Annotated in this window: 48 protein-coding genes and 3 tRNA genes (1 of these 51 running past the window's edge); 25 read left to right on the forward strand and 26 right to left on the reverse strand. The window is 62.3% G+C overall.

The genetic code is table 11. From position 1 onward, the window contains the following. From CKW35_RS19870 to CKW35_RS19915, 9 genes are all read left to right on the forward strand, one after another. Positions 1 to 245, forward strand: a 245-nt coding sequence (locus CKW35_RS19870; protein ID WP_232248896.1) for a thiamine pyrophosphate-dependent enzyme, incomplete at its 5' end; no start/stop codon positions are given. Positions 246 to 899: 654 nt separating this feature from the next. Beyond that, entirely contained in the window at positions 900 to 1796 is an 897-nt protein-coding gene (locus CKW35_RS19880) for a nitrilase family protein (RefSeq protein WP_095116708.1), read from the forward strand. A 10-nt stretch (positions 1797 to 1806) separates the two neighbouring features. Continuing rightward, complete coding sequence (locus CKW35_RS19885) at positions 1807 to 2961, forward strand: hypothetical protein (RefSeq protein WP_016488701.1); 1155 nt, start codon at positions 1807 to 1809, stop codon at positions 2959 to 2961. Further along, entirely contained in the window at positions 2958 to 3947 is a 990-nt protein-coding gene (locus tag CKW35_RS19890; protein ID WP_095116710.1) for an asparaginase, read from the forward strand. Before CKW35_RS19885 ends, CKW35_RS19890 begins: the two co-directional genes overlap by 4 nt. A 91-nt stretch (positions 3948 to 4038) precedes the next feature. Further along, positions 4039 to 4590, forward strand: a complete 552-nt coding sequence (locus CKW35_RS19895; protein ID WP_016488699.1) for a UPF0149 family protein — start codon at positions 4039 to 4041, stop codon at positions 4588 to 4590. A gap of 166 nt (positions 4591 to 4756) precedes the next feature. Then, complete coding sequence (locus CKW35_RS19900; protein WP_095116712.1) at positions 4757 to 5386, forward strand: glutathione S-transferase family protein; 630 nt, start codon at positions 4757 to 4759, stop codon at positions 5384 to 5386. Between the two features lie 27 nt (positions 5387 to 5413). After that, positions 5414 to 7450, forward strand: coding sequence for a pyridoxamine 5'-phosphate oxidase family protein (locus tag CKW35_RS19905; protein WP_095116714.1), 2037 nt, complete (start codon positions 5414 to 5416; stop codon positions 7448 to 7450). An 88-nt stretch (positions 7451 to 7538) separates the two neighbouring features. Beyond that, positions 7539 to 8435, forward strand: a complete 897-nt coding sequence (locus tag CKW35_RS19910) for a LysR family transcriptional regulator (RefSeq protein WP_016488696.1) — start codon at positions 7539 to 7541, stop codon at positions 8433 to 8435. A gap of 157 nt (positions 8436 to 8592) precedes the next feature. Then, a complete protein-coding gene (locus tag CKW35_RS19915; protein ID WP_016488695.1) occupies positions 8593 to 9888 on the forward strand; it encodes an MFS transporter in 1296 nt (431 codons plus the stop codon). Between the two features lie 133 nt (positions 9889 to 10021). On the opposite strand, the gene CKW35_RS19920 is transcribed toward CKW35_RS19915, so the two are convergent. From CKW35_RS19920 to CKW35_RS19965, 10 genes are all read right to left on the reverse strand, one after another. Continuing rightward, entirely contained in the window at positions 10022 to 10891 is an 870-nt protein-coding gene (locus tag CKW35_RS19920) for an aldose 1-epimerase (RefSeq protein WP_016488694.1), read from the reverse strand. 24 nt (positions 10892 to 10915) lie between these two features. After that, positions 10916 to 11839 carry an EamA family transporter gene (locus CKW35_RS19925; protein WP_016488693.1) on the reverse strand — a complete coding sequence of 308 codons (924 nt, stop codon included), beginning with the start codon at positions 11837 to 11839 and terminating at the stop codon, positions 10916 to 10918. Positions 11840 to 11993: 154 nt separating this feature from the next. Next, a complete protein-coding gene (locus tag CKW35_RS19930) occupies positions 11994 to 13274 on the reverse strand; it encodes a TRAP transporter large permease (RefSeq protein ID WP_016488692.1) in 1281 nt (426 codons plus the stop codon). After that, positions 13275 to 13802, reverse strand: coding sequence for a TRAP transporter small permease (locus tag CKW35_RS19935; RefSeq protein WP_003254832.1), 528 nt, complete (start codon positions 13800 to 13802; stop codon positions 13275 to 13277). Positions 13803 to 13868: 66 nt separating this feature from the next. After that, positions 13869 to 14840, reverse strand: a complete 972-nt coding sequence (locus CKW35_RS19940) for a TRAP transporter substrate-binding protein (RefSeq protein WP_016488691.1) — start codon at positions 14838 to 14840, stop codon at positions 13869 to 13871. 64 nt (positions 14841 to 14904) lie between these two features. Then, positions 14905 to 15786 (reverse strand): SMP-30/gluconolactonase/LRE family protein, encoded by an 882-nt coding sequence (locus CKW35_RS19945; protein WP_016488690.1) that lies wholly within the window; start codon positions 15784 to 15786, stop codon positions 14905 to 14907. 25 nt (positions 15787 to 15811) lie between these two features. After that, positions 15812 to 16618 (reverse strand): NAD(P)-dependent oxidoreductase, encoded by an 807-nt coding sequence (locus CKW35_RS19950; RefSeq protein WP_016488689.1) that lies wholly within the window; start codon positions 16616 to 16618, stop codon positions 15812 to 15814. A gap of 238 nt (positions 16619 to 16856) precedes the next feature. Beyond that, complete coding sequence (locus CKW35_RS19955) at positions 16857 to 18095, reverse strand: OprD family porin (RefSeq protein ID WP_004577198.1); 1239 nt, start codon at positions 18093 to 18095, stop codon at positions 16857 to 16859. A 901-nt stretch (positions 18096 to 18996) separates the two neighbouring features. After that, entirely contained in the window at positions 18997 to 20247 is a 1251-nt protein-coding gene (locus tag CKW35_RS19960; RefSeq protein ID WP_016488688.1) for a ribonucleotide-diphosphate reductase subunit beta, read from the reverse strand. 780 nt (positions 20248 to 21027) lie between these two features. After that, the gene (locus CKW35_RS19965) at positions 21028 to 23907 is read right to left on the reverse strand and encodes a ribonucleoside-diphosphate reductase subunit alpha (RefSeq protein WP_016488686.1); all 2880 of its coding nucleotides are present in this window, start codon (positions 23905 to 23907) and stop codon (positions 21028 to 21030) included. A gap of 769 nt (positions 23908 to 24676) precedes the next feature. Between CKW35_RS19965 and CKW35_RS19970 the strand changes: the two genes are divergently transcribed. Continuing rightward, complete coding sequence (locus CKW35_RS19970) at positions 24677 to 25375, forward strand: response regulator transcription factor (RefSeq protein WP_016488685.1); 699 nt, start codon at positions 24677 to 24679, stop codon at positions 25373 to 25375. Next, entirely contained in the window at positions 25372 to 26979 is a 1608-nt protein-coding gene (locus CKW35_RS19975; RefSeq protein ID WP_016488684.1) for an ATP-binding protein, read from the forward strand. The genes CKW35_RS19970 and CKW35_RS19975 overlap by 4 nt, the downstream gene beginning before the upstream one ends. A gap of 3 nt (positions 26980 to 26982) precedes the next feature. Here the strand turns inward: CKW35_RS19975 and CKW35_RS19980 are convergent, their stop codons facing one another. Both CKW35_RS19980 and CKW35_RS19985 read right to left on the reverse strand, forming a co-directional pair. Then, complete coding sequence (locus CKW35_RS19980) at positions 26983 to 27684, reverse strand: 4'-phosphopantetheinyl transferase (protein WP_016488683.1); 702 nt, start codon at positions 27682 to 27684, stop codon at positions 26983 to 26985. A 124-nt stretch (positions 27685 to 27808) separates the two neighbouring features. Continuing rightward, entirely contained in the window at positions 27809 to 28603 is a 795-nt protein-coding gene (locus CKW35_RS19985; RefSeq protein ID WP_016488682.1) for a dienelactone hydrolase family protein, read from the reverse strand. A gap of 129 nt (positions 28604 to 28732) precedes the next feature. Here CKW35_RS19985 and CKW35_RS19990 point away from each other — a divergent pair, with 129 nt between their 5' ends. The 4 genes from CKW35_RS19990 to CKW35_RS20005 all read left to right on the forward strand — a co-directional run bounded on the left by CKW35_RS19990 (position 28733) and on the right by CKW35_RS20005 (position 33138). Then, a complete protein-coding gene (locus CKW35_RS19990; protein WP_016488681.1) occupies positions 28733 to 29338 on the forward strand; it encodes an outer membrane beta-barrel protein in 606 nt (201 codons plus the stop codon). Positions 29339 to 29487: 149 nt separating this feature from the next. Further along, positions 29488 to 30165: a response regulator gene (locus CKW35_RS19995; RefSeq protein WP_016488680.1), complete on the forward strand. Its 678-nt coding sequence runs from the start codon at positions 29488 to 29490 to the stop codon at positions 30163 to 30165. Next, positions 30162 to 31508 (forward strand): ATP-binding protein, encoded by a 1347-nt coding sequence (locus CKW35_RS20000; protein ID WP_016488679.1) that lies wholly within the window; start codon positions 30162 to 30164, stop codon positions 31506 to 31508. Before CKW35_RS19995 ends, CKW35_RS20000 begins: the two co-directional genes overlap by 4 nt. A 307-nt stretch (positions 31509 to 31815) precedes the next feature. Then, positions 31816 to 33138 carry a dicarboxylate/amino acid:cation symporter gene (locus CKW35_RS20005; protein WP_016488678.1) on the forward strand — a complete coding sequence of 441 codons (1323 nt, stop codon included), beginning with the start codon at positions 31816 to 31818 and terminating at the stop codon, positions 33136 to 33138. Between the two features lie 74 nt (positions 33139 to 33212). On the opposite strand, the gene tsaA is transcribed toward CKW35_RS20005, so the two are convergent. The 4 genes from tsaA to CKW35_RS20025 all read right to left on the reverse strand — a co-directional run bounded on the left by tsaA (position 33213) and on the right by CKW35_RS20025 (position 35661). Then, positions 33213 to 33905, reverse strand: a complete 693-nt coding sequence (tsaA, locus tag CKW35_RS20010) for a tRNA (N6-threonylcarbamoyladenosine(37)-N6)-methyltransferase TrmO (RefSeq protein ID WP_095116716.1) — start codon at positions 33903 to 33905, stop codon at positions 33213 to 33215. Positions 33906 to 33911: 6 nt separating this feature from the next. Continuing rightward, positions 33912 to 34373, reverse strand: a complete 462-nt coding sequence (locus CKW35_RS20015) for a DUF1456 family protein (RefSeq protein ID WP_016488676.1) — start codon at positions 34371 to 34373, stop codon at positions 33912 to 33914. A gap of 47 nt (positions 34374 to 34420) precedes the next feature. After that, positions 34421 to 35131 (reverse strand): rRNA pseudouridine synthase, encoded by a 711-nt coding sequence (locus CKW35_RS20020; protein ID WP_016488675.1) that lies wholly within the window; start codon positions 35129 to 35131, stop codon positions 34421 to 34423. Positions 35132 to 35208: 77 nt separating this feature from the next. Continuing rightward, the gene (locus CKW35_RS20025) at positions 35209 to 35661 is read right to left on the reverse strand and encodes a GNAT family N-acetyltransferase (RefSeq protein WP_095116718.1); all 453 of its coding nucleotides are present in this window, start codon (positions 35659 to 35661) and stop codon (positions 35209 to 35211) included. 286 nt (positions 35662 to 35947) lie between these two features. On the opposite strand from CKW35_RS20025, the gene CKW35_RS28275 reads away from it, so the two are divergent. Genes CKW35_RS28275 through CKW35_RS20045 form a run of 4 tightly spaced genes read left to right on the forward strand, consistent with a single transcriptional unit; the run spans position 35948 to position 39833 of the window. Next, positions 35948 to 36487: a hypothetical protein gene (locus tag CKW35_RS28275; RefSeq protein ID WP_159971689.1), complete on the forward strand. Its 540-nt coding sequence runs from the start codon at positions 35948 to 35950 to the stop codon at positions 36485 to 36487. 47 nt (positions 36488 to 36534) lie between these two features. After that, complete coding sequence (locus CKW35_RS20035) at positions 36535 to 37329, forward strand: DUF6502 family protein (RefSeq protein WP_232247768.1); 795 nt, start codon at positions 36535 to 36537, stop codon at positions 37327 to 37329. Then, the gene (locus CKW35_RS20040; protein WP_095116720.1) at positions 37326 to 39029 is read left to right on the forward strand and encodes a DUF5666 domain-containing protein; all 1704 of its coding nucleotides are present in this window, start codon (positions 37326 to 37328) and stop codon (positions 39027 to 39029) included. The genes CKW35_RS20035 and CKW35_RS20040 overlap by 4 nt, the downstream gene beginning before the upstream one ends. Positions 39030 to 39083: 54 nt before the next feature. Beyond that, positions 39084 to 39833, forward strand: coding sequence for a hypothetical protein (locus tag CKW35_RS20045; RefSeq protein WP_016488670.1), 750 nt, complete (start codon positions 39084 to 39086; stop codon positions 39831 to 39833). Positions 39834 to 39905: 72 nt separating this feature from the next. Here the strand turns inward: CKW35_RS20045 and rimO are convergent, their stop codons facing one another. Further along, positions 39906 to 41237: a 30S ribosomal protein S12 methylthiotransferase RimO gene (rimO, locus tag CKW35_RS20050; RefSeq protein ID WP_016488669.1), complete on the reverse strand. Its 1332-nt coding sequence runs from the start codon at positions 41235 to 41237 to the stop codon at positions 39906 to 39908. 236 nt (positions 41238 to 41473) lie between these two features. Between rimO and CKW35_RS20055 the strand changes: the two genes are divergently transcribed. Further along, positions 41474 to 43384, forward strand: a complete 1911-nt coding sequence (locus CKW35_RS20055) for a potassium transporter Kup (protein ID WP_023048903.1) — start codon at positions 41474 to 41476, stop codon at positions 43382 to 43384. Positions 43385 to 44303: 919 nt separating this feature from the next. On the opposite strand, the gene CKW35_RS20060 is transcribed toward CKW35_RS20055, so the two are convergent. From CKW35_RS20060 to CKW35_RS20080, 5 genes are all read right to left on the reverse strand, one after another. Next, a complete protein-coding gene (locus CKW35_RS20060) occupies positions 44304 to 45596 on the reverse strand; it encodes a virulence factor family protein (protein ID WP_070086528.1) in 1293 nt (430 codons plus the stop codon). Continuing rightward, entirely contained in the window at positions 45596 to 48238 is a 2643-nt protein-coding gene (gene mprF / locus CKW35_RS20065; RefSeq protein WP_016488666.1) for a bifunctional lysylphosphatidylglycerol flippase/synthetase MprF, read from the reverse strand. The genes CKW35_RS20060 and mprF overlap by 1 nt, the downstream gene beginning before the upstream one ends. 262 nt (positions 48239 to 48500) lie before the next feature. Next, positions 48501 to 48577 (reverse strand) — tRNA-Met (locus CKW35_RS20070). A gap of 135 nt (positions 48578 to 48712) precedes the next feature. Further along, positions 48713 to 48789 (reverse strand) — tRNA-Met (locus tag CKW35_RS20075). 134 nt (positions 48790 to 48923) lie between these two features. Then, positions 48924 to 49000, reverse strand: a tRNA-Met gene (locus CKW35_RS20080). Positions 49001 to 49219: 219 nt separating this feature from the next. Between CKW35_RS20080 and dinB the strand changes: the two genes are divergently transcribed. Continuing rightward, positions 49220 to 50278 (forward strand): DNA polymerase IV, encoded by a 1059-nt coding sequence (gene dinB / locus CKW35_RS20085; protein WP_161775550.1) that lies wholly within the window; start codon positions 49220 to 49222, stop codon positions 50276 to 50278. 27 nt (positions 50279 to 50305) lie between these two features. On the opposite strand, the gene CKW35_RS20090 is transcribed toward dinB, so the two are convergent. The 3 genes from CKW35_RS20090 to CKW35_RS20100 form a co-directional block, all read right to left on the reverse strand. Further along, a complete protein-coding gene (locus CKW35_RS20090; protein WP_060519884.1) occupies positions 50306 to 51259 on the reverse strand; it encodes a hypothetical protein in 954 nt (317 codons plus the stop codon). Positions 51260 to 51279: 20 nt separating this feature from the next. Beyond that, positions 51280 to 52995 (reverse strand): proline--tRNA ligase, encoded by a 1716-nt coding sequence (locus CKW35_RS20095; protein WP_016488663.1) that lies wholly within the window; start codon positions 52993 to 52995, stop codon positions 51280 to 51282. Between the two features lie 159 nt (positions 52996 to 53154). Next, positions 53155 to 54435, reverse strand: a complete 1281-nt coding sequence (locus tag CKW35_RS20100; protein WP_016488662.1) for an OprD family porin — start codon at positions 54433 to 54435, stop codon at positions 53155 to 53157. A gap of 684 nt (positions 54436 to 55119) precedes the next feature. Here CKW35_RS20100 and CKW35_RS20105 point away from each other — a divergent pair. Then, the gene (locus tag CKW35_RS20105) at positions 55120 to 55539 is read left to right on the forward strand and encodes an HIT domain-containing protein (RefSeq protein WP_095116722.1); all 420 of its coding nucleotides are present in this window, start codon (positions 55120 to 55122) and stop codon (positions 55537 to 55539) included. A gap of 1 nt (position 55540) precedes the next feature. Further along, positions 55541 to 55747 carry a SlyX family protein gene (locus tag CKW35_RS20110; protein ID WP_016488660.1) on the forward strand — a complete coding sequence of 69 codons (207 nt, stop codon included), beginning with the start codon at positions 55541 to 55543 and terminating at the stop codon, positions 55745 to 55747. 56 nt (positions 55748 to 55803) lie between these two features. Here CKW35_RS20110 and CKW35_RS28765 read toward each other — a convergent pair whose 3' ends face one another. Next, positions 55804 to 56397 carry a cold-shock protein gene (locus tag CKW35_RS28765; protein WP_016488659.1) on the reverse strand — a complete coding sequence of 198 codons (594 nt, stop codon included), beginning with the start codon at positions 56395 to 56397 and terminating at the stop codon, positions 55804 to 55806. Between the two features lie 280 nt (positions 56398 to 56677). On the opposite strand from CKW35_RS28765, the gene CKW35_RS20120 reads away from it, so the two are divergent. Further along, positions 56678 to 57151, forward strand: coding sequence for a Dps family protein (locus CKW35_RS20120; protein ID WP_003254783.1), 474 nt, complete (start codon positions 56678 to 56680; stop codon positions 57149 to 57151). A gap of 228 nt (positions 57152 to 57379) precedes the next feature. After that, positions 57380 to 57671, forward strand: the 5' portion of a protein-coding gene (locus CKW35_RS20125) for a ribbon-helix-helix domain-containing protein (protein ID WP_016488658.1). The gene runs 38 nt beyond the window's last position; 292 of the gene's 330 nt are visible here — the first part of the coding sequence; it begins with the start codon at positions 57380 to 57382; its stop codon lies off the right edge, out of view.

The raw sequence follows: 57671 nt of genomic DNA on the forward strand, positions 1-57671 counted from the left end.
GCTGGAAGCAGGCCAACATGGGCTTCACCGATTTTGGCCTGGACTACGGCAACCCGGACTTCGTCAAATACGCCGAAGCCTACGGTGCCAACGGTCACCGCGTGGAAAGTGCCGAAGGCCTGCTGCCACTGCTGGAACACTGCATCAAGACCCCGGGCGTGCACGTGATCGACTGCCCGGTCGATTACAGCGAGAACGACCGCATCCTCAACAGCGAGCTGCGTGAGCGTGCGCTGGCGGTGTAAGGCATAACGCCCGCATCGTAACTTCAAGCTGGCATCCACATGAGCCTTGCGGTTCTGTGGGTGTTGGCGGGTGGTGCATAACCACCCCTGAACTGATCTCGCAATTGGCCATTCTCAGGTTCTTCAACTCATGGAGAACACCAGAACATCACAGTTGGTTCTATAAGATTGCAGGGGATTGCCGTTTCAAGGACCTGCCTATCTGGGGCTTGCGGCCCTGGACGAAAGCTTCTTGTATCTGGACGTCGGCATGGGAGGGATCTCGCTTTATGACCACCTTCTGAAAAGAGCTGACGGGCTGCTGACAGATACGTCCGTGTGCGCGGTGCAGAGGCTGGAAAATGGCCGGGTCAGGGTCGGATATCGCCTTCTCAGTTGACGCCGGGTGGACCGAGCCGTGTTTGCGCACGGCAATTGATACGGTCATCAACCTCTGCACCAACACTTCAGCGCAATTCAATGGTGGCTTTACCCTTAAGCACTACCCACATTATCAGGTTGGGAAATAGCGGCGTACGGGGCATTTTGTAGGGGGAGTCCTACTGCGATCATGCGATTGCCCTACGGTCCCATAGGACCCTCCTGACTGTCCCTCCCAAGCCCAACATCGCTTTACTGGTGTCCTTCCAAAACAACCACAAAAAGGAAGCCGCCATGTCTGAGTCCTGTTCCCCCGTCAGCCCTGTACGTATCGCTGTCATCCAGTACCACCCCCAGGTCGGTCTTGAGCATTGTGAGCGCAACTTGGGTAATGGTCTGGCACTGGCCCGGCGCGCAGCACGCGAAGGCGCCAACCTGATAGTGCTGCCTGAGCTGGCCAATACCGGCTACACCTTCAACTCCCGCGCCGAAGCCTATGCCCATGCAGAGACGCTGCAGGACGGCCCCAGTCTGAAAGCCTGGGCAGACTTCGCCAGGGAATACCAGGTTTACCTGGCCGCAGGTTTTTCCGAGCGCGACGGGCTGAAGCTCTACGACAGCGCCGTACTGTTTGGCCCTGAAGGCCGGCTCGGGCACTACCGTAAGGCGCACCTCTGGAACCAGGAAAAACTTTGGTTCACCCCCGGCGATCTGGGGTTCCCGGTATTCGAGACGCCGATTGGCCGTATCGGCCTGCTGATATGCTGGGACATATGGTTCCCGGAAGTCCCGCGTCTGATGGCGGGGCAAGGCGCCGACATCATCTGCAGCCTCAACAACTGGGTATGGACCCCGCCACCCTTGTTCGATGAAGCAGGGCGCTGCATGGCCTCGTATCTGACCATGACCGCAGCGCATGTCAACAACGTTTATATCGCCGCCGCGAACCGCGTCGGGCGTGAGCGGGGCGGGCGCTTCCTGGGTTGCTCGCTGATCGCCGGTACCAATGGCTGGCCGATCGGCGAAGTGGGCAGTGCAGAGGCCGAAGAAATTCTCTATGCCGATGTAGATCTGAGCAGTGCACGCTCGGCGCCGATCTGGAACAACCTCAACGACCTGCCGCGGGACCGGCGTATCGACCTCTACGATGCCAATCTTGGTTACCGCTTGCACGCGCCAATGCCACGTTGAGGAGTCGCAAATGAACACGCTACTCTTCTCAGGACAGCAGCGTTGGCCTGTGTTGATTTTTGCCTGTCTGCTGCTGGCGCTCGTTGCGAGCCTTGCCCATGGGCAATGGCCGGATTATGCAGTAATGGTGGCGACGCTCGATCAGCCCCTGAGCCGCTTGCGCTGGATCGTCGGTGATATCAGTGAGGTGGCATTCTACAAGCATGAGCTGCCCGCACTGGGCCTGCTGCTGGGCGCTTGCCTGGCGCACTGGGCCCACGTGCGAGGGTACCGCTGGCAGGGCTTTGCGATTTGCTATGGCAGCGGGTTATGGCCATGGGTGTTCACCAGTTCGTTCCTGGGCTTGCTGCTCAGCCACGCGTTGTGGGGGTGGACCTTGGCCAGTGGCAACTGGCAACCCACCTTCGTCGCCTTCGTGTCATTGCCGGCGGCCATGGTGTTGCTGTTTGGTGCGGGCTGGCGGGTGACGATCACGGGGGCGGTACTGGGGGCTCTACTGGTCACACCGGCCAGCCTGCTGATAGTCAACTACCTGTGCTATCCCCTGCAATTGCCAGTGGTAGTTGGCAACGTGAGTGGCATGGCAGTGGCAAGTGTCGTGGCTTTCATCCTGTGCAAGCGCTTCCCTTCATGGGTACGCCAATGCCGTGAACCCACCCCAGTGGAACCGGTCGTCAACAAGCCAGACTACGGTGTGGTCTGGACGCTGCGGCGCGGGCTGGCCGATTTCAGCGAAGCGCCTTTTTTTGGCAATGAACTGGCCAGCCTCGGGCTGCTGCTGGGCGTGTTGCTGGCGTACCTGTTGGCCCCGGCTGCACCGTCATACGGTTCGATGCTGGTGATGCAGATAGTGGCTGGGCAGGCCCTGGCATCGCTGGTTGGGGTCGTAACCTGGCGAGGCCAGTGGCAAGCCCGCGGGTGGTACCCTACTTACATTCCGATCGTATCGGTCGTCCCGGCCGCATTGCTGACGCATGGCGGCGGCTGGCAAGTGGTGATGGCCAGCGCGGTGCTGGGTGCGCTGGTGGCTCCGCCGCTGGCGGTGGCGATCACGCAGCGCTTGCCTGCTTATGTGCATGGCTACATCGGAAACGTGGTATCGATGGCCCTCAGCACCTTGGGGATCGTACCTCTGGTTGGGTTACTTGTGGGGGGAGAAGCATGAGTGAACATTCGAGCCTGCCCAGGCTGTCGATCGCCAGCCTGGGGGGCACAGTCAGTATGCAGGCGGGGGCTGTTGGGTGTGGTGTAACGCCAAGCCTCGACTGCGAGCAGCAATTGCTTAAAGTCCCCCAGTTGCGCGAGATGGCGCAGTTGAACGTAGCTTCACTGTGCCTGGTCCCGAGTGCATCGCTGGCCTTCGCGACGTTGCTGCAAGTGCTGGCATGGGCCCGGTTCGAGGTGGAGCGCGGAGCCCAGGCTGTGGTAGTGAGTCAAGGGACCGACACCCTTGAGGAAACGGCCTATTTTCTGGATCTGCTCTGGCCGTTCGATGCGCCATTGGTGATGACCGGTGCCATGCGCTCGGCCAGCCAGCCGGGCAACGATGGCCCGGCCAACCTGTTGGCTGCGGCTCAGGTTGCATTGGCACCGGGCAGCTGCGGGCGAGGTGTGCTTGTGGTGATGAATGACCAGGTCCACTGCGCGGCAAGGGTTCGCAAGACCGCCAGCATGGCGATAGCGGCATTCGAATCGCCGAGGTGTGGCCCATTGGGCGAAGTGGTGGAGGGGGCTGTGCTGTATCACCATGCGCCAGGGCGCCGGGAAGTGCTGCCGTTACCGCATCGCACCGACCAGCGCGTTGCCCTGCTGGAAGCCTGCCTGGACGCAGACACGGCGCTGCTGCACGCGGTGGCCACATCGGGTTATGAAGGCTTGGTCATCGCCGGCTTCGGCGCTGGGCATGTCAGCGCGAGTTGGTCCGATGTGCTGGAACACGTGGCGCCCACCTTGCCGGTAGTGGTGGCCACACGCACAGGTAATGGGCCAACCGCCCGGGCAACCTATGGATTTGCCGGTGCAGAGATCGATCTGCAGAAAAAAGGCGTGCACATGGCCGGGCAACTCTGCCCGCGCAAGTGCCGCATCTTGCTGTGGCTGCTGATCGGCACCGACCGGCGACATGAGCTGCAGGACTGGTTGCACGCCTGACCGATCTGCCCGCGCCATGTATCACGCGGGCAGCCCTTGCGGCCTTGCTGTGCTAGGGTGCACACACTTTTGCTTCCCAGGATTCTGACCCATGCTCCCCGTACTCAGCGAAAAAGAACTCGACCGTCTCGAAGACCTGTTGATCACCTACGGCAACGACTATTCCGTGCTGAACCTGGCCGAGCTCAATGGCTTTTTCACAGCACTGGCCAGCTCGCCGGTGACCGTTTTCCCCGAGCAATGGCTGCCCGCAGTGGCCGGTGGCAAGGTACCGAAGTTCAAGAAGCCAGCGCACGAGGAAGCGTACACCGCGTTGATGTTGCGCTATGCCAATCAGGTGAATGAGGAACTGTCTGACAACGTCGACCATTTCGAGCCGCTGTTCGAGGAAACCGAGGGCGAGGCAGGCACGGTGATCGTTCTGGAGGAGTGGTGCTTCGGCTATATGCGCGGCACCCAGGTTGCCGGTTGGGGCGAGTTGCCGCCAGAGCAGGACCCATTGCTCAAGGCCATTTCCCTGCATGGGCTTGAAGATAACTTCGAGCTGCTAGATCAGATGAGCGAAGCCGATATCCAGGACTGTGTTCCGCAGGTGGTCGAGGCTGCACGTGGATTGTTCCGGCATTTCAAGAAGTTGCACTGACCTGATGTTTGTTTGCTAGCGCTGGCCTGCCCGTACTTGCGCAGAGGAAACCATTATTCCGCCCCGCGAAATTATGGTTTCCCTTGCGCGCTGATTCTGCTGCCAGCCGATCCAGTGCAGCATAGGCTCCACCAGCCCATCCCGGTGCTGACCAGGAGCAAAACCCATGTCGAACCCGATCAAGCTCTACAACTTCCCCAAGTCTGGCCATGCCCATCGCATCGAATTGATGCTCTCGCTGCTCAACCTGCCCACCGAGCTGGTGTTCGTCGACCTGGCCAAAGGCGCGCACAAGCAGCCGGATTTTCTGGCCCTCAACCCGTTCGGCCAAGTCCCGGTCATCGATGACAACGGCACGGTGATCGCCGATTCCAATGCCATCCTCGTCTACCTGGCCAAAAAGTACGACAACGGCACCTGGTTGCCCGAAGAACCCGCTGCCGCCGCCCGTGTGCAGCGCTGGTTGTCGGTGGCTGCCGGCCCGCTGGCCTTTGGCCCCGCTGCTGCGCGCCTGGTGACCGTGTTCGGCGCTGCGTTCAACACCGACGAAGTCATTGCCCGTGCCCATACCCTGCTCAAGGTGATCGACGCCGAGCTGGTCAAGGCGCCATTCCTGGCGGGCAGCACGCCCACCATCGCCGACATCGCCAACTACTCGTACATCGCCCACGCCCCCGAAGGCAACGTGTCGCTGGAGCCCTATGCCAACGTGCGCAGTTGGCTGGCACGGATCGAGTCGCTGCCGGGCTTCGTGCCCATGCCACGTACTGTGATCGGGCTGCAGACCAGCGCCTGATACCTCGCCTTCGAGAGGAACGCCACCATGCAACAGCCCCCGGACCATCGCCCCTCGCCCTGGCATGCGGGCGAGAAAACCCTGCAGGAAAAGGCCGGTGTAGCAGAGCGCATGGAGGCGTTCGGGCAAAAGGTCATTCGTGACTACATGCCCGACCAGCACCGTAGTTTCTATCACCAGTTGCCGTTCATGGTCGCCGCCAGTGTGGACGCCTTGGGTCGGCCTTGGGCCACCCTGCTGGAAGGGCCGGAAGGGTTCGTCAGTTCGCCCGACCCTCGCGTGCTGACGATCGACACCACGCTGCCAGCAGATGACCCCGCCACGCCGGGGCTGGTAGCCGGGCAGGCGGTCGGCCTGCTGGGTATCGAACTGCACACCCGTCGGCGCAATCGCATCAACGGGCAGATCCGCCAGGCTGCCGAAGGGCAACTGCAGGTGAGGGTGGAGCAGTCGTTCGGCAACTGCCCGCAGTACATCCAGTTGCGTGACTACACCCGTGTCGCCGAGCCCGCCCAGGCGCGTGTCGATGCGACAACGCTGGACGCCAAAAGCGTCAGCATGATCCAGGCCGCCGACACGTTCTTTGTCGCCAGCTACGTCGAGCAGGGTGACAGCCAGCGCTCTGTGGATGTCTCTCACCGTGGCGGCCGGCCAGGGTTCGTCAAGGTCGAGGGTAATCGGCTGATCATTCCCGACTACGCGGGCAACCTGCACTTCAACACCTTGGGCAACTTGTTGGTGAACCCGCGGGCCGGCTTGCTGTTCATCGACTTCAGCAACGGCAACGTGCTGCAGCTGTGCGGGCGTGCCGAGGTGCTGCTGGACAGCCCGGCCATCCAGGCCTTCGAAGGTGCCGAGCGGCTGTGGACGCTGGAAGTGGAGCAGGTAGTGTGGCGCCAGGCGGCGGTTTCCCTGCGTTGGGCGTTCAAGGAGTACGCACCGACCAGCCTGATGACGGGCACCTGGGCCGAGGCAGATGCACGCCTGCAGCAACGCCAGCGACAGCGTCAATGGCAGGCCTGGCGTGTGCTGCGGGTGGAGCAGGAGAGCCGCGATATCCGCTCGTTCTACCTTGAACCGCCGAGTGATGGCAGTGTGGCCTTTGCGCCGGGGCAACACATTCCGGTGCACGTGCAGATCGACGGTGAGGCCGCGATGATCCGGACCTACAGCTTGTCGAGCGCACCGTCCGATGGCTACCTGCGTATCAGCGTAAAAGCGCAGGGGCCCGCCTCTCGGCACCTGCATGAGCGCGTCAAGCCAGGTGATGTGCTGGATGTGCGCGCGCCTATGGGCAGTTTCACACTGGATGAGCAGAGTACGCGCCCGCTTGTGCTGATTGGCGCGGGTGTGGGGATCACGCCGTTGCTGGCCATGCTGCGTGAGCAATTGCGCAAAGGTCAGGCACGGCGAATTCATTTGTTCCATGGTGCTCGCAGCCTCGCCGACTTGCCATTCGGGCGGGAACTGGCGGGCCTGCGCCAACAGGCCGGGGGCTTGCTACACGTTCATCGCGCCCTGAGTCAGCCAGAAGACCATGCCGTGGTCGGGCAGGATTATGAGTTTGTCGGCCGGCTGGGTATCGAGCAGGTCAAGGCGACGCTGGCGCTGGACGACTACGATTTCTACCTATGCGGCCCGGGCAGTTTCACTCAGGACCTGTATGAAGGGCTGCGTTCGGTGCATGTGCCCGATGCGCGCATTCACGCTGAAGCCTTTGGGCCGTCGACGCTGCGGCGGCACACGGATGCAGGCCAACCTACCTTGCAACAGCCGCCCTCGGCAAGCGAGCCAGTACCGGTGTACTTCGCAGCGTCGGCCAAGGAAGCGCGATGGGTACCGGGCAGCGGCACCCTGCTGGAGCTGGCCGAGGCACGGGGGCTTGCGCCCGAGTTCAGTTGCCGGGGTGGGTCGTGCGGTACCTGCAAGACCAGGCTGGTAAGCGGCCAGGTGCATTATCCGAACCCGCCGGCAGAGCTGCCGGAGGCGGGATCGGTGCTGATCTGTTGTGCGGTGCCGGCGCAGGTGGAGGAGGGGGTACAGGCGCTGGTGCTGGATATCTGATATGCCTGTCCTGGCCTCATCGCCGGCAGGCAGCACAGAACAGCCGAATATCCGATAATCCTGGCACCCCAAATACTCAGGAGCCCGCATGGACCAGATCCACCTGATGAAGGTGTTCGTCGCGGTAGGTGAGCTGGAAAGCTTCGCCGCTGCTGCCCGGCGCCTGGACATTTCCCCGGCCGCCGTCACCCGCGCCGTCAGTGCCCTGGAAGACCAGCTTGGGGTCAAGTTGCTGCTGCGCACTACCCGTAGTGTGCGGTTGACCGAAGCTGGCGGCCGCTACCTGGAGGACACCCGGCATATTCTGGCCAGTATCCATGAGGCCAACGAAGCGGCCGCCGGCATTAACGCCACCCCCAAAGGCGACCTGGCAGTAACCGCCCCGATTCTGTTCGGCAAGAAGTTTGTCATGCCGTGTATCGTCCGCTACCTGCAGCAGTACCCGGACGTCGATGTTTCTGCCTACTTCCTCGACCGCGTGGTGAACATGGTCGAGGAGGGCATGGACGTGGCCGTGCGCATCGGCCCATTGCCCGACTCCGGGTTGAAGGCGTTGCGGGTCGGCAGGGTACGGCGCATGTTGTGTGCGTCCCCCGACTACCTGGCGCGCCATGGCGTGCCGAAGCATCCCTCCGACCTGGCCGGGCATGCAGTGATCGGCACCACCAACCTGTCGCCCCGTGCCGGCTGGCGCTTTGGCGTGACAGAAGAGCCAACCCTGGTGCGCATGAAGCCGCGCCTGACGGTGACCAGCAATGACGGGGCGATCGCTGCCGCCAGCGGCGGGCTGGGGATTGCCCGCCTGTTGTCGTACCAGGTGGCAGATGAGCTGGCCAGTGGGCAGTTGCAGGTGATCCTGGCGGAGTACGAGGAGGCGCCCTGGCCGATTCATGTGTTGCATCGCGAGAGCAAGTACGGCTCTGCCAAGGTAAGGGCCTTCATCGACCTGCTAGCGCAGGCGCTGCGGGCCCAACAGCTGGACTGAGATCGTACAACACGGGGCGAAACATTAAGAAATAATAAGTGTTGTACGACGACCTATGACGTGGCACTCTTTCGCCTGAAACAATTTGTCGCAAATACCGCTGCCGGTGTTCGCGCCAATCGCTCGCCAGTCTAAAAACAAGAAATTCAGGTGAACCATGAAGATGAAAGGCATCCGTTGGTGGATGGTCAGCCTTGTCACGGCTGGGCTCGTCGTCAACTACCTCGCCCGCAACACCCTCTCGGTGGCCGCCCCCACCTTGATGACCGACCTCTCCATCAGTACCGAACAATACGCCAAGATCGTCGCCAGTTGGCAGGTGTGCTACGCCCTCATGCAGCCGGTAGCCGGCTGGTTCATTGATTTCATTGGCACCAAGCTGGGCTTTGCCGTGTTCGCCATGGCCTGGTCGCTGGCCTGTGCTGGCGCGGCCCTGGCCACCGGCTGGCAGAGCATGGCCTTCATGCGCGGGCTGCTGGGCATGACCGAAGCCGCCGGCTTGCCGGCCGGGGTCAAGGCAACCACCGAGTGGTTCCCGGCCAAGGAGCGCTCGGTGGCGATCGGCTGGTTCAATATCGGCTCATCGCTGGGCGCCTTGCTGGCACCGCCGCTGGTGGTGTGGGCGATTCTGCACAGTGGCTGGCAGCTGGCATTCGTGATTGTTGGCGTCTCCGGCATCGTCTGGACCCTGCTGTGGATGCTGTTGTACAAGCACCCGCGCGACCAGAAACGCCTGAGTGATGAGGAGCGCGACTACATCCTGGCCGGGCAGGAAGCGCACTTCAAACAGGACAGCCGCGAGAAGGGCGCGTGGAAGCGCATCTTCAAGGCGCGCAACTTCTACGCCATCGCATCGGCGCGGATCCTCTCCGAGCCGGCCTGGCAAACCTTCAATGCCTGGATTCCACTGTACCTGATGACCGAGCGGCACATGAACATCAAGGAAGTGGCGATGTTCGCCTGGCTGCCGTTCCTGGCTGCCGATATCGGTTGTGTGCTGGGTGGGTATCTGAGCCCGCTGTTCCACCGCTACTTCAAGGTGTCGTTGTTCACCTCGCGCAAGATGGTCCTGGTGTTTGGGGCCAGTTGCATGATCGGCCCGGCCTGCATCGGCCTGGTGGAAAGCCCTTACACGGCGATCCTGTTGCTGTGCATTGGCGGGTTTGCCCACCAGACGCTGTCAGGGGCGCTGTACTCCATCACTTCCGACTCGTTCAGCAAGGACCAGGTGGCCACGGCGACCGGCATGGGCGGCATGTGCGGTTACCTGGGGGCAGCAGCGTTTACCCTGGTGTTCGGGGTGCTTGTCACGCAGATTGGCTACAGCCCGCTGTTCGTGGTGCTGGCGGCGTTCGATATTGTGGCGGCAGTGCTGGTGTGGAAGGTGGCGCGGGAGGTGCGGGGAGATGTATCCAGCAAGCCAATGGTGAGGGCTACCGAGGCATTGGCTTAAGGCGTGAGAATTTGGGGCCGCTTTGCGGCCCATCGCTGGCAAGCCAGGCTCCCACAGGTACTGCGCATCCGGTCGGGTGGGAGCTGGCTTGCCGGCGATGGGCTGCGCAGCAGCCCCCATCAAGGCAACACAATCAAAGGGGTCGATACTGCATCCTGAACCCCAGGCTCATTCCTTCCCCCCGCTGCAACAACCGCAACCCCGGCCGCCCTGGCAGGTGATGCGCATTGACCGGGTGGCTTACCGGTTCAAAGCAGAAAAAACCTTGCCCCTGCGGGCAAAACAGCAAGAATTGCTCAGCCCCGCTGGCACTGCACGCCAGTCGATAACCCGCGCTTGGCTGTTCGATCACACACTCTCCGGGCCAGCCACTGAAGGCATGATCGACCACCGTCTCGGGCAAACGGCCCAAGGCATTGAAGCACCACTGCTCGGGCACCTGGGCCTGGTACGACGGCAAACGCCCGGGCTCGGCCAGCCACACCTTGCGTGCCGTGGCATACAGCTGGGTATCGGGATACCGCGGAAAGTAAGGGTGCAACCCCAAGCCATACCAGGTTGCCGCCTCATCCAGATGGGTGACATGCAGGTCCAGGTTCAGGCACCCCTCGTGCAAGTGCACGTCCAGCGTGGCCAGGTAGGCAAACGGCACTTCACTGTGCAGCGTCAGGCGCGCGCGTCGCTCGCTGTGGTGCTCCACCTGCCAGGCCTGCTGCCAGGCACTGCCATGAATCGGATAAGGGTCATGCCCGGTATTCGGTGCCAGTGGCTGCCAACCCTCGGGCCGGGCAAAACCACCCTCCGCAATACGGTTGGACCAAGGCGCCAGCGGGTAGCAGGCGAGGCGTCGTGGCGTACCACTTTCCAATGCGGCCAGGTCGGAATGGCGCAGCAGCGCTTGCCCGCTCGCTTTCACTTCCCAGTTGACCAGGCTGGCGCCCAGCTCCGGAGCCAGGCTCAGGCGGGTCAGGCGGTCCTGCAGGTGCAGTTCGGTCACAGCCATTCAAGGCTCCTTTCAGATGAACAATCAACTGGCCCGACGGTAGGTGAGCAGCACGATGCCGCACACCACCACGGCGCCGCCGAGTAATTGCAGGGTGCCGAGCTGCTGGTCGAGCAAGGCCCAGCCCAGCAGCAGTGTGGCGATGGGCTCGACGTTCATCACCGGTGCGTTCTGCGCCATGTTCAGCTTTGGTACGCAGACGAACAGCAAGGTGAAGGCCAGGCCATACAGCACCACCAGGCAGGCCAGAGCCACCCAGCCACTGCTGCTGCCCGGCAGTGACAAGCCTGACGGCATCACGCCGCTTGCGCCTGCAACCAGCATGCTGGAGAACACGATCAGCAAGGTCAGCAGGCTGCGCACGGGGCCGCGCACGCTGGCCAGCTTGTGGTCGGTGATCCACAAGGCGCAGGCAAAGGCACAGGCGGCGCCAAAGGCCAGGCTGACCCCAGGCACCCAGTGCGGGTTGGCCACGCCGCTGTCGGCCAGGCGTGCCGGCACATCCAGCGCCAGCACCAGGCCGCACAGGATCAGGCCCATGAACAGCACGGTGCGGCCCGTGGGGCGAGCGCCGCCCAGCGCCCAGGTGAGCAGCGCCAGCAGCATCGGGAAGGTGTTGCCCACCAGCAGCGCCAGGGCTACCGGAATGCGCGCCACCGCCGAGTACAGGCACAGGCTTTGGGTGGCGATCAGCAGGCCGAGCAGCAGTTGCCAGTGCCGGGTGCCTGCGGGCAGGCCCAGCGCCTGGCGTTGCCACAACAGCAGGCAGGCCAGCACCAGCAAGGTGATGCCTGAGCGGCAGAGAATCGCCAGCAGCACGCCGGTGCCGTCATCGAAGGCAATGCGCGCGGCGATGTGGTTGCCGGCGAATGAACAGGCCAGCAGGGCGAGCAGGGCGATGGCCAGTTTGCGCGGGAATAGAGGTACAGCCGAGGAGGGAACAGCCATGTGCAGGATCCATTTGCAGAAAGAACCAGAGGGCTGCTTTGCAGCCCATCGCCGGCAAGCCAGCTCCCACAGGGGTTGCGCAGGGCTGGAAGGCTGCACAATCCTGTGGGAGCTGGCTTGCCGGCGATGGGGCGCAGAGCGGCCCCGATTGCAGTTACAGCACCACGCTAGGCAGCCACAGGGAGATGGCCGGTATGTAAGTCACCGCCATCAGCACCAGGAACAGCGCCAGGTAGAACGGCAGCAGCGCCTTCACCGTCGACTCGATGCTCACCTTGCCGATGGCCGAGCCCACGAACAGCACGGCGCCCACCGGTGGCGTTATCAGCCCGATCCCCAGGTTCACCAGCATGATCATGCCGAAGTGCACCGGGTCTACACCAATACCGGTAATCACCGGCAGCAGGATCGGCGTAAGGATCAGGATCAGCGGCGCCATGTCCATCACCGTGCCCAGCAGCAACAGCATGAAGTTGATGCACATCAGGATCACATAGCGGTTGTCCGACAGGGTCAGGAACGCCGTGGTGATCTTCGACGGGATCTGCATCAGGGTCATCACGTAGCCGAAGCTGGCGGCGAAGCCGATCAGGATCATCACGATGGAGATGGTCCGTACCGTGCGGTGCATCAGCTTGGGCAGGTCGCGCCACTTGTAGTCGCGGTAGATGAACATGGTCACGAAGAATGACCACACCACCGCCACGGCTGCCGATTCGGTCGCGGTGAACACGCCCGACAGGATGCCGCCGAGAATGATGACCATGGCCATCAGGCCCCACAGCGCCTCACCGGCAATCTTCAACGCCTGGCGCAGCGGGATCACTTCGCCCTTGGGGTAGTTGCGCTTCTTCGCGAAGATCAGGCACAGGCCCATCATCACCGCGCTCAGCAGCAAGCCGGGCATCACGCCCGCCATGAACAGCGAGGCAATGGATACCGTGCCGCCCGCCGCCAGCGAGTACAGCACTGAGTTGTGACTGGGCGGGGTCAGCAGCGCCTGCACCGAGCCACTGACGGTCACGGCGGTTGAGAATTCACGCGGGTAACCTTTGCGCTCCATCTCCGGGATAAGCACAGAGCCCACCGAGGCGGTGTCGGCCACCGACGAGCCGGAAATTGCGCCGAAGAAGGTCGAGGCCATGATGTTGACCAGCGACAGGCCGCCACGCACGAAGCCCACCAGCACCCCGGCAAAGGCCACCAGCCGTCGTGACATGCCGCCTTCGGCCATGATTGCGCCGGCCAGCACGAAGAACGGAATGGCCAGCAGCGAGAACTTGTTAACCCCACTGGCCACCTGGATCATCATCGCTTGCAGCGGGATGTCGATCCACCAGGCGCCGATCAGCGCCGACAGGCCCAGGGCGTAGGCCACCGGCATACCGATCAGAATCAGCACGATGAAACTGCCCAACAGAATGAACGCTTCCATTTATGCAGCTCCTTCGTTTTCTTCGACCAGGTCAAAGCGCACGACCTTGCGGTTGCTCTGATCGCCCAGCAGGAGTTTTTCCAGCACGAACACCAGCGTCAGCACGCCGCCGACCGGGATCGGCGCGTAGGTCATGCCCACCCGCACACCGGGCAGCGAGGCCAGCGACTGGTTCCAGGTGGTGATGCACAGCCGGGTGCCGTAATAGGTCATGAACACGCACACCACGATCATCAGCAGTTGTACCAGCAGGGCGACCAACTGGCGCTGCAGCGGCGGCAACCGGTCGGTGATCATCCCCACCGCCATGTGCGCCCCGGCGCGATAGCTGGCGGCGGCACCAACGAAGGTGAACACCACCATCAGCAGGATCGAGACTGGCTCTGGCCAGCTGGAGCCGGTGCCCAGCACGTAGCGGGCGAAGATGCCCCACGGGATGATCAGCGTCATGGCCAGGATCGACAGGCCCGCGATCCAGATGCAGCTGCGGTACAGCGTGTCGTTCACGCTCAGGAAAAGCGATTTCATAGGCATCACCAAAGCGGCAGGGCGGCGGGCGCCGCACTGCCGAGGTCGTCTTGGAAGGGGCTGGTATTACTGGACGGCGTCGATACGCTTCATCAGGTCGGCGTACGGCGCGCCGTACTTCTCGCGCACCGAAGCGGTGGCGTCATAGAACGGCTTTTTGTCCACGGTAATGAACTCGACACCTGCGGCCTTGAGCTTCTCTTCGCTGGCGGCGGACTTGGCATCCCACAGCGCGCGTTCTTCCATCTGCGCCTCACGTGCAACCTTTTTCACCAACGCCTGCTGCTCGGGGCTGAGCTTGTTCCAGGTGGTCTTGGACATCACCACGGGTTCCGGCAGGATCAGGTGGCCGGTCAGGGTGTAGTACTTGGCGCTCTGGAAGTGGTTGTGCTCAAGCAGGGTAGGCGGGTTGTTCTCGGCGCCATCGATCACGCCGGTTTGCAGGGCGCTGAAAATTTCCCCGGTGTCCATGGCGATGCCGTTGCCGCCCATGGCGTTCATCATGTCGATGAACAGCGGGTTGCCCTGTACGCGAATTTTCATGCCCTTGAGGTCTTCCAGGCTGCGTACCGGCTTCTTCGTATAGATGCTGCGCGAGCCGCCGTCCATCCAGGCCAGGGCTACCAGGTTGAAATCGGAGTTGGTGATCTTGTCGAGGATTTCCTGGCCGATCTCGCCGTCGATGATCTTGCGCATGTGATCATGGTCGCGGAACACGAACGGCATGTTGAACACGTTCACGTCCGGCACCACCGGGCCGACGATCCCCAGGCTGACGCGGGTCATCTGCACGGCACCGATCTGCGCCTGTTCGATCACTTCCTTTTCCGAACCCAGCACACCGCCGGCAAACATCTTGAAGGTGATGTCGCCATTACTGGCCTGCTCGAGCTTTTTGCCCATGTTCTGTTCGGCGACCACGGTCGGGTAGCCGGCCGGGTGAATTTCGGCGAACTTGATGTCCAGTGCCGAAGCAGGCATGGCCACGCTAAAGGCAAACGGGAGTACGGCAAGGAGTAGCTTGCGTTTGAACGTCATGATGAAACTCCGTGGTTTTTATTATCCGGTTTCGTGTGTGCAAGTGTTGGTGCGGCAAGGGGCGTCAGCCCCGGTAGGCAGGTTCCTCTAGGCCCTTGGTGCCAGGGTTGAGGGCAAATACCCCGCCAGCGAGGGGCTGGTCGCTGAGGTCTGTGCCTGCTGGGCGGATGGACGTGACGTACAGGGTGTCGAAGTTGGCGCCGCCAAAGGCGCACATTGCCGGCTTTTTCACCGGTACGCTCAGCGAGCGGTCGAGGCGCCCGTCTGGGGTGAAGCGGTGGATCTGCCCAGCATCGTTGCCGCAGATCCAGTAGCAGCCGTCCTGGTCGATGGCCGCGCCATCGGGGCGCCCTGGGTAGCCGCGCATGTCGACGAACAGCCGCTTGTTGTGCGGCGTGCCGCTGTCGATGTCGTAGTCGAAAGCCCAGACCTTCTGCACGTTGGGGTGCGAGTCGGACAGGTACATGCGCGTGCCGTCGGGGCTGAAAGCCAGGCCGTTGGGCACGATCATGCCGTCTTGCTGCAGGTGCAGCTGGCCTTCTCCATCATGGCGGTACAGCGCACCCACATGGGCACCTTGCTGCATGTCCAGCAGCATGGTGCCGGCCCAGAAGCGGCCTTGGCGGTCGCAGCGGCCATCGTTGAAGCGCATGCCGGCCTGGGCGTGCGGCACGCTGCTGAGCAGGCGGCTATCAAGGCTGCCGTCGGGCTTGGCCTGGAGCTGGAAGATGCCGCTTTCCATGCCGGCGACCCAACCCTGGCCGCTGCGGGCGATGCAGGCCAGCATCTCGTCACCCTGCCAGACCTGGTGTCTGCCATCGGCCGCTTGCCAGCAGTGCAGCTGGCGGGCGGGAATGTCGACCCAGTACAGGGCCTGCTCGCCTGGGTGCCACACGGGGCTTTCGCCTGTGCTGTTACGGGCGTCAACGATCAATTCACAGTTCATGGCCGTGCCTCCTGGCGTGCGTGGGTCAGTCGAACGGGCCGGCGACGGCGAAAGCGCCGCCCTGGTAGACCATGCTCGGGTCATCGGCGGCGGGCGCCGGCTGGGCTTCTACTGCGGCGCGGAAGGGCTCGGAGCTGTCCTTGGGCGCATAGCCAAGGTGCTCGGCATGGCGGTTGTCCCACCACACGGTGCGGTTGTCGGAAGCGCCGTAGACGATGGTGTGGCCAACGTTGGGGGTGAAAAGCCCGCGCTCGATCAGCTGCACCAGGTCGTCATAGCTCAGCCACGTGCAGAGCATGCGTGGGTTCTGGGGCTGCGGGAACGACGAGCCTATGCGAATGCTGACAGTCTCGATGCCGTAGCGGTCGAAGTAGAAACTGGCGACATCCTCGCCGTAGCACTTGGACAGCCCGTAGTAACTGTCGGGGCGACGCGGGGAGTGGGCGTCGATACGCTCATCCTGGCGGTAGAAGCCGATGGTGTGGTTGGAGCTGGCGAAGATGATGCGCTTCACCCCGTGCTTGCGCGCCGCCTCGTAGACGTGGAACACGCCGCAGATGTTGGGGCCGAGAATGTCTTCGAAGGAATGTTCGGTGGACACGCCGCCGAAGTGGATGATGGCATCCACGCCTTCGACCAAGGCATGTACCGCAGCCTTGTCGGCCAGGTCACAGGTGATGACTTCTTCATGCGGGCCCGCAGCGGGGGCCATGGCGCTGATGTCGGAAAGGCGCAGGACCTCGGCGTAGCCTTGCAGGCGTTCGCGAAGGACCTTGCCCAGGCCGCCTGCGGCTCCGGTGAGCAGCAGGCGATTGAGGGGGGTAGTGGTCATGGCCGGCTCTTGTTGTTAATTGTTGTAGGTTGTCGTATGACTTTTCTGATTATTGGCGGTGGGTTCGGGTGTTGTCAATGAGGCCTGCGTCTCTTTATGGCCTGTCAGGCCCCTATCGCCGGCAAGCCAGCTCCCACAGCTACTCCACTTGGCTGGAAATTACTGCGGCCTGGTGGGAGCTGGCTTGCCGGCGATGGGGCAAAGCGGCCCCAATTTCAATCAGTGCCGGTCTTCTCGGTTACAAGAGCGACAGCGGGTAGTTGAAGATCAGCCGGTTCTCATCGAACTCGTTATTGCTGTAATCCCGCCGAATCGACGAATTTCGCCATTTCACGCTCAAGTCCTTGAACGCTCCGCTCTGGATCACGTACGCCAGTTCGGTCTCACGCACCCACTCCTTGCCATCGGTCACGCCCCCGCTATGCACGTCGCGCCCGCTGATGTAGCGGTTCATCAGGGTCAACCCCGGTACCCCGACGGTCACAAAGTTGAAGTCATGACGCACCTGCCACGAGCGCTCGTTGGCATTGTCGAAGCTGGAGTTGTAACTGTCGTTGGCCAAGGTCCCACCGCTGGTGCCGTTTACCCGCATCCAGGTATCACCATCGACTTTCTGCAGCCCCACCCAGAACGTGCTGCCGCCGTACTTGGCCGAGAACATCCCCGAGTAGGTCTTGTTGTCCAGCTGCCCGGCGCGCTCGGAGCCGTCCTCGTCGCCATGGAAGTAACCCAGGTTCGCACCCAGGGTCCAGTCACCCACCGGCTGGCTGTGGCTCAGTTGCAGGTATTGCTGCTGGTACACGTCCTTGAGCACCGCATTCCACAGCCCCACCAGCGTGCGGTCCTGGTTGAACTTGTACTCGCCACCGACGAAGTTGAAACGGTCCGATACGCCGCCGCCGTAGCTCATGTCTTCCATGCTGGCGTCGTTGCGCGGGCTGTTGCCGCGGAACTGGCCGCCGTACAGGGTCAGCCCTGCGATTTCATTGGAGGTCACCTGCCCGCCACGGAAGGTCTGCGGCAACGAGCGACCGTCGTCCGAGCGTAGAATCGGCAGCACCGGCATCCACTCACCGATCTTCAGCTCGGTCTTGGAAATACGCGCCTTGCCCGCCACCGCCAGGCGCCCGTAGTCGTCTGCTGGCTTGCCATCGTCATGGCGCGGCAGCAACGCCGTGCCGTAGGTGCCGCCACCGCCATCGAGCTTGACCGACCACAGCCCCAGCACATCCACGCCAAACCCGATCGGGCCCTCGGTGAACCCCGAACGGGCATCGAGAATGAAGCTTTGCGTCCACTCCTCGGCCTTGCTCTGCGGGTTGCTGGGGTTGGTGAAGTTGCGGTTGATGTAGAAGTTGCGCAGCCCGAGGGTGGCCTTGCTGTCTTCGACAAAGCCCGCGGCCAGGCTGGTGCCCGGCAGGCCGGCGATGACCCCGGCGCCAAGCAGGGCGAAGGGCAGGGTGTGGCAGATTTTCATTATTGTTGTGCTCCCGAAGGGTGTGGCAGCCCGTCCACCGGGCACGCGCAAGCGGCCTGCGGCAGGGGCGGGTAGTTAACAGGCCGGTCAGGGCCAGGGGTGAATGCGCAGTAACCGGGCGCTACGTACCGGCAGGTGTACGCGAGCTGGCCGGGCGAAGAGGGGGGTGCAACAGACGTGGGTAGAGCGGGATGGGTGTCGACATGGGATCGTCCACTGATTGTTGTTTTTGTTATGTGTTGTCGTACAACTGTGGGCGATTATTAGCAAGTGAGAGGTGAGCTGTCAACGGCTGATAGCTGAGCAATTAGGGTCCCAGGACGCAAATTCCGGGCTGCAGAAGCTCTACCGTGCACGCTGTACAGACATACTACGACTGGGTCCCTCGCGCCGTATGCGATCTTCTGTGGGAGCGGACATGCCCGCGAACAAGGGCAAAGCCTGGGCCATGCCCGTCATAGCCTGCCTTGCACCTCAAACCCGGGACATGGTTTACGCATCAAATCAGCAGTGGTCCCATCCGCGAGCATGCGCTATCTTCAGATCTGGCCTCGCCCTCGACCACTCAGACTGGCATGTCCAGTCCCGGCATCCTCGTTGGTGCCGTACCCCTCCTGTCGGCGTGGGCGAGGCCTCTTCCTTTTTCGCAACGCTTGCCGGCTAAGATCCAGCGCTCCTTGGCGCCATGGCCGCCAGCTACCTTGCCAAATCTCCCGTGCTGGGTTCGGCAGTCTCAGGCCAAAAACACAAGGTAAAACACCGCCTCAAAGCTAGAGCTCCGCTTCGGTGGGTTCACCGGCGAAGAGGCCAACACAGGCAGAACGGTCCGCTCACCCTTGGGCTTGCTCTACCAATAAAAAAGGCTGCCAGTTGGCAGCCTCCTGATGTTCAGCCCGGACAATCAGTCCCAGCTCAACGCCCCACCAGTCTGATACTCAATCACACGCGTCTCAAAGAAGTTCTTCTCTTTCTTCAAGTCCATGATCTCGCTCATCCATGGGAACGGGTTGGTAGTCCCTGGATATTCTTCTTTCAGGCCAATCTGGGTCAGGCGGCGGTTGGCGATGAACTTGAGGTAATCCTCCATCATCGCCGCGTTCATGCCCAGTACGCCGCGTGGCATGGTGTCACGGGCGTATTCGATCTCCAGCTGGGTCCCTTGCAGGATCATCTGGGTCGCTTCTTCCTTCATCGCCGCGTCCCACAGGTGCGGGTTTTCGATCTTGATCTGGTTGATCACGTCGATACCGAAGTTCAGGTGCATCGACTCGTCACGCAGGATGTACTGGAACTGCTCGGCAACGCCGGTCATCTTGTTGCGGCGGCCCATGGACAGGATCTGGGTGAAGCCGCAGTAGAAGAAGATGCCTTCCAGTACGCAGTAGTAGGCGATCAGGTTGCGCAGCAGCTCTTTGTCGGTTTCGACGGTGCCGGTGTTGAATTCCGGGTCGGAGATGGCGCGGGTGTACTTCAGGCCCCAGGCGGCTTTTTTAGCGACCGACGGGATCTCGTGGTACATGTTGAAGATTTCGCCTTCATCCATGCCCAGCGACTCGATGCAGTACTGGTAGGCGTGGGTGTGGATCGCCTCTTCGAAGGCCTGGCGCAGGATGTACTGGCGGCACTCCGGGTTGGTGATCAGGCGGTACACGGCCAGGGCCAGGTTGTTGGCAACCAGCGAGTCGGCGGTGGAGAAGAAGCCCAGGTTACGCATGACGATGCGGCGCTCGTCTTCGGTCAGGCCGTCCTGGCTCTTCCACAGGGCGATGTCGGCGGTCATGTTGACCTCTTGCGGCATCCAGTGGTTGGCGCAGCCGTCCAGGTACTTCTGCCAGGCCCAGTCGTACTTGAACGGTACCAGCTGGTTGAGGTCGGCGCGGCAGTTGATCATGCGCTTTTCATCTACGGCAACGCGGGCCGAGGAGCCTTCCAGCTCGGCCAGGCCTTCGGCAACGTCGAGGGCGTCGAGGGCAGCCTTGGCACGTTTGACGGCATCGGAGTCAGAAGCGGTGGCCGCACGGGCTTCCAGGGCGGCGGCACCACCGGCGCTGTCGAGCTTGTCGAGGGTGGCGGCGGCAGCGGCCTGCGCAGGGGTGTTGCCTTTAGCGGCTACTTCGCCGTCTTCTTTGTCGAATTCGTCCCAGCTCAGCATGGTTTGGCTCCTGCTTGAGGGTCGCCCTGGGGCAACCGGTTGGATTTAAAGAATGTGATGCCTGACGCAAGGCCGTAACGGCGAATGGACAGCTCGAGAGGCTGACTCTCGTTTACATCTGAATGTGTTCTGGCTTGTACCTGGCCAGGCCTCGGGGAGGGGCCAGGACAATGAATGGCGCTCTTTTCAGAGGGCGCAAAGTATACCGGAATTCGCCTTCGATCGGGGCGCATGTCTTGCGGGCGAGGGTAACTTTTTCGACCGGGTTTGCGTGCGTCCGTTCACGAAATGGCTGTGTTCTTCTACGGGGGGAGAGTGTAGCGCCAACCCATATCTTGTGCCAGTTTAAATTTTAAGGCACACCATATAGTGTTTCGGAGGGGTTATGTTGTGTGCCCGGGCCTCATCGCCGGCAAGCCAGCGCCCACTGGCAGCGCGCCCGGCTGCAGGGCGATGCACTACCTGTGGGAGCTGGCTTGCCGGCGATGAGGCCCGGTCAGGCAACACTAGCTGCGGTGGGTGTGCAGCGTTTCGACAATGTGTGTCTTGGGCTGCTTGCGAGCTTCTTCGACCGAGGTAAAACGACCGGTTTCAGCATTACGACCAATCTTGCGAGTAGTTGCCACTTTTTTCCGCGCCATGGGCTTGCGTCCTTTTTAGAGAGGTCTTGTCCTTTTACCGAACCGCGTACGCAGCGGGAAAAGGGCAGGGCTTCTCAGTGACGCGGATACAAAAATGCCGCGCGGGGCGCCCGTAGGCACCCCGCGCGGCATTCAGGCCTTACTGGCAGGCTTCGCAGTCAGGCTCGTCGATCGCGCAGGCCTTCGGCACTGGCGCTGGGCCGGCTGCCTGGACCGGGGCGCTGTCGCCACCGCTGGAAACGGCGTTGAGCTTGCCGGTGTTGATGGTCGACTTCTCGGTGCTGGTTGCAGCCAGGGCACGGAGGTAGTAGGTGGTTTTCAGACCACGGTACCAGGCCATGCGGTAGGTCACGTCCAGCTTCTTGCCCGAGGCGCCAGCGATGTACAGGTTCAGCGACTGAGCCTGGTCGATCCACTTCTGGCGACGGGAAGCTGCGTCGACAATCCACTTGGTCTCGACTTCGAACGCGGTGGCGTACAGGTCTTTGAGCTCTTGCGGGATACGCTCGATCTGCTGCACCGAGCCGTCGTAGTACTTCAGGTCGTTGATCATGACCGAGTCCCACAGGCCGCGGGCCTTCAGGTCGCGGACCAGGTACGGGTTGATCACGGTGAACTCGCCCGACAGGTTCGATTTCACGTACAGGTTCTGGTAGGTCGGCTCGATCGACTGCGACACGCCGGTGATGTTGGCGATGGTCGCGGTTGGCGCGATGGCCATGATGTTCGAGTTACGAATACCTTTTTGCACGCGGGCACGCACCGGCGCCCAGTCCAGGGTCTCGTTCAGGTCGACGTCGATGTACTTCTGGCCACGGGCTTCGATCAGGATCTGTTGCGAGTCCAGCGGCAGGATGCCTTTGGACCACAGCGAACCCTGGAAGGTCTCGTAGGCGCCACGCTCGTCGGCCAGGTCGCAGGATGCCTGGATCGCGTAGTAGCTGACCGCTTCCATCGACTTGTCGGCGAACTCGACGGCAGCGTCGGAGCCGTAGGCGATGTGCTGCAGGTACAGTGCGTCCTGGAAGCCCATGATGCCCAGGCCGACCGGGCGGTGCTTGAGGTTCGAGTTACGCGCCTGCGGCACCGAGTAGTAGTTGATGTCGATCACGTTGTCGAGCATGCGCACGGCGGTGTTCACGGTCCGTTGCAGCTTGGCAGTGTCCAGCTTGCCGTCAACGATGTGGTTCGGCAGGTTGATCGAGCCCAGGTTGCAGACCGCGATCTCGTCCTTGTTGGTGTTCAAGGTGATCTCGGTGCACAGGTTCGAGCTGTGGACCACGCCCACGTGCTGCTGCGGCGAACGCAGGTTGCACGGGTCCTTGAAGGTCAGCCACGGGTGGCCGGTCTCGAACAGCATCGACAGCATCTTGCGCCACAGGTCTTTGGCCTGGATGGTCTTGAACACCTTGATCTTGTTGTACTCGGTCAGGGCTTCGTAGTACTCGTAGCGCTCTTCGAAGGCCTTGCCGGTCAGGTCGTGCAGGTCTGGCACTTCCGAAGGCGAGAACAGGGTCCACTTGCCGTCATCGAAGACGCGCTTCATGAACAGGTCAGGGATCCAGTTGGCGGTGTTCATGTCGTGGGTACGACGGCGGTCATCACCGGTGTTCTTGCGCAGCTCGATGAACTCTTCGATGTCCAGGTGCCAGGTTTCCAGGTAGGCACACACGGCGCCCTTGCGCTTGCCACCCTGGTTGACGGCAACGGCAGTGTCGTTGACCACTTTCAGGAACGGCACGACGCCCTGCGACTTGCCGTTGGTGCCCTTGATGTAGGAGCCCAGTGCACGCACCGGGGTCCAGTCGTTGCCCAGGCCACCGGCGAATTTCGACAGCATGGCGTTGTCGTGGATCGCGTGGTAGATGCCCGACAGGTCGTCCGGCACGGTGGTCAGGTAGCAGCTGGACAGCTGCGGGCGCAGGGTACCGGCGTTGAACAAGGTCGGGGTCGAGGCCATGTAGTCGAAGGACGACAACAGGTTGTAGAACTCGATCGCACGGGCTTCCTTGTCTTTCTCTTCCAGCGCCAGGCCCATGGCCACGCGCATGAAGAATACCTGCGGCAGCTCGAAGCGTACGCCATCCTTGTGGATGAAGTAGCGGTCGTACAGGGTCTGCAGGCCCAGGTAGGTGAACTGCTGGTCGCGCTCGTGGTTGATCGCCTTGCCCAGTTTTTCCAGGTCGAAGTCGGCCAGGGCCGGGTTCAGCAGCTCGAACTCGATACCTTTGGCGATGTAGGCCGGCAGGGCCTTGGCGTACAGGTCAGCCATCTCGTGGTGGGTGGCGCTGTCGGCAACGCTGAGGAAGCCCAGGCCTTCGGCACGCAGGGTGTCCATCAGCAGACGGGCGGTCACGAACGAGTAGTTCGGCTCGCGCTCGACCAGGGTACGGGCGGTCATCACCAGGGCGGTGTTGACGTCCTTGATGGCGACGCCGTCGTACAGGTTCTTCAGGGTTTCGCGCTGGATCAGGTCGCCATCGACTTCGGCCAGGCCTTCACAGGCTTCGCTGATGATGGTGTTCAGGCGGGCCATGTCGAGCGGCGCCAGGCTACCGTCAGCCAGTGTAATGCGGATGCTTGGGTGCGGCTCGACCACGGCGTCGGTGTTGGCGCGGGTGGCGCGCTCCTTGGCGCGCTGGTCGCGGTAGATCACGTAGTCGCGGGCGACTTTCTGCTCGCCGGCGCGCATCAGGGCCAGTTCTACCTGGTCCTGGATTTCTTCGATGTGGATGGTACCACCCGATGGCATGCGACGTTTGAACGTGGCGGTGACCTGCTCGGTCAGGCGCGCAACGGTGTCGTGGATGCGCGACGAAGCGGCGGCGGTGCCGCCTTCAACTGCGAGGAACGCCTTGGTGATGGCAACGGTGATCTTGTCGTCGGTGTAAGGGACGACAGTGCCGTTACGCTTGATCACGCGCAGTTGGCCAGGGGCGGTGGCGGCCAGATCCTGGTTGGAATCGGCGGCCTGCGGCACCTTGGCCTGCGGGTTCTCGCGAGTTGTGTCGGTTTGCATGGGTGGGTGTCTCCACAGTTTCTATATTGTTCAGGCGCCTTTTGGGCGCCCACCGTTCCGTCCACTTGCTCGATGACCCGGCGGGGGATGCGCAATGCATGCGCATCCGCCCGCACGGGCGTACCGACTTCGGGACAGACTCAGGAATAAGGGGCAATAGCTTGCCGCTCCCTGGCCGAAGTCAAAGGTTTTGGGCAGGGCCCAAAAACTGTTGCTGATGGATGCCAGGGCTGGCCTGCAACACCCATACCCGAACAAGGCCCTGGAGGGGCTTGCCTCGGTCGCCTCCGCAGGAGCGGTTTGGCTGCTGAAATCACCTGAAGTTCAGCTCGTAAAATCGCTTGATTTTGCGGGTTGACTTTTGTGTGTGATTTTGCACGAAACCCTATATGTAGTGGTTCGCTGCGTTCGGGATACAAGATAATGCGGTATTGGGGGCTTTGCAAGGCGAGCGCCTGTGGATAACTTGTGCGTACTTTGTGTGTGAATGGTGGGTATTCGCTGTAGGCCTTGTGCCAAGTGGTTTGCAGTATTTTTCTGCGTGGTGACGCCCTTGGGCAGTTTTTTTCGGGCGGGATACCCGTCACAAAAAACGGTTCAGTTCAGGGGGGCGGTATTGCATGTCTGAAGATCTGGGGTGCCTGGGAGATCGAGCGCCGCCCGCGCGGCGCATCGCGAGCGGGCGGCGCTTGGTCTCGCAGGCGCCACCCATCTACAGCCATACTCTCAGCTGCCCTTACACGATCCCAAGAACAACAAGGCCAAAGCCATGGACCACCCCGTACCCCGCATCCTCATCGTCGAAGACGACCAGCGGCTGGCCGAGCTCACCGCCGAGTACCTGCAGGCCAACGGCTTCGAGGTCGCGGTGGAGGGCGATGGCGCCCGGGCCGCGCGGCGCATCGTCGACAGCCAGCCCGATCTGGTCATCCTCGACCTCATGCTGCCCGGTGAGGACGGCCTGAGCATCTGCCGCCGGGTGCGCAACCAGTACCCTGGCCCGATTCTCATGCTTACCGCACGCAGTGACGAACTCGACCAGGTCCAAGGCCTGGACCTTGGGGCCGACGACTACGTTTGCAAACCCGTACGCCCACGCCTGCTGCTGGCGCGTATCCAGGCTCTGCTGCGCCGCAGCGAAGCCGTGGACAGCAAGCGCCAGGGCCTGGCCTTTGGCGCCCTGCGTATCGACAACCGCCTGCGTGAAGCGCGCCTGGGTGACCAGCTGATCGAGCTGACCGGTGCCGAATTCGACCTGCTCTGGCTGCTGGCCAGCAACGCCGGGCGGGTACTGACCCGCGAACAGATCTTCACCGCGTTGCGTGGCGTCGGTTACGACGGCCAGGACCGCTCCATCGACATACGTATCTCGAAAATCCGCCCCAAGATCGGCGATGACCCGCTTCAGCCACGGCTGATCAAGACCCTGCGCAGCAAAGGCTACCTGTTTGTCGGCGAGGCACCATGAACAACTCGATCTTTTTGCGCATCTACGGCGGCATGCTGGCTGTGCTGGTGCTGGTTGCCCTGCTCGGCGTGCTCAGCCTGCACCTGGTGAATGAAGTGCGCGCTGCCCAGCACCGGGAGGGACTGGCACAGGGCACCTTCAGCCTGATGGCTGACAACCTGGCACAGCAGAATGCAACCGAACGCAAGCGCTCGCTGCTGATCTGGGAGCGACTGCTCGGCGTGCCGCTGGCGCTGCAACCGATGACGGCGCGCAGCCTCGACGGTGGCCAGCGGGCGCGCCTGTACCGCGGCCTGGTGGTGGTCGAAAAGACTGGCCCGCATGCGGCGCAAGTGCTGCGCAAGGTTGGCCACGAAGACCTGATGCTGGTGGCGCAGATCAAACAGATAAGCGAGCAACTGGCGCGGGCCACGCTGTACCTGTTGGCCGATGAACTGGTGCGCTACCCGATCACCGAGCAGCAGCAGCGGCTGGCACAGATCAAGCAGGAAAAGGGCTTCGGTTTTGGCGTCGCCCTGCAGCGCATCGAACGGGTAAGCCTGGACGATGACCAGCGGCGCCGGGTAGAGGAGGGCGACACGGTCATGGCGCTGGGCAAGGACGGCGACTCGATTCGTGTGTTTGCTGGGCTGGCGGGCTCGCCCTGGGTACTGGAAATCGGCCCGTTGTACCAGCTAAACCCGTATCCGCCGCAGTTGCTGGTCCTGATTACCTTTCTCGGCCTGTGCCTGATCGGTCTGGTGGTCTACCTGCTGGTACGCCAGTTGGAGCGCCGTGTGTCGGGCCTTGAGATTGCCGCCACACGCATCGCCCAAGGCAGCCTGGACACCCGTGTGCCCGCCGGTGACGCCGACTCGGTAGGGCGCCTGGCTGCCGCCTTCAATGGTATGGCCGAGCACCTTCAGCGCTCGCTGACCATGCAGCGGGAGCTGGTGCGGGCGGTATCCCACGAGTTGCGCACGCCCGTTGCGCGCCTGCGCTTTGGGCTGGAGATGATCGAAAGTGCCGCCACCGAACAGGCGCGGGCCAAGCACCTGGCGGGCATGGACGGAGATATTCAGGACCTCGACAAGCTCGTCGACGAAATGCTGACCTACGCCCGCCTGGAGCAAGGCGCGCCGGCCTTGAAGTTTCAGCGGGTCGACCTGGACGTCTTGCTCGCGCGGGTAGTCGAAGAGCTGGCGCCGTTGCGTGCCGAGGTACGGGTAGTGCGCGGCGATTGCCAGGGCGCGGATGCCGAAGGCGCCTGGGTCGAGGCCGAGCCGCGCTACTTGCACCGGGCGTTGCAGAACCTGGTCAGTAACGCCATGCGCCATGCGGCGTCTGAGGTGCGCGTGAGCTACCAGTTGGGGCAGCAGCGGTGCCGTATTGATGTCGAAGATGACGGCCCCGGGATCCCCGAGGGCTTCTGGGACCGCATCTTCACCCCGTTCACCCGACTGGACGACAGCCGCGCCCGTGCTTCGGGTGGGCACGGCCTGGGCCTGTCGATCGTGCGGCGAATCATCTACTGGCACACGGGCCGTGCGACGGTGGGGCGCAGCGAAGCGCTGGGTGGCGCCTGCTTCAGCCTTAACTGGCCACGGCAGCAGGCGCCACTGTAAAGGTCAGACGCTGACCAGGCTGAGCAGGTGGCCGTCCTGCAGGCAGAACTGGCCCTGCAACACTGTGCCATGGCGCCACTGCGGCGACAGGTCGGTGAGCAGGCGCAGCTGAGCCAGGCCTTCGGTGGACCAGTCGATCACTTCGGCATGCTCGAAATAGAAGCGCTGGCGGGTCAGCGGGTAGAGGGTCTTGAACAGGCTTTCCTTCAGCGAGAAGGTCAGGGTGACCGTCAGGCCGAGCTGGCGGCGGTCCAGGCGTTCGAGCTCGGGCGGGGTGAGGATTTCGGCCATCAGCCGCTCGGCGCGCTCGTCATCCAGCAAGGCCTCCTGATCCAGGCCCAAGCCCTGGCAGCTGCGCTCGGCGGCGACCACGGCGGCGGCCCAGCCCTTACCGTGGGTGATCGAGCCATGGATACCCGCCGGCCAGATCGGCGAGCGGTCCTCATGGGTGCCAGGCACGTAGTCGCGACCGTCCAGGCCCTGCAGCGCGGCGCGCGCGCATACGCGACCGGCCAGGTACTCAGCCTGGCGCTTGGCCACCGAGCGCTGCAGGCTGGCGCTGGGCACGAGCCCGGCGCGCTGGAAGTCGTCGGGTGCCAGGCGGGCAGGGTCGAAGGCGCAACTGACCAGCACCGCGCCGGGCAGCGGGCGGGGCAAGGGCCAGTGGTGCTGGAGCGGGGCGCAGCAGGCGGGGAGAATGTTCATGGGGCTATTGTGCCAGCCGCAGCGGCGGTGTGGGAGGTGGAACAGCAGGGGGCTGCTGCGCAGCCCATCGCCGGCAAGCCAGCTCCCACAGGTGTTGCGCAGCGCTTGAGGTTTGCGCTAATCCTTATTTGAACACCTGCTTGAAGAACGCCTGCATATCCGCCCAAGAGCTCTCGTCCGCAGCCTTGTTGTAGCCTATGTCCGGTCCGCCATGCTCACCATGGCTCAAGCGGTCGGCATCCGGGTTGGTGAAGCCATGCTTGGCCCCCGGAATGTTGACGAACTGGTAGTTGACCTTGGCAGCGTCCATTTCCGCTTTGAACGCATTGACCTGCTCTTGGGTGACCATGCTGTCTGCGGCGCCGTGCTCGACCAGTACATAGGCCTTCACCTTGCCGGCCTGGGCCGGCGTCTGGGTGGCCAGTGCACCGTGGAAGCTCACCACTGCATCGAGCTTGTCCACGCCGCGTCGTGCTGCATCGAGCACCACCTTGCCGCCGAAGCAGTAACCGACGGCACCTAAACTGCTCTTATCGGTGTAAGGCTGTAGTTCCAGCAGTTTCAGGCCGGCGTCGAAGCGCTTGGCGGCCGCCGCCGGGTCTTTCATCGCTTCGGCCATGAACGCTTGGGCATCCTGCGGATGTTCGGTCTGCTTGCCATCGCCATACATGTCGATGGCCAGCGCACTGTAACCCAAGGCCGCGAGGTCACGGGCGCGGCGCTTGGCATAGTCATTCAGCCCCCACCATTCATGCACCACGACGATGCCCGGACGCTTGCCTTGGACTGCATCATCATAGGCGTAGTAGCCGATCAAGCGCTTGCCCTCGGCGTCCTGATAGGGGATCTCGCGGGTCACTATTGCCGCCTGGGCGAGGGCGGCGCTGCACATCAGGGTCAGGGCCAGCAGGGCACGCATCTTTACTACTCCTTGTCTTGCAGACAGTTCGTTCAGCCGGTGTTCAGCCAGGGTTCAGTCACGGTTCAGGGTGCCTTCCTTACTCTAGCTTCCAGACCGAAACAGCGCACCCAACTGGAGTATCCAGCCATGAAAACCTTCAACACCCTGCTTGCCGCCATGGCCGTCTGTGCCGCTGGCATCACCACTGCCCAGGCCGCCGACGACAACTTCGCCAGCCTGACCTACGGCCAGACCAGCGACAAGGTTCGCAAATCCGGCCTGCTGCAGCGCAACACTGACCAGCTCAACGCCGATGGCATCATCGGCAAGGACGACACCTGGGGTGTACGTGTGGGCAAGATCAACGACCAGGGCCGCTACTACATGACTTATGACAACGTTTCAGGCGACCACAGTGGCCTGAAGTTGCGCCAGGAAAACCTGCTGGGCAGCTACGACTTGTTCCTGCCGGTGGGCGATACCACCAAACTGTTCGGCGGTGGCAGCCTGGGCATGACCAAGCTCACCCAGGACTCGCCCGGGGCCAGCCGGGATACCGACTACGGTTATGCCTACGGCCTGCAGGCCGGCGTGATCCAGGACATCACCGACAAGGCTTCGGTGGAGCTGGGCTATCGTTACCTGCGCACCAATGCCGCGACGGAAGTGGGCGCGCATGGCGGGCCCAAGGACGGCACCCTGCGCCTGACCAGCAGTGCGCAGACTTATCTGGCCGCAAGCTACAAGTTCTGACGCACGAGCCGCGTTATCCTGTACCGGCCCTTTTGCGGCTAAAGCCGCTCCCACAGGGATCGCACAGTTCCTGAGACGTGTGCAGCACCTGTGGGAGCGGCTTTAGCCGCGAAAGGGCCGGCACAGGCAATACACACAAGGAGCTGCACATGAAATTGCTGGTGGTCGAGGACGAAGCCCTGCTTCGCCATCACCTCTACACCCGCTTGGGCGAAAGCGGCCATGTGGTCGAGGCGGTCGCCGATGCCGAGGAGGCGCTGTTCCAGGCTGGGCAATACCACTTCGACCTGGCCATCATCGACCTGGGCCTGCCCGGTATCAGTGGCCTGGAGCTGATCACGCGCCTGCGTAACCAGGACAAGACCTTCCCCATTCTCATCCTCACCGCCCGCGGCAACTGGCAAGACAAGGTCGAGGGGCTGGCCGCCGGTGCCGACGACTATCTGGTCAAGCCGTTCCAGTTCGAAGAGCTCGAAGCGCGGCTGAATGCCCTGTTGCGCCGCTCCAGCGGCTTCACCCAGTCGACCATCGCTGCTGGCCCCTTGGTACTCGACCTCAACCGCAAGCAGGCTACCCTCGACGACCAGCCCTTGGCGCTGACTGCCTACGAGTACCGGATTCTCGAATACCTCATGCGCCATCATCAGCAGGTGGTGGCCAAGGACCGCCTGATGGAGCAGTTGTACCCAGGGGACGAGGAGCGCGACCCCAATGTGATCGAAGTACTGGTTGGCCGCCTGCGCCGTAAACTTGAGGGCGAGCATGGCTTCAAGCCCATCGACACCGTGCGCGGCCTGGGTTATCTGTTCACCGAGCGCTGCCGATGATCCGCTCGCTGCGGGTACGCCTGATGCTGGCCGCAGCCGTGCTGGCATTGCTGTTCATGTTGGCCCTGCTGCCGGCCTTGCAGAAGGCCTTCAGCCTCGCCCTGCAGGAATCGATCGAGCAGCGCCTGGCTTCGGATGTGACCACGCTGATTTCCGCCGCGCGTATCGAGCATGGCCAGCTGCAGATGCCGACGCTGCTGCCGGACGAGCGCTACAACCTGCCTTACACGGGCTTGCTCGGCTACATCTTTGACCGCGATGGCAACCTTGTCTGGCAGTCGCGTGCCACCGCCGATCGGCACATCAACTACCGCCCCCGATATGACGGGCGCGGCAACGAATTTGCCCGCATTCACCAGGCAGATGGCGAAGAATTCTTCGTGTACGACGTTGAGATCAAGCTGCTGGGGGGGCAGAGCGCTGCTTACAGCATTGTCGCCCTGCAGCCGGTGAGCGAGTACAAGGCTACCCTCAATGGCCTGCGGGAAAAGCTCTATCTGGGCTTTGGTGCTGCCTTGCTGGCGCTGATGGTATTGCTATGGGCTGGCCTGACCTGGGGCCTGCGCTCGTTGCGCCGGCTGAGCCGCGAGCTGGATGAAGTGGAGTCGGGCACACGCGATGGCTTGAGCGGCGAGCACCCTCGTGAGTTGTTGCGCCTGACCCGCTCGCTCAACCGTCTGTTGCGCAGTGAGCGTGAGCAGCGCACGCGCTACCGCGATTCACTGGACGACCTGGCGCACAGCCTGAAGACGCCACTGGCGGTGTTGCAAGGTGTGGGCGAAAGCCTGCAGCAGCGTAGCGGTGAGCGCGAGCAGGCGCGGGTGCTACAAAGCCAGATCGAGCGCATGAGCCAGCAGATCGACTATCAGTTGCAACGTGCCAGCCTGCGCAAGAGCGGCCTGGTACGCCACAGCGTGAGGCTGCGGCCGTTGCTCGATAGCCTGTGCAGCACCTTGGCCAAGGTGTACCGGGACAAGCGGGTGAACGTGACGCTGGAACTGCCCGATGCGGCGCAAGTGCCGATGGAGCAGGGCGCCTTGCTGGAAATGCTGGGCAACCTGCTGGAAAACGCCTACCGCCTGAGCCTGGGCCAGGTGCGGGTTAGCCTTGAGCAGGCGCCCGGGCAATTGACCTTGTGTATCGAAGACGATGGGCCCGGGGTGCCGGCCGACCAGCGTGAGCGCATTCTGGAGCGCGGTGAGCGGCTGGACAGCCAGCACCCGGGCCAGGGCATCGGGCTGGCGGTGGTCAAGGACATTGTCGACAGCTATGACGCCGAGCTGAGCCTGGGGGACTCGCCCTTGGGGGGCGCGGCGTTCAGAATCACTTTCCACCTCGATTGATTGGCCGGCACTTCTGATTCAGGAGGGCGGATTCCCGCCATACCCCGTGTACAAAAACCGCCACCGGGCGGAAATCCGCCAGCCTTCCTCAGGCAAATCGCCCTGTCGTTGGGCATTTATCCCCAGCAAATGCGGCCCTTGCACCCTTCATGGGCATTTTGGCACCACCCTTGCTATTGATCCTGGCAGAGGCCTGCCCAGGCAGCTCGAACACAACGACAAATCCCTCCAAGTGCAGGAGGGTTAGCGATTCAGGTGCCGCATCACCCTGGGAAGGGTGAACCGGCACACTTGAGGAAAATGAGCCATGACGACACGTCAGCCGCTGTACAAATCCCTGTATGTCCAGGTGATCGTTGCCATCACCATCGGCATCCTGCTCGGCCACTACTACCCGGAAACGGGCGTTGCCCTCAAACCCTTGGGTGACGGCTTCGTCAAACTGATCAAGATGGTCATCGCCCCGATCATCTTCTGCACCGTGGTCAGCGGCATCGCCGGCATGCAGAGCATGAAGTCGGTTGGCAAGACTGGCGGCTACGCGCTGCTGTACTTTGAAATCGTCTCCACCATCGCCCTGATCATCGGCCTCGTCGTCGTCAACGTGGTCAAGCCAGGCGCTGGCATGCACATCGACGTCAGCACCCTGAACGCCAGCAGTGTGGCTGCCTACGCCGCCGCCGGCGCGCAGCAGACCACCGTCGGCTTCCTGCTCAACGTCATCCCTAACACCGTGGTCGGCGCCTTCGCCAATGGCGATATCCTGCAGGTGCTGATGTTCTCCGTGCTGTTCGGCTTCGCCCTGCATCGCCTGGGCAGCTACGGCAAGCCGTTGCTGGATATGATCGACCGCTTCGCCCATGTCATGTTCAACATCATCAACATGATCATGAAGCTGGCCCCGATCGGTGCTTTCGGCGCCATGGCCTTCACCATCGGCCAGTACGGCGTTGGTTCGTTGGTGCAACTGGGTTACCTGATGGCCTGCTTCTACATCACCTGCCTGCTGTTCGTGCTGGTGGTGCTGGGCGGTATCTGCCGCGCCCATGGCTTCAGCGTACTCAAGCTGATCCGCTACATCCGTGAAGAGCTGCTGATCGTGCTGGGTACTTCCTCCTCGGAATCGGCCCTGCCCCGCATGCTGGCCAAGATGGAGCGCCTGGGCGCCAAGAAGTCGGTCGTCGGCCTGGTCATTCCGACCGGTTACTCGTTCAACCTGGACGGCACCTCGATCTACCTGACCATGGCTGCGGTGTTCATCGCCCAGGCCACCGATACCACCATGGACATCACCCACCAGATCACCCTGCTGCTGGTGCTGCTGGTGGCTTCCAAAGGTGCTGCCGGCGTGACCGGTTCGGGCTTCATCGTGCTGGCCGCCACCCTGTCGGCTGTTGGCCACCTGCCGGTAGCTGGCCTGGCGCTGATCCTCGGCATCGACCGCTTCATGTCCGAAGCCCGCGCACTGACCAACCTGGTGGGCAACGCCGTTGCCACGGTGGTCGTGGCCAAGTGGGTCAAGGAAATGGACAACGACAAGCTGGCCTCCGAACTGGCCTCCGGTGGTGCACCGCTGGTCGATACCCGTCCGACCGATGACCTGGGCGTGGCAGAAGGCCCAGCGCGCTGATCGCGCGGCTGTAGTACGAAAAAGGCGACCTTCGGGTCGCCTTTTTCATGTGCGCGGTTCGCCTCGGTGCGCGGTCAGGCCGGCACCACCTCCAGCACCCGGATCACATCCGGCTGAGGGTAATGCCACCTCACCTGCACATCCCAGAACTTCACCCCGTAGACCCGTTCGGCCGGCGGTACCTGGTAAGCCGGTCTCGGGTCTTGCGCCAAGCATTGTTCAATCAGTTCTACCAGCGGTTCAGCCAGGCGCAGTGCATGCTCGCGGGCCTGGGGCAGGGCGTTGTCGCCCCACTGTACGGCAATTGCGGCGGGCGCTGCGTTGGCCATCTGGTTGCTGGCGTCTGCAATGCTGTCGGCATACGGCACATAGGGCTTGATGTCCAGTACCGGCGTGCCATCGAGCAGATCGATGCCGGACAGCAACAGGCGCCCCGGCTCCACACCCTCCAGGCGTACCACCGACTGGCCGATGCCGTTTGGCCGGTGGGTTGCACGGGTGGCGAACACCCCCATGCTCTTGTTGCCGCCCAGCCGCGGTGGCCGCACTTTCAGGCGCGGCTTGTCCTCCAGGGCCTTGTGGAACAGGAACAGCAGCCAGACATGGCTGACCTGCTCCAGGCCTTCTACCGCATCCCCTTGGTCGAACGGCGGCAGCAGTTCGAGCACGCCGCGCGCGGCAGGCGCCAGTTGGGGCTGGCGCGGGATGGCGAATTTTTCCTTGAAGCAGGAGCGGACGATGCCGACCGGAGCAACCGTATGCTGCATGGCCAATCAGCCGCGCACGCGCTGGGTCAGGCCTTTGAGGAAGTTGCGCAGCAACTGGTCGCCGCATGGGCGATAGTTTTCGTGGCCGGCTTTACGGAACAGCGCGCTAAGTTCAGGCTTGCTGACCGGGAAATTGACCGACTTGAGGATCGTGTGCAGGTCGTCTTCCTTCAGTTCGAAGGCCACCCGCAGCTTCTTGAGGATGAGGTTGTTGGTCACTGGCAGCTCTACCGGCTGCGGCGGGCGGCTGTCGTCCTTGCCGCGGCGGTGGATCACCAGGCCATCGAGAAAGTGCGCCATCACCCGATCAGGGCAACGCACGAAGCCTTCCTCTTCTTCCTTCTTCAGGTAGGTGGCCAATACCTGAGGGTGCACTTCGAGGCCGGAAAGGCCGATGATCTCGGCCATCTTGGCGTCGTTCACCTTGAGCATGTAGCGCAGGCTGCGCAGGACGTCGTTGTGGTTCATTGCTGCAGAATCCTGTTCAGGTGCCACGCTTGTGCGTGGCGTATTGCTTAGAAACGTTCGGTGGTCGCCATGTAGCGCCATTGGCCCAGGGGCAGCTTGCCCATCGACACCCCGCCCAGGCGAATGCGGCGCATGCTGACCAGTTCCAGGCGCAGGTAGGCGCACAGCTCGGCGATTTGCCCGGGCTGGGGGTTTTTCACGACCATGCGCAGGTGGGTCTCGTTCTGCCAGCTGGCCTTGGCCTTGGGCAGCTCGCGGTCATTGCGCGTAGCACCGCGCGCCAGGCGTTCCAGCGCCTGAGGTGTGGTCTCGCCGCGCACTTCGACAATAAACTCCTGCTCCAGGCGACGCAGGTCGGCCTCGATCTTGCGGCTGACCCGCCAGTCCTGGGTGAATACCTGCAAGCCGCTGGCGCCGCGCTCGAGCGGTGCCACGCAGGCCTGCCGGGTGAAATGCCCGTGCAGGGCGCGCACACCTTCGCGGTGCGCCTCGCTGAGGTTGCCCATGTTCATGCTGGCGCGGGCGCTTTCGCTGTCCACGCCGGCCGCCTGGTTGAGCAGCAGGGTTACCGGCTCCAGCGCTTCGACCCGGGCACCCGGGAGCAGCTCGACGTGCTGGTGTTCGACCTTGAACTGCGGCTGCTCGACCACCACGCCGTCGACTGTGACCCAGCCGCCTTCGATATAGAGCTCGGCATCGCGGCGGGAGCAGCCAAGTTGCTCGATAAGGCGTTTGGACAGGCGGACGGGTTCGGACATGACGGCAATTCGCAGAGGCAGGGAAAGGCCAGCATTGTACCTGCCTGAGCGGCAGAGGGGCTGGGAATCTGTGTCATTTACGCCATTTTGCAAAGGCGCATGTGCAGCAGCGGGTAGGGCTGGCCCAAGCCGTCGGTTTCCGATCGGCCGATCACCTCGAAGCCTTCATGCAGGTAAAAGCCCAAGGCCTGAGGGTTTTGCTCGTTGACGTCCAGGCGCTCGGCATTCAGCTCGTTGATCGCATAGTGCAGCAGGCGCTTGCCTATCCCTTTGCCACGGTACTCAGGCGCAACAAACAGCATGTCCACGCGCCCGTTGGCGACCCCGGCAAAGCCACAGATGCGTTGCCGGTCCTTGCAGCAGATCAGCATCACCGCGTCGAGGTAGCGGCGCAGCACCTGTTCGCGCAGTAACACGATGTACCCCTCTGGCAGAAAATCGTGAGTGGCACGCACCGAGTCCTCCCAGATCTGTACCAGCTCGCCGTAGTCGCGCAAGTGCGGGGTTTGCAGCGTCAGTAGCGATTGCATGCCGGTGGTCCTCCATGGCGATAGGGAAAACATAGCAGGCCAACCACCGGTCGGCTTGTCCGTGCTGTGCTTGAACGGTGGGGTGCAGGGGTCTATTAATTAAGCGTGGGAAAAAATCCCACAAAAAGAAAATTCGAAAAAGATTCGTACTGATCTGGCGTTCTCGTGGCGACTATCTGGAGACGGACCATGCAAATCCACCTGCTGTTCAAGAAGGCTTTAATCGCGGCTGCTGTAGCGGGCGTGCTGTCGACGGCCGTTGTTTTGATCCCTGACTCGATTTCTCATGGCTCCAGCGCCTACGCCAAAGATGGCGGTGGCGGTGGCGGTGGCGGACACGGAGGTGGAAGCGGTGGTGGTGGGGGTGGCCACGGAGGTGGAAGCGGCGGTGGAAGCGGCGGTGGAAGCGGCGGTGGAGGGGGTGGCCACGGTGGTGGCGGAAGCGGCGGTGGTGGTGGCCACGGTGGTGGGGGCGGAAGCGGCGGTGGAAGTGGCGGCGGTGGTGGCCACGGCAGTGGAGGAGACGGCGGTGGCCATGCCGGCAACAGTGGCAGCGGCCAGGGCCACGCCGGTGATTCAAACGCTGGGCGCAGCGGCAACCATGCTGAAGCGGGTGACGATCATGGCAATCATGTGGGGGGTGAGCCCGGTGACGATCACGGCAATCACGTGGGCGGCGAGCCCGGTGACGATCATGGCAACCATGTCGGCGGCGAGCCTGGCGATGATCACGGCAATCACGTTGGTGGTGAACCTGGTGATGATCACGGCAACCATGTGGGTGGCGAACCGGGTGATGACAACAGCAGGGGCTGACAGGCGTTGATCAGCCCAACTCTGCCCCCTTCGCTGTTAAGCGCACTGCGGCGTGTCATGCGCCCGCTGGTGCGCTTGATGTTGCGCAAAGGGGTTAGCTATACGATGTTCGCCGACCTGCTCAAGGAGGTGTTCGTCGACGTAGCCCATCGTGAGTTTGGCCTGGACGGCACCCCGCCCACCGACAGTCGCATCAGCCTGCTCACGGGTGTGCATCGCAAGGATGTCCGGCGGCTGCGCAGCGAAGGTGGCACGGCACTCGAGGCCTTGCCGGCGAACATCACCCTGGGCGCACAGTTGGTCAATGCATGGACCACCCGCCCGCCGTTCTGCTCGGCACCTGGCCAGGCCCTGGCACTGCCGCGTTTGGCAAGTGTGGGTGGCGAGTGTTCATTCGATGCCTTGGTGGCCACGGTCAGCACTGATATCCGCGGGCGTGTGGTGCTGGATGAGTGGTTGCGCCTTGGCATCGTCCGGCTTGATGAGCAGGATCGTGTGCACCTGGAAGCCAAGGCGTTCGTGCCGCAGAAAGGTTTCGATGAAAAAGCCGCGTACTTCGGCCACAACCTGCATGACCATGCCTGCGCAGCGGTGCACAACCTCAGTGGCCAGGGCCTGCCGTTCTTCGAACGCAGTGTGCACTACGATGCTTTGAGCCCGGCCAGCGTCGAGCACGTGCGTGAAGTGGTTGCCAAAGATGGCATGCAGACGCTGCTGGCCTTCAGCCGGCTCGCAGCAGAGCTGGAAAGCGTTGATGTGCCCAGCGCGGAGCAACGTCAGCGCATCACTGTCGGGCTTTATTTCTACACTGAAGCTACCGACCCCGAATTGTCCAAGACGCCAGGCCCATGACGCCCCTCACGCGCTGCCTCCGTGTCGTTGCCTTTGCCCTGGTCCTGGGGTTGAACCTGGCGGCGCCTGCCGATGTGGTCGCAGCACCGGTTTGTGTCAGCCGCGACGAAGTGGGCATGGCCGGTGCCACAGGCCTGCGGTTTCCGGGGGGGACAGGCGGTACCGGTGCACGCAGTGGAAACGGTGGTGTCGGCGGCACTGGCGCGCCCTTCCCGCAACGTCCTGGCGGCACCGGCGGTACTGGCGCGGTGGCCGAAGGTGTGGACGGCACCTACTCTGATAACGGTAATGGCGAGGTAGGCGGTACCGGTGCACCGATCCTGCGCCCAGGCGGTACCGGTGGTACCGGCATCGTCGGCACCATCACCGGGTTTGCTTCGATCTGCCTCAATGGCATGGAAGTGCACTATGGCAAAAACGTGCCGGTGAGTGAAAACGGTGCACCCGCCAGCAGTGCTCACTTGGCGATCGGGCAGGTTGTAGCGGTGGAGGCAATTGCCACCCAGCGCGGTCTCCAGGCAGGGCGTATCTCGATCCTCAACGTCTACGAAGGGCCGCTGACGGCGCTCCCCAATGCTTCGGCCCCCCTGCGGGTGATGGGCCAGCCTGTGCGGCTCGCCGCAGGCGCGCGGGTGGCAGAAGGGCTGCGTGCGGGCGAGCCGGTCCGGGTCAGCGGCTTGCGCGATGCCACGGGCGAAGTGGTGGCAACCCGTATCGAACGGGCGCCGGGCCTCAGGGAGGCCAGTGCCATTGGTGCAATCGACCGCCCAGGCAGCCTGCAAGGGTTGACGCTGGGCACCCGCGTAGCCCCCGCGCGGGAAGTGCTGGTGCGCGGCCAGTGGACCGGGCGCCAGCTGGAAGTGGCACAAACCCGCCCAGACCCGAGCCTGCCGTTTGCTGGCCGTGTACAGCAGGCGGTGGTCGAAGGGCTGGTGCAGCGCGTTCAGGCACGGCAACTGGTGGTCGCGGGCATTAATGTGACGCTGGGGCAGGGCACTGTGGTTGTCGGCAGGCAGCCTGCAGGATTGGCGCTCGATCAACGCGTTCGGGTGAGCGGCGTGCTCAGTGGTACTCACGAGTTACGGGCCACCCGTGTGGAACTCCAGGATGACCGTGCTAACAACCCGGGCCGAGGCCATTCGGGGCATGGCGGCGAGCACGGCAGCATTGACTCAGCCGGCTCCGACAACAGCGGCCATGGAACAAGCGAGGCGACCAGCGTTCGCAGCGAAAGCAGTGATGATCACAGAGGGCGCAGTACCGTTGAAGACGCCAGTGGTCACGGCAGGTCTGAAAGCGTGGACAAGTCTGGTAAGTCAGAGCATGTCGAAACCGTGGAGCAGCCCGAGAGCAGCAACAGTGGCAAGGGTGATCGGGTAGAGAAGGTTGAAGTCGAGAAAGTGGAAAAGGTTGAGAAAGTAGAAAAAGTTGAGAAGGTCGAGAAAGTGGAAAAGCCTGAAAAGGTCGAGAAAGTAGAAAAAGTTGAGAAGGTCGAGAAGGTGGAAAAGCCTGAAAAGGTCGAGAAAGTAGAAAAAGTTGAGAAGGTCGAGAAGGTGGAAAAGCCTGAAAAGGTAGAGAAAGTCGAAAAGCCTGAAAAGGTCGAGAAGGTGGAAAAAGTCGAGAAAATCGAAACCATCGAAAGGCCGCAAAAGGTAGAGACCGTCGAAAAAGTAGAGCATCCGGAGCGATCCGGGCGTTAGGCAACTAGGCTGGGGAAGTCCGACCACACTTCCCGAAGGGGTACTGAGGTGCAGATGAGACCCGCGCTCCCTCTTTTTGCCTGCCTGCTGTCATGTACCAGTGCGTCGACCGTGGCCGATACCTTCAGCACCGCCATCGGCATGGACTATTCAAGTGGCGACTATGGCACAGGTACCACTTCGGAAATCTGGTACGTCCCCGTGGTCGGCAAATATGAAACCGGCCCCATGACCTACAAGGTCACCGTGCCCTGGTTGCGCATCACCAACCCGGAAGTAGGCCCCAATGGTGACCCCTTGCCCGGAGGTTGCCGGGATGTGGAGAGCGGGCTGGGTGACACGGTCGCCAGCGCCGGGTATGCCCTGCTAGATGGCAGTGACGGCGGCCTGATGCTCGACCTGATCGGCAAGGTCAAATTCCCAACCGCCGATGAAGACCAGTGCCTTGGCACCGGTGAATATGACTACACCGCCCAGGTCGACATCACCAAGGGCTTTGGCCCGGTCACCGGTTTCGCGACATTGGGCTGGAAGAAGTTCGGCGACCCGCCCGACAGCGATTTCGACGACCCGGTGTTTGTCAGCCTCGGCTTCGCCCTGCCAGTGGCTGCGGGTACTTCGGCGGGCGCCTCCTACGACTGGCGGCAGAAAGTGGTCTCGACCGGTTCGCAGATCAAGGAGCTCACCCTGTTCCTGACCCACAAGCTCAACCAGCAATGGAAAGTCCAGCTCTACGCGGTCAAAGGCTTCTCTGATGCGAGCCCGGATGCAGAGGGTGGCCTGATGCTGTTTCACACGTTCTGACGAAAAAAGCCCCTGCTCGCGTCATTCCTTGCGTGGAATGGCAGGGCAGGGGCTTTTCATGTTTCAGCCGCTTTAGATGGGCTCTGCCCACATGTCGTATTCGTCGGCATCTACTACACGGCAACGCACTTTGTCGCCCGGCTTGAAGCCATGGTCGCCATCAATGAAAACGCTGCCGTCGATTTCCGGGGCATCGAAGAAACTGCGGCCAACCGAACCTTGCTCCTCGACTTCGTCGATCAGCACGTCGATTTCCTTGCCGATGCGCAGTTGCAGGCGGGCGGTGCTGATGGCCTGCTGGTGGGCCATGAAGCGGTCCCAGCGCTGCTGCTTGATGTCGTCCGGCACTTCTTCCAGGCCCAGGTCGTTGGCCGGGGCGCCTTCTACCGGCGAGTACTGGAAGCAGCCCACACGGTCGAGCTGGGCTTCAGTCAGCCAGTCCAGCAGGTACTGGAAATCTTCCTCGGTCTCGCCCGGGAAGCCGACGATGAAGGTGGAGCGGATTACCAGCTCAGGGCACTGCTCGCGCCAGTTCTTGATACGCGCCAGGGTGCGGTCTTCGAAGGCAGGGCGCTTCATCGACTTGAGCACTTTCGGGCTGGCATGCTGGAACGGGATGTCCAGGTACGGCAGGATCTTGCCGGCGGCCATCAGCGGAATCACGTCGTCGACGTTCGGGTAGGGGTACACATAGTGCAGGCGTACCCAGGCGCCCAGGCTGCTCAGGGCCTCGCACAGCTCAAGCATGCGGGTCTTGACCGGGCGGCCGTTCCAGAAGTCGGTCTTGTACTTGACGTCTACGCCGTAGGCGCTGGTGTCCTGGGAAATCACCAGGATCTCCTTGACCCCGGCCTTGACCAGGCGCTCGGCCTCGCTCAGCACTTCACCTACCGGGCGGCTGACCAGCTTGCCGCGCATCGACGGGATGATGCAGAAGCTGCAGCTATGGTTGCAGCCTTCGGAAATCTTCAGGTACGCATAGTGGCGCGGGGTCAGCTTGATGCCCTGTGGTGGCACCAGGTCGATCAGCGGGTTGTGGTCCTGGCGCGGCGGCACGACTTCGTGCACTGCGTTAACCACCTGCTCGTACTGCTGTGGGCCGGTGACCGACAGTACACTCGGGTGCACGTCACGGATACTGCCTTCCTCGACACCCATGCAGCCGGTGACGATGACCTTGCCGTTTTCCTTGATCGCTTCGCCGATCACTTCAAGCGACTCGGCCTTGGCGCTGTCGATGAAGCCGCAGGTGTTGACCACCACCACGTCGGCGTCCTCGTAGGTGGGCACGACTTCATAGCCTTCCATGCGCAGCTGGGTGAGGATGCGCTCGGAATCGACCAGGGCTTTTGGGCAACCCAGGCTTACGAAACCTACCTTGGGGGTGGCGGGCGTGGTGGACATGACTAACCTCGGTATTGAATACAGGTCGCCCGGCCGGAATCGCGGGCGATCTTGACGGGCGCTTTTTAGCGCCTCTGATCAAAAAGTGCGCAATTCTAGCGAGCGCAAGGTCGCTTGACCAGCAGAAATACGACGAACGCTGCGCTATGCTTCGCGCCGTTGCGTGATGGTGCCTCCGAGGGCCAGGCGCGCGAGTGAATACTAAAGGCCGAGATGGCCGTCTGCGGGAGTGGTCGATGGTTCAGGCAAGCAGTCACGCCGAGGGCGGGCACGCGGCAAAGCAGGGCGCGGCTCGCTCGCTTGGCCTGCTCGTGGCGGCGGTCGGGGTGGTTTATGGCGATATCGGCACCAGCCCTTTGTATACCCTCAAGGAAGTCTTCACCGGCGGATACGGAGTGCCGGTCAACCACGATGGCGTGCTGGGTATCCTGTCGCTGATCCTGTGGTCGCTGTTGTGGGTGGTGTCGTTCAAGTACGTGATGTTCATCCTGCGGGCCGACAACCAGGGCGAGGGCGGCACCATGGCGCTGACCGCGCTGGCGCGGCGGGCCACGGCTGCCTATCCGCGGTTGCGCACGCTGATGGTGATCTGCGGCTTGATCGGCGCGTCGCTGTTCTACGGCGACAGCATGATCACCCCGGCAGTATCGGTGCTGTCGGCCGTGGAGGGCATGGGCCTGGCGTTTGACGGTATCGACCACTGGGTGGTGCCGATTTCGCTGGTGGTGCTGGTGGCGCTGTTCCTGGTGCAGAAGCACGGCACCGACAAGATCGGCAAGCTGTTTGGCCCGATCATGGTCACCTGGTTCGTGGTGCTGGGCGCATTGGGCGTGCACGGTATCTCTCAGAGCCCGGAGGTGCTCAAGGCCTTCAACCCAGGCTGGGCAGTCAACTTTTTCGTGGTGCACCCGGGCATGGGCGTGGCCATTCTTGGCGCGGTGGTGCTGGCGCTGACCGGCGCCGAGGCGCTGTACGCCGACATGGGGCATTTTGGCCGTAAGCCGATCGCCCGGGCCTGGTTCATCCTGGTGCTACCCGCGTTGGTGCTCAACTATTTCGGCCAGGGTGCACTGCTGCTGCAAGACCCGGAGGCAGCGCGTAACCCCTTCTACTTGCTGGCGCCGAACTGGGCGCTGCTGCCGTTGGTCGGGTTGGCCACAATGGCCACTGTGATTGCCTCGCAGGCGGTCATTTCCGGGGCCTTTTCCCTGACCCGCCAGGCCATCCAGCTGGGTTACATTCCGCGTATGCATATCCAGCACACCTCCAGCGACGAACAGGGGCAGATCTACATTGGTGCCGTGAACTGGACGTTGATGGTGGGCGTGGTACTGCTGGTGATCGGCTTCGAGTCGTCCGGCGCCCTGGCGGCGGCCTACGGTGTGGCGGTGACCGGCACCATGCTGATGACCACCGTTCTGGTATCGGCGGTGATGCTGCTGCTGTGGAAGTGGCCGCCGGTGCTGGCCGTGCCGATCCTGGTGGGCTTCCTGCTTGTCGATGGGCTGTTTTTCGCTGCCAACGTACCGAAAATCGTCCAGGGCGGTGCCTTTCCGGTATTGGCCGGCGGGGTGTTGTTCCTGCTGATGAGCACCTGGAAACGCGGCAAGCAGATCCTGGTAGAACGCATCGACGAAGGTGCGCTGCCGTTGCCGTTGTTCATCAGCAGTATTCGCATTCAGCCGCCGCACCGGGTCGAAGGCACGGCGGTGTTCCTCACTGCACGGTCTGATGCCGTGCCCCACGCGCTGCTGCACAACATGCTGCATAACCAGGTGCTGCACAGCCAGGTGGTGTTGCTGACTGTGGTCAGTGAGGACCGGCCGCGGGTACCGGAACAGGAGCGCTTCGAGGTAGAGGCTTATGGTGACGGGTTCTTCCGTGTGGTGTTGCACTTTGGCTTCATGGACGAGCCGGACGTGCCGGCGGCATTGAAGCTGTGCCATCGGGACGATCTGGACTTCACCCCGATGCGCACTACCTACTTCCTGAGCCGCGAAACGGTCATCGCTTCACGTCTGGAAGGCATGTCGCGTTGGCGGGGCAACCTGTTTGCGTTCTTGCTGAAGAACGCCAACGGTAACCTGCGCTTCTTCAACCTGCCGCTGAACCGGGTGATCGAACTGGGGACCCAGGTCGAGATCTGACTGCCAGGAGGAGGCTTGCCCTGGGGACAAACCGGGGAAACGCGGTGCCTGGCACCGGCTTTGCCGGTGTTCGCGGGACAAGCCCGCTCCCACAGGTACAGCGCAGGCTTAGGGCTTATGTAATACCTGTGGGACTGGCTTGCACAATGCTTGAACGCTAGCGCGATCACTGCGGGAGGAGGCTTGCCCTGGGTACAACCGGGGAAACGCGGTGTCTGGCACCGGCTTTGCCGGTGTTCGCCGGACAAGCCCGCTCCCACAGGTACGGCGCAGGCTCAGGGCTTATGTAATAGCTGTGGAACTGGCTTGCACAATGCTTGAACGCTAGCGCGATCACTGCGGGAGGAGGCTTGCCCTGGGTACAACCGGGGAAACGCGGTGCCTGGCACCGGCTTTGCCGGTGTTCGCGGGACAAGCCCGCTTCCACAGGTACAGCGCAGGCTCAGGGCTTATGTAATACCTGTGGGACTGGCTTGCACAATGCTTGAACGCTAGCGCGATCACTGCGGGAGGAGGCTTGCCCTGGGTACAAACCGGGAAAACGCGGTGTCTGGCACCGGCTTTGCCGGTGTTCGCGGGACAAGCCCGCTCCCACAGGTACGGCGCAGGCTTAGGGCTTATGTAATACCTGTGGAACTGGCTTGCACAATGCTTGAAAGCTGGCGCGATCACTGTGGGAGGAGGCTTGCCCTGGGTACAAACTGGGGAAACGAGGTGTGTGGCACCGGCTTTGCCGGTGTTCGCGGGACAAGCCCCACACAGGTACGGCGCAGGCTTAGGGCTCGTGTAATACCTGTGGAACTGGCTTGCACAATGCTTGAAAGCTAGCGCGATCACTGTGGGAGCGGGCTTGCCCCGCGAACACCGGCAAAGCCGGTGCCATCTCATGCGCAACCTGCTTCGCGGAGCTCAGGCACATTCAGTTCTGTTCGGCGACGCTGGATTTACCTTGGCGTGTCTCGATCTCACCAATCAAGCGCTTGGCCAGCGCCGGGTAGTTCTCATCAAAGTGGTGCCCGCCAGGCAGCTTCAGGCGTTCACCCACCGCGGTCTTTTCGGTGCAACCGCTCTCATCGCTCTCTTCCACGCCATACACGCACACCACCTTGGAGGCTGGCAGTTTGGCCATTTCCGGTCCGGTTGGTGCTTCCTGGCCTTCCTTGCCCAGCCAGCCCTCGACCTCGATCTCGAAACTGCCGCTGCGGGCAAAGGCCAGCAGCATCACTGCGTCGATACGTTGCTGGTCTTCCACCGGCAGGCGGTTGTAGATTGCCGGCAGCACATCGGCACCGAACGAATAACCGGTGAGGACAAAGCGCTTGGTGCCCCACTTCTGTCGGTAGTGCTGCATCAGCTCGGACAGGTCGGCAGCGCTTTGCTCCGGGGTTTTGTGCTGCCAGTAATAGCGCAGCGTGTCGATACCCACCACCGGGTAGCCCAGCTTGGCCATTTCTCCGGCAACATCGCGGTCAAGGTCGCGCCAACCGCCGTCACCGGAGAGGAACAGGGTGACCGTGTCGGTGGTCTGCCCGGCCGGCACTTCCACCACAGGGATGGCCAGGGCGTTGCCGTCGTGACCTACCAGGGCCTGGGTCAGCTGGGCCTTGAGCACTTGGGGCAGATGGATGTCGTAATCGCTGATGCTGGTTTCGGCGTTGACCTGGTCGCGCACGAAGGCGGCGCTGGCGTCATCCGGGTTGTCGTTCCAGGCGACGTTCCAGTGGCCGTGGGCAGCCGCCTTGGGCAGGGGGGACTGGCAGCCAGGTTGCTCCAGGTTGAAGTCCACGGAAATGGCCCGGGCCTTGTCATTGTTCTGGTTGGCCAGCCAGCGCCAGGCCTGGGCGGCGCCAGGGCCGATACCGGCGACCAACGTCGGCTTTTCTGGCAGCTCGGCCAAGCCCTGGTCCATCGCCTGTTGCTGCTTGCTGCAATCGTTAGGCGGCAAAATCACCTGCACCATTTGGGCTTCAGCGGCCTGGCTCAGGTCAAGCAGCTGCTTGTCCGTCAGCGCCTGATCCTGTGGCACACCGATGGCCACCCGGGCCTTGGGGTGCACACCTGGGGTCACGCGGGTGATGCTGGTGCCATTGATGCTCAATTGCTCCAGGCGCGCTTCGGGGGCGGGGCGCGTCCATAGCCAGAACGCCAGCGCACCCCCCAGGGCGGCCAGCAGCAGGGGAACCAGCAGGTACAGCCAAAAGCGTCGGGTCATCAACGTTTCACCAATCCAGTCAGGCCGCCTGCAATCAAGGCGGCAGTATCAGCCAGTGCCACCAGCGGGTCGAGCCCGGCCGGCACGGCCATGTAGCGGGGTTCCCAATCCGGTTGGAACTTGTCCTTGAAGCGTCGAAGCCCCTGGAAGTTGTAAAGCTGCTCGCCCCGGCGGAACACCATCGAGCCCAGGCGCTGGGTCAGAGGCGCGCCACGCCGCGGCTGAAGGCCGGAAAGCGGCACCATGCCCAGGCTGAAACGGGAATACTCATGGCTTTTGTAGTGCAGGATCAGGCCGATCATCATGAACTCCATGGTCAGCTTCGGTGCCTCGGGGTGCGCACGCATCAGGTCGAGGCTGGCCAGTTCGTTGCTGTGGGTCTCCAGCAGGTTGGCGAAGGCCACCGGCCGACCCTGGAAGCGGATCAGGGCAATGCGGAAGTGTTGCAGGTACTCCGGGCTGAAGCGCCCCAGCGAAAAGCCTTTCTCGCGCACGTTCTTGCCGCAGAGCCAGGCATCGGAAATTTCCTTCAGCTCTGCCAGCGGGGCCTGGCCGGGCTCGTGGATTTCCAGGCTCAGGCCGTCGCGGCCACCACGGTTCCAGGTGTAGCGCAGGTCCTTCATTTCCTTGCCCTTGGCTTCGAGATCGAAGCGGCGCAAGTCGACCCGGGCTTCCTCGCCCAGCTTCAGTGCAGTCAGGCCAATGTCCATATAGAACGGCAGGTTTTCCGCGCGTACCTGGTAGAACACGGGCCGGGCGTGGTGCAGGTCGCACAGGTCGCGGAACTGCCAGATCATTTCGGCGCGCTCCTGGGCCGGCCCGATCGGGTCGTACAGGGCCACCAGGCTGCGGCCGCGACGGGCATACATAAGGAAGGCATTGTCGCGGGGGTGGAACAGCAACGCCTTGTCCCCAGTCAGGGCCAGGCCGCCGTCGGGCTGGTCAGAGGCCAGCAGAATACGGTTGGCGCGCTGCAGTTCTTCCTCGTCGGGCAGGTGGATCACCGGCGGCGCGGTGCGCAGCAGCCAGGTCAGCGCCAAGGCGGCCAGCAGCAAGGCACTGCCCATGGCGGCGCGCAGGCCACGCGGGGCATCGGCATCAAGGGTGAACTGCCACCACAGCTGGTGGCTGTAGGGCACATCCTGGTAGGCGAACAGCAGCAGCCACACCGATGCGCCGACTGCGCAGGCGCTGGCCACCAGGAACACCGGCGAAAACGGCAGCTCCAGCAGGCGGCTGGGCCGGTAGAAGGAGCGACGGAACAGGGCCAGCAGGGCGGCGGTGAAGGTCAGCAGGCAAGCCTCTTCCCAGTCAAAGCCCTTCAATAGCGACAACAGGGCGCCGACCAGCAACAGCACGGTGGTCAGCAGCCAGGCGGCGGACAGGCGCCGGCGCAGGCCCTGGGCCAGCAGCAGGCACAGCACGCCGATCAGGCTGGCGCCAAAGTGCGAGGCATCGATCAGCCGGTGCGGCACCAGAAAGCCCATGTGCTCCAGGCGCGTGTCGATTTCGGGGGTGACGCCAGAAAACAGCAGCACCATCCCGGACAGGAATACCAGTATCGACAGGATCGGTGCGGCCATCCCGGAGGCGGCTTTGATGGCCTGCTGTGCGAACAGCAGGCGCCGGGCTTCATTGGCCAGCAGCAGCACGCACGCCAGTAGCAGTGGCAGCACCACATAAATCAGCCGATACAGCAGCAACGCGGCCGCCAGTGGCGCGGCACCGAGCTGGTCGGCAAAGGCGGCGAGCAGGATAGCTTCGAACACCCCGACGCCGCCCGGTACGTGGCTAAGCACGCCTGCGGCCAAGGCCAGCAGGTACACCAGCACAAACGCGCCGAAGGGGGGGGCCTCGGGCAGCAACAGGTACAGCACGGTGGCAGCTGCTGCCACATCCAGCGCGGTGATCAGCAATTGCAGGGCGGCCAGGCGTGCGCCCGGCAGGCGCAGCGTACGGCGGCCCAGTTGCACCAGCAGGTTATTGGCCAGCGGCTGTTCGGCCAGGCGCCGGCGGTACAAGCCGAACACCAACAGGGCAGACGCCACAAGCACGGCGGCAGCGATACCTGCCAGCAGGCCTGGCGCCAACCCCAGTGCGGTCGAGGCTGCGGGCAGGTCGCTCAAGGTTGCCAGGGCGGCCAAGGGCGGCAACGCGCAGCCCAGTGACAGGCTGGCAAATACTGTCATGCGTGCGACTTCGCCAGCCCCCAGCCCCTGACGTGCATACAGACGGTAGCGCACCGAGCCGCCCGAAAGCATCGACAGACCGATGGCGTTGCCGATGGCAAAGGCGCTGAAACCACCCAGCACCAGGCTGCGTGCCGGCAGTTTCACGCCCGCATAGCGGCTGGCCGACCACTCGTAACCCAGCAGGATCACAAAGCCGATCACGGTCGCCAGCAAGGCGCCCAGCACCGACTGGGCCGGCACGCTGAGCATGGCATCGTGCAAGGCGTAGATATCCAGCTCGCTCAGCAGGTGGCGGCAGGCAATCAAGGCCATGGTGAACAGCACCAGGGTCACGACCAGGCCGATGGGCTGGCGGTAGCGGCTCACGCGTTCGAGCAAGGGCAGGCGCTGCACGGCACCGGGTAGCGCCGAGGCGAGCGGCACCGGAGGTTCGGGGTTGTGAGAGGTCATGGATTGCCCCGGCCATGCAGCGCGAGGTAGAGGAGAGGTACGGCCAAGTGAAAGTCCCTTAGGAAAACGTATCCAATATTACTCCGGGCTCAGGCGCTTTTAGCGGCCTGGCCGGGTTAAAGATAGTTCATCCTGGGCACAATGTCTCAAGCCTGCGGGTTGGCTGGAGGCCGGGGGAAAATCGAAGCAACGAAAAGCATCGAGCGCAAACGCAACAAACCCCGCGCTGCTGTTAAACAGGCGGGGTTTGTTCTGACGAATATGGTTGCGGGAGCCGGATTTGAACCGACGACCTTCGGGTTATGAGCCCGACGAGCTACCAGGCTGCTCCATCCCGCGTCAGTGGGGCGGATTCTACAGCGTGTGGCTTGTATGTCAAGCGCTAAGCTTTGATTTTTCGAGGTTTTTCCGATGATGCTTTTTCAGCGGACAAAGAAAAAGGCCACTGGGTTAACAGTGGCCTTTTCTTGAACTTGGTTGCGGGAGCCGGATTTGAACCGACGACCTTCGGGTTATGAGCCCGACGAGCTACCAGACTGCTCCATCCCGCGTCTGTGGGGCGGATTCTACAGTTTTCTGAAGGTGTGTCAAGCGCTAAGCTTTGATTTATCGAAGGTTTTTCGGCGTTACTTTTTTGAAGGCAAAGAAAAAGGCCACTGTATGAACAGTGGCCTTTTCTTGAATCTGGTTGCGGGAGCCGGATTTGAACCGACGACCTTCGGGTTATGAGCCCGACGAGCTACCAGGCTGCTCCATCCCGCGCCTGTGAGATCGAATTGTACGGATTTAAGCCCGGGTGTCAAGCAGTTTCGTTGGAAAAACCTTTTTTGTTCAATCCCTTAGCGCTTGCTGGCAGCAAGCAGGTCAGGCGCGACGGGGCTTTCAGGCAGTTTGTCGTGTGAGGGCGAGGGTGAGGTGTATCAGTGGGGCGCATGCGATACTATCTGTATGAATTTACAGTGCTGACGGCCATCCATGTCCTTGCGCAAGATCATCCATGTCGACTGCGATTGCTTCTACGCCGCGATCGAAATGCGTGACGACCCACGCCTGGCCGGGCGGCCCATGGCGGTTGGGGGCTCGCCCGAGCGTCGCGGGGTGATCGCCACCTGCAACTATGAGGCACGTGCCTATGGTGTGCGCTCGGCCATGTCGTCACGGCATGCGCTGAAGCTGTGCCCCGACCTGTTGATCGTCAAGCCGCGCTTCGAGGCCTATCGAGAGGCCTCGCGGGAAATCCACGCGATCTTCCGTGACTACACCGAGCTGATTGAGCCTTTGTCGCTGGACGAAGCCTATCTGGATGTGAGCGACAGCCAGTGGTATTCGGGCAGCGCCACGCGCATCGCCGAGGATATTCGCCGACGCGTCGCCCGCACCTTGCATATCACGGTGTCGGCGGGCGTGGCGCCAAACAAGTTCCTGGCCAAGATTGCCAGTGACTGGCGCAAGCCCAATGGGCTGTTCGTGATTACCCCGGGCGAGGTGGAGGCCTTTGTTGCCGCCCTGCCGGTGGCCAGGTTGCATGGGGTGGGCAAAGTGACGGCAGATAAACTGGCACGGCTGGGCATCGAAACCTGCCTTGACCTGCGGGAATGGTCACGCCTGGCATTGGTGCGTGAGTTTGGCAGCTTTGGCGAGCGTTTGTGGGGGCTGGCGCGGGGTATTGATGAGCGCGCCGTACACAATGACAGCCGCAGGCAGTCAGTCAGCGTTGAAAACACCTACGACACTGACCTGCCGGACCTGGCCAGTTGCCTGGCGCGGTTGCCTGAGCTGCTGGAAAGCCTTAACGAACGTATCGCCCGTATGGACAGCAGTTATCGGCCGGACAAGCCGTTCGTCAAGGTCAAGTTCCACGACTTCAGCCAGACCACCATGGAGCAGGCAGGGGCTGGGCGGGACCTTGAAAGTTATCGGCAACTGTTGGGGCAGGCGTTTGCCCGTGGTGGCAAACCGGTGCGCTTGTTGGGGGTAGGGGTAAGGCTGCGCGATATGCGCGGAGCGCATGAGCAGTTGGAGTTGTTTACGCCTGAATAAGAAGGGGCCGCATCGCGGCCCCTTCATTTACTGCGCGCCGGGGTCTGCCACCAACCGGCCAGTGGCCTTGGTCAGCGATTGCAGAAACTCCTGCTGCAGTTCCGGATCGTTGCGGGTCAGCTCGATCAGGCTTTGTTCCATTTCACTGGCTTCTTCTTCAAGGCCCAGCTCCGACAGACGCTTCACCCGGTGTACCCACTGGCCAACATCGTCATCCTCAAGGTCATCGAAGATCAGCTCATGGGCTTCGAGCAGCTTGTTGCGCAGGGTGGCGCTGACCAGCAGGCTGGCATCACCCCGTACGGCGTTGTCTTCATCGAGTACCTGAAGGTGCAGGGTGCCGACGTGGTTGAGGTTCTGCTCGGAGAACGGGCTGTCGAGCAGGTTCAAACGCAGTACGCCGTTCCTGTCGGTGGTCAGTTCGTGGGTCATCTTGCCGGCCTTGACCTCGACCAGGCGTTCGCTCCAGGGCACGCTGGTGGACTCCTCGCGTTTACCTTTCTGCACTTCGCTGATCCCTGCGAGGTTCTGCTGGGCACGCCCGTTGGACGGCACGTTCATGAACGGGTTGAGCCCGTCCACGCCGTAGCTGAGCCAGTCGTGGGTGATGCTTTGCGGCAGGTTGCCCAAGGTAAAGACGTTGACCACATTGGCGCCAACGCCCGCCACCACGGCCACTGCACCCAGCGGGATCTCGTAGACCTCCCGCCAGGGCTGGTAGGGCGTGTAACGGTCGTAGCGACGGGTGACTTCGAACTCGGTGACTTCGAAGCGCTTTTGCTCATGCACGCGCACACGCCGTTGCGGAAGCTCCATCACCTTCGGCTCGCCGACATCGATCTGCAGGGTGTGCTCGAGCAATTTGCGCTCGACGCGCTCCTCATGGTCGCTGCGCTGGGACATCTGGTTGGCGCAGCCGCTGACGAGCAGGGCGCCGCACAGTGCGGCGCCCCCCAGGGTAAAGGTACTTCGCTTGAACATGATCACTCGTGCATTGGTTATCAGCGGCGAACGCGGGCCTGCAGGAAGCTCAGCACTTCATTGAGCGGCAACGCCTGGGCGTCCTGCTCGGTGCGGTGCTTGTACTCCAGGTTGCCTTCGGCCAGGCCGCGATCGCTGACGACGATGCGGTGTGGGATGCCGATCAGCTCCATGTCGGCAAACTTGATGCCCGGGCTGGTCTTCTTGTCGCGGTCGTCCAGCAGCACTTCGAAGCCGGCGGCGGTCAGTTCGGCGTACAGCTTGTCGGTTGCCTCGCGAACCACCTCGGTTTCGTAGCGCAGCGGTACCAGGGCGATCTGGAACGGCGCCAGGGCATCGTTCCAGATGATGCCCTTGTCGTCATAGCTCTGCTCGATGGCAGCGGCGACCACGCGGGACACACCGATACCGTAGCAGCCCATCGACAGAACCACCGGCTTGCCGTTCTCGCCCAGTACCTGGCACTTCAGCGCCTCGCTGTACTTGGTACCCAGCTGGAAGATGTGGCCCACTTCGATGCCGCGCTTGATCACCAGGGTGCCCTGGCCATCCGGGCTTGGGTCGCCTTCGACCACGTTACGCAGGTCGGCGACCTGTGGAACCGGCAGGTCGCGCTCCCAGTTGACGCCGAAGTAGTGCTTGTCATCGATGTTGGCGCCAATGCCAAAGTCGCTCATCAGGGCAACCGAACGGTCGATGATGCATTCCAGCGGCAGGTTCAGCGGGCCGAGCGAGCCGGCACCGGCGCCAATGGCGTCGCGCAGTTCGGCTTCGGTGGCCATGACCAGCGGGTCGGCAACCTGTTCCAGCTTGGTGGCCTTGATTTCGTTAAGTTCGTGGTCGCCACGGATGATCAGGGCAATCAGCTTGCCTTCTTCGGCTCCGCGCACGATCAGGGTCTTGACGGTTTTTTCGATCGCCAGGCCATGGTTTTCCACCAGCTGGGCGATGGTCTTGGCGTCCGGGGTGTCGACCAGGCGCAGCTCCTCGGTAGGGGCAGGGCGCACGGTTTCACGCGGGATGGCTTCGGCCTTCTCGATGTTGGCGGCGTAGTCGGAGCTGTCGCTGAAGATTACGTCGTCTTCGCCGGAGTCGGCCAGTACGTGGAACTCGTGCGAGTAGCTGCCACCGATCGAGCCGGTGTCGGCCTGCACTGGACGGAAGTCCAGGCCCAGGCGGGTGAATACGTTGCTGTACGCCTGGTGCATGCGGTCGTAGGTTTCCTGCAGGGAAGCCTGGTCGGCATGGAACGAATAGGCGTCCTTCATGATGAATTCGCGGCCACGCATCAGGCCGAAGCGCGGGCGGATCTCGTCACGGAACTTGGTCTGGATCTGGTACATGTTGAGTGGCAGCTGTTTATAGCTGGACAGCTCGTTACGGGCCAGGTCGGTGATGACTTCTTCGTGGGTCGGGCCAACGCAGAAGTCGCGCTGGTGGCGGTCCTTCAGGCGCAGCAGCTCCGGGCCGTACTGCTCCCAGCGGCCGGACTCCTGCCACAGCTCGGCAGGCTGGATGCTTGGCATCAGCACTTCCAGGGCGCCGGCGGCGTTCATTTCCTCACGCACCACGGCCTCGACCTTGCGCATTACCCGCAGGCCCATCGGCAGCCAGGTGTACAGGCCGGAGGCCAGTTTGCGGATCATGCCGGCACGCAGCATGAGCTGATGGCTGATGACCACTGCGTCGGCAGGGGTTTCTTTCTGGGTGGCGAGCAAATATTGACTGGTGCGCATGGTTAGCCGTGTCGATTGCCTAAGACGTTGAAATAGCCCCGCATTGTACGGGGGCGAAACGAAGGCGTACAGGATGCCCCAGGGCGGGGCGCTTGTCAGCCAAGAAAAAGCCCGGCGAGATCGCCGGGCTTTTCAAGTGCGGGGCACTGCAAGCCAGGCTTACAGGATGCTCAGCGGGTATTCCACGATCAGGCGCAGTTCGTCGATCGAGCTCGAACCGTAGTAAACGCCGTCGCTGGAGCGGTAGGTGGCCTGACGCACGCGCAAGCTCAGGTCTTTCGCCGGGCCGCTCTGCAGTACGTACTTGACGTCTACGTCGCGTTCCCATTCCTTGCCGTTGTTGGTGCTTTCGGTAGTGGCGCCCGAGCCGCGAACATAGCGGGTCATGAAGGTCAGGCCAGGTACGCCGTATTCGGCGAAGTTCAGGTCGTAGCGTGCCTGCCAGGACTTCTCGTCTTCGGCGTTGAAGTCGGAACGGGCAACGGAGTTGGCCAGGAAGATGGTGCCGCCACCGTCGACGCCGTAAGCGTAGTCGCCGTCGCCGCTGACCTTCTGGTAAGCCAGGGTGAAGGTGTGGGCGCCAATGTTGTAGGCGGCCGAGAGGCTGGCTGCAATGTTGTCCAGTTCGTTGCTGCCGTCAGCCTTGCTGACGAATGCGCCGGTCAGGTTGTCGCCGATGGACTTGGTGTCATAGATGTTGAAGTCGAACACCAGGCCTTGCTTGTCGCTGATCGGCAGCGCCCAGTTGATGTTGCCGTACCACTTGCGGAAGTGGTCTTCAATGCGCGAGTAGTAGACGCTGGTGCTGAGGTTGTCGTTGATGGCGTAGGTGCCACCGAAGACGTTGGCCTCGGTCAGGCGCAGGCTATCGTGGTAGGTCTGGGCCTGGGCGTTCAGGGCGGTGAAGTGACCGGCGTGCAGGGTGAGGCCATCGATTTCGTTGCTGGTGATCAGGCCACCTTCAGCAACTTCTGGCAGCAGTCGGCTGTCGTCGGTGGCAAGTACCGGCAGGGCGGTGAACTGGTCGCCGAACTTCAGCACGGTATTCGACACGCGCAGTTTTACTGCACCGCCGCCTTCGGAGTAGTCATCTTGCGAACGGCCATCGGAGGCAGTCGGGAACAGGCCGGTGCCGGCGCGGCCTTTGCCGCTGTCCAGTTTCAGGCCCAGCATGCCGATGGCGTCAACGCCGAAGCCTACGGTGCCCTGGGTGAAGCCCGATTCGAAGGTGCCCAGGAAGCCCAGGCCGGTTTCTTCGACGCGGCTCTTGCCGCTGTCGTTGTTACGGAAGTCACGGCTGAAGTACAGCATGCGGGTTTTTACGTTCAGCTTGCTGTCTTCAAGGAAACCTTTGGACTCGTCTTGTGCCGAGGCCATTGCCAACTGCGAGGTCCCTGCCGCAACGGCCAGGGCGATCATGCTCCACTTCATCACGCGCATCGTGATTTGCTCCTTTGGTTTTTAGGAAGAGTACCGCCGCGCCCAAGTGTTTTAGTTATAGGGTGCAGCTCTTTCTTGTTATGTCGGCGAAAATGTATAGCACGCTGACTGTTGTTGGCGATATGGCTATAAAGACTCTTTACGGAACTTTTTTGCCGTGTCGCGTTTAAGTATTTCCATGTCGCAAATCACACCCCGGTTTATAGGGCGTGTAAACGCCAGCGTTGTTCCTTTCGCCGTGGTGAACCTGCAAGTGCTGATTCCGGCTAGGGAAACTCCCTGGTAACCAATGCCGCTGTTGTTATTTGTCGCGTACACCTGCCATTGCAGATGCCGTGCCGACTTGGCGTGAAGGGAGTGCAACAAGCGTGCTCAAAATTCGCAACAGTTCATGAATTTTTCACAAAACCTGCTACCGAGGGTCGGAAAGTGCCGTAAATACGGGTCGAAGGCACAATGAGGGGGTGTTGGAGTCGAGAATCATTAAAATTTAGAAACCTGCCATGAAAGTCAATGTGTTACCGCTATTTGTTAAACCAGAGTCATTTGTGGGGTGGCAAGTGTGGTGGTGGTGCGCAGGCGGCTTCATTTTGGTGCGAAAAGTAGCGCTGTGTTACCGGGAGTGTGCAAGGTATCCTTGCAGGCCTGTTTTCCGCTTGAAGCGGGTTCTGAAGGAGATATGCCGTGTTCGTCCTGGATTCGCGTTTGCAGCAGGATTCCCTGGTGCTTGGGGAGTTTGCGTTGTGCCACCTGCTGCTGAGCAAGGATGCCAACTACCCATGGTTCATTCTGGTACCCAAGCGCGCCGGGATCAGCGAGGTATTCGAGCTGGATGCGGCGGAGCAGCACCAGTTGTGGCAGGAAACCACCCTTCTGGCTGAAGCGCTGAAGGCCAGTTACGGCGCCGCCAAGATGAACGTGGCCACGCTGGGCAATGTCGTCAGCCAGTTGCACATGCACGTGATCGTACGCCAGCGGGACGACGCGGCCTGGCCGGCACCGGTTTGGGGCAAGTGCCCTGCTGTGGCTTACAGCGAAGACCAGTTGCAGGCCATCCGCCAGCGCCTGCGTGGGCTGCAACTTGCTGGCTACCAGGAGGCCTGACATGTCACTGGAATTGCGTATTGTTGAACTGGAAACCCGGCAAGCGTTTCAGGATGACACTATCCAGGCGCTGAATGACGTGATGGTCGAGCAGGCGCGGGTGATCGAGCGGCTGCAATTGCAGGTGGCCGAGCTGATCAAGCGTCATGAAGAGATGGTCGGCCAGTACGGCAGCGAAGGGGAAGAGGCGCCGCCGCCTCATTACTGATGTCCTGAAGCAACAGAAACCCTGGCAGGAGCGGCGCCAGGCCGCTCCTGCACAGGTTAGCGGCGTGTTACCGCAACCACGTCTTCGGCCTGCAGGCCCTTGTCCCGGTGCATCACCGAAAACTCCACGCGCTGGCCTTCGACCAGGATGCGGTGGCCTTCGCCGCGTATGGCACGAAAGTGCACAAAGATGTCATCGCCCGAATCGCGGGAGATGAAACCAAAGCCTTTCGAGGTGTTGAACCACTTCACCGTGCCGGTATCACGGTTGCCAGCATCCTGGGCGGCATGCTGGCTGCTGCGTGCCTTGCGCGGGCTGCGGGCAAAACCCACAGCCAGGTGCAGGGCCACAGCCAGTGCCGCACAGACCAGCGCAGCAAGGTTGCCCATTTCCGGGCGGGCCAGCAGCGTCAGGGTTTGCAGCACCACCGCCACCACCAGCAGGGCGCAGGCAAGGTGTTGCAACTGCTGGCGGGCGCCGCGGTAGTACAGCGGCACGACCGGCGCCAGGACCAGGTTGAGCAGGCCGAGCAGGGCAAGGTAAACCGCGTCGGGTTGTTGCAGGAAGGGTGTCGCATCGGTTTTCAGGCTGGGTATGAGCGATAGCAGCAAGGCTGCCACGCCCGTCACCAGATGGACGATCTTGAACATGGGGTTGGCTCACAGTTGATAAGGCCGATCACAGGAAGAGCGGGCAGTACGGTGCGCATGAGGTGTAAAGCGCGAACACGTGACAAGCCAGCCTATGCACCCGGCAATAACAGTCCGCACGGGTGGCACGGTGCCTATTTAACAGCAAAGCCGAAGCCTACTCAAACCGCAGGCCTCAGTGGGCGATGTGTTGCGCCATGTCACAGGCGGTGTGGGTAAAGTGTTGCTACAGTGGTCGGCGTCCGCTTGAGTCTCAAGCCTTATGGAAAGGGGAACTTCAATGGCAATCGATATCGGTATCAGTGAAGAAGATCGCAAGTCCATCGTCGATGGGCTGTCTCGCCTGTTGTCGGATACCTACGTGCTGTATCTGAAAACCCATAACTTTCACTGGAACGTTACCGGCCCGTCGTTCCGCACCCTGCACCTGATGTTCGAAGAGCAGTACAACGAGTTGGCGCTGGCAGTCGATTCGATTGCCGAGCGCATCCGTGCACTGGGTTTCCCTGCGCCAGGGTCGTATGCATTTTATGCGCGGCACTCCTCGATCAAGGAGGAGGAAGGCGTACCCCCGGCGGACGAGATGATCCGCCAGCTGGTCCAGGGCCAGGAGGCCGTGGTGCGAACTGCCCGTAGCATCTTCCCGGTAGTGGACAAAGTCAGTGATGAGCCAACCGCCGACTTGCTGACCCAGCGCATGCAGGTTCACGAAAAAACCGCGTGGATGCTGCGCGTGTTGCTCGACGGGAAATAAATACCCCAGAGCTGTGACAAAACCTGTGGGGGCGGGCTTGTCCCGCGAATGAGGCCACGCGGTGTATGGCACCGGCTTTGCCGGTGTTCGCGGGGCAAGCCCGCTCCCACAGTGTTTTCCTCGCGCTCAGGACTCGAGTGTTTGTGCGGGAAGACTTTGCTGCTGCTTTAAACCTGCCGCCCGGCGCTTCATTGGTCACCTGTTACCGGTGACGAGGAAGTAGGGCGCATGATGCAAGCGAGCAAGCGTGTGGCTGGTCAGGGAAGCTGGCCAGGAAAACAGTGCATTGATCCGTTCAAGGCAGATTTCGATATGTTGCAGACGCAGCCGGTGTCACGTTCGGTGCGGCTCAACGGTTTTTCCACCTGTCTGCGCCTGGAGGCCGTCTACTGGGGCATCCTGGAACGCATCGCCGCCGCCAACCGCTGTTCGGTCAGTGCGGTGTTGTCCTACGTGGACCGCGAAGTGCACCTGCGCCAGGGTGGAGTGCGCAACTTCAGTGGGCTGATTCGGGTAATCT

Source organism: Pseudomonas sp. Irchel 3F3, from assembly GCF_900187545.1.
GTDB lineage: Bacteria > Pseudomonadota > Gammaproteobacteria > Pseudomonadales > Pseudomonadaceae > Aquipseudomonas > Aquipseudomonas fortuita.

Coding starts and splice junctions, on each gene's coding strand:
- CKW35_RS19880 (WP_095116708.1), top strand. CDS start 900: ATGTCTGAGTCCTGTTCCCCCGTCAGCCCTGTACGTATCGCTGTCATC.
- CKW35_RS19885 (WP_016488701.1), top strand. CDS start 1,807: ATGAACACGCTACTCTTCTCAGGACAGCAGCGTTGGCCTGTGTTGATT.
- CKW35_RS19890 (WP_095116710.1), top strand. CDS start 2,958: ATGAGTGAACATTCGAGCCTGCCCAGGCTGTCGATCGCCAGCCTGGGG.
- CKW35_RS19895 (WP_016488699.1), top strand. CDS start 4,039: ATGCTCCCCGTACTCAGCGAAAAAGAACTCGACCGTCTCGAAGACCTG.
- CKW35_RS19900 (WP_095116712.1), top strand. CDS start 4,757: ATGTCGAACCCGATCAAGCTCTACAACTTCCCCAAGTCTGGCCATGCC.
- CKW35_RS19905 (WP_095116714.1), top strand. CDS start 5,414: ATGCAACAGCCCCCGGACCATCGCCCCTCGCCCTGGCATGCGGGCGAG.
- CKW35_RS19910 (WP_016488696.1), top strand. CDS start 7,539: ATGGACCAGATCCACCTGATGAAGGTGTTCGTCGCGGTAGGTGAGCTG.
- CKW35_RS19915 (WP_016488695.1), top strand. CDS start 8,593: ATGAAGATGAAAGGCATCCGTTGGTGGATGGTCAGCCTTGTCACGGCT.
- CKW35_RS19920 (WP_016488694.1), bottom strand. CDS start 10,891: ATGGCTGTGACCGAACTGCACCTGCAGGACCGCCTGACCCGCCTGAGC.
- CKW35_RS19925 (WP_016488693.1), bottom strand. CDS start 11,839: ATGGCTGTTCCCTCCTCGGCTGTACCTCTATTCCCGCGCAAACTGGCC.
- CKW35_RS19930 (WP_016488692.1), bottom strand. CDS start 13,274: ATGGAAGCGTTCATTCTGTTGGGCAGTTTCATCGTGCTGATTCTGATC.
- CKW35_RS19935 (WP_003254832.1), bottom strand. CDS start 13,802: ATGAAATCGCTTTTCCTGAGCGTGAACGACACGCTGTACCGCAGCTGC.
- CKW35_RS19940 (WP_016488691.1), bottom strand. CDS start 14,840: ATGACGTTCAAACGCAAGCTACTCCTTGCCGTACTCCCGTTTGCCTTT.
- CKW35_RS19945 (WP_016488690.1), bottom strand. CDS start 15,786: ATGAACTGTGAATTGATCGTTGACGCCCGTAACAGCACAGGCGAAAGC.
- CKW35_RS19950 (WP_016488689.1), bottom strand. CDS start 16,618: ATGACCACTACCCCCCTCAATCGCCTGCTGCTCACCGGAGCCGCAGGC.
- CKW35_RS19955 (WP_004577198.1), bottom strand. CDS start 18,095: ATGAAAATCTGCCACACCCTGCCCTTCGCCCTGCTTGGCGCCGGGGTC.
- CKW35_RS19960 (WP_016488688.1), bottom strand. CDS start 20,247: ATGCTGAGCTGGGACGAATTCGACAAAGAAGACGGCGAAGTAGCCGCT.
- CKW35_RS19965 (WP_016488686.1), bottom strand. CDS start 23,907: ATGCAAACCGACACAACTCGCGAGAACCCGCAGGCCAAGGTGCCGCAG.
- CKW35_RS19970 (WP_016488685.1), top strand. CDS start 24,677: ATGGACCACCCCGTACCCCGCATCCTCATCGTCGAAGACGACCAGCGG.
- CKW35_RS19975 (WP_016488684.1), top strand. CDS start 25,372: ATGAACAACTCGATCTTTTTGCGCATCTACGGCGGCATGCTGGCTGTG.
- CKW35_RS19980 (WP_016488683.1), bottom strand. CDS start 27,684: ATGAACATTCTCCCCGCCTGCTGCGCCCCGCTCCAGCACCACTGGCCC.
- CKW35_RS19985 (WP_016488682.1), bottom strand. CDS start 28,603: ATGCGTGCCCTGCTGGCCCTGACCCTGATGTGCAGCGCCGCCCTCGCC.
- CKW35_RS19990 (WP_016488681.1), top strand. CDS start 28,733: ATGAAAACCTTCAACACCCTGCTTGCCGCCATGGCCGTCTGTGCCGCT.
- CKW35_RS19995 (WP_016488680.1), top strand. CDS start 29,488: ATGAAATTGCTGGTGGTCGAGGACGAAGCCCTGCTTCGCCATCACCTC.
- CKW35_RS20000 (WP_016488679.1), top strand. CDS start 30,162: ATGATCCGCTCGCTGCGGGTACGCCTGATGCTGGCCGCAGCCGTGCTG.
- CKW35_RS20005 (WP_016488678.1), top strand. CDS start 31,816: ATGACGACACGTCAGCCGCTGTACAAATCCCTGTATGTCCAGGTGATC.
- tsaA (WP_095116716.1), bottom strand. CDS start 33,905: ATGCAGCATACGGTTGCTCCGGTCGGCATCGTCCGCTCCTGCTTCAAG.
- CKW35_RS20015 (WP_016488676.1), bottom strand. CDS start 34,373: ATGAACCACAACGACGTCCTGCGCAGCCTGCGCTACATGCTCAAGGTG.
- CKW35_RS20020 (WP_016488675.1), bottom strand. CDS start 35,131: ATGTCCGAACCCGTCCGCCTGTCCAAACGCCTTATCGAGCAACTTGGC.
- CKW35_RS20025 (WP_095116718.1), bottom strand. CDS start 35,661: ATGCAATCGCTACTGACGCTGCAAACCCCGCACTTGCGCGACTACGGC.
- CKW35_RS28275 (WP_159971689.1), top strand. CDS start 35,948: ATGGCTCCAGCGCCTACGCCAAAGATGGCGGTGGCGGTGGCGGTGGCG.
- CKW35_RS20035 (WP_232247768.1), top strand. CDS start 36,535: ATGCGCCCGCTGGTGCGCTTGATGTTGCGCAAAGGGGTTAGCTATACG.
- CKW35_RS20040 (WP_095116720.1), top strand. CDS start 37,326: ATGACGCCCCTCACGCGCTGCCTCCGTGTCGTTGCCTTTGCCCTGGTC.
- CKW35_RS20045 (WP_016488670.1), top strand. CDS start 39,084: ATGAGACCCGCGCTCCCTCTTTTTGCCTGCCTGCTGTCATGTACCAGT.
- rimO (WP_016488669.1), bottom strand. CDS start 41,237: ATGTCCACCACGCCCGCCACCCCCAAGGTAGGTTTCGTAAGCCTGGGT.
- CKW35_RS20055 (WP_023048903.1), top strand. CDS start 41,474: ATGGTTCAGGCAAGCAGTCACGCCGAGGGCGGGCACGCGGCAAAGCAG.
- CKW35_RS20060 (WP_070086528.1), bottom strand. CDS start 45,596: ATGACCCGACGCTTTTGGCTGTACCTGCTGGTTCCCCTGCTGCTGGCC.
- mprF (WP_016488666.1), bottom strand. CDS start 48,238: ATGACCTCTCACAACCCCGAACCTCCGGTGCCGCTCGCCTCGGCGCTA.
- CKW35_RS20090 (WP_060519884.1), bottom strand. CDS start 51,259: ATGTTCAAGCGAAGTACCTTTACCCTGGGGGGCGCCGCACTGTGCGGC.
- CKW35_RS20095 (WP_016488663.1), bottom strand. CDS start 52,995: ATGCGCACCAGTCAATATTTGCTCGCCACCCAGAAAGAAACCCCTGCC.
- CKW35_RS20100 (WP_016488662.1), bottom strand. CDS start 54,435: ATGCGCGTGATGAAGTGGAGCATGATCGCCCTGGCCGTTGCGGCAGGG.
- CKW35_RS20110 (WP_016488660.1), top strand. CDS start 55,541: ATGTCACTGGAATTGCGTATTGTTGAACTGGAAACCCGGCAAGCGTTT.
- CKW35_RS28765 (WP_016488659.1), bottom strand. CDS start 56,397: ATGTTCAAGATCGTCCATCTGGTGACGGGCGTGGCAGCCTTGCTGCTA.
- CKW35_RS20120 (WP_003254783.1), top strand. CDS start 56,678: ATGGCAATCGATATCGGTATCAGTGAAGAAGATCGCAAGTCCATCGTC.